Annotated in this window: 60 protein-coding genes (2 of these 60 cut by a window edge); 18 read left to right on the forward strand and 42 right to left on the reverse strand. The window is 68.7% G+C overall.

Translation table 11 applies throughout. The features are described from left to right. The 3 genes in view from E0H75_RS33560 to E0H75_RS33570 are tightly spaced (each overlapping or abutting the next) and all read right to left on the reverse strand, a layout consistent with a single transcriptional unit that may run on beyond the window. On the reverse strand, positions 1–456 hold the beginning of the coding sequence (locus tag E0H75_RS33560) for a [protein-PII] uridylyltransferase (RefSeq protein ID WP_131517734.1). It extends 1,809 nt beyond the left edge of the window; 456 of the gene's 2,265 nt are visible here — the first part of the coding sequence; its start codon is at positions 454–456; the stop codon falls past the left edge of the window. Further along, on the reverse strand, positions 457–795 hold the full coding sequence (locus E0H75_RS33565) for a P-II family nitrogen regulator (protein ID WP_131355085.1): 339 nt from the start codon (positions 793–795) through the stop codon (positions 457–459). It lies immediately after the preceding gene. After that, entirely contained in the window at positions 792–2,138 is a 1,347-nt protein-coding gene (locus E0H75_RS33570; protein ID WP_131517735.1) for an ammonium transporter, read from the reverse strand. Before E0H75_RS33570 ends, E0H75_RS33565 begins: the two co-directional genes overlap by 4 nt. A 260-nt stretch (positions 2,139–2,398) precedes the next feature. On the opposite strand from E0H75_RS33570, the gene E0H75_RS33575 reads away from it, so the two are divergent. Next, on the forward strand, positions 2,399–3,070 hold the full coding sequence (locus tag E0H75_RS33575; protein WP_131517736.1) for a TetR/AcrR family transcriptional regulator: 672 nt from the start codon (positions 2,399–2,401) through the stop codon (positions 3,068–3,070). Here the strand turns inward: E0H75_RS33575 and E0H75_RS33580 are convergent. The 3 genes from E0H75_RS33580 to E0H75_RS33590 are packed head-to-tail and all read right to left on the reverse strand — an operon-like array spanning position 2,999 to position 5,702. After that, positions 2,999–4,240, reverse strand: coding sequence for a hypothetical protein (locus E0H75_RS33580; protein WP_131517737.1), 1,242 nt, complete (start codon positions 4,238–4,240; stop codon positions 2,999–3,001). The genes E0H75_RS33575 and E0H75_RS33580 overlap by 72 nt on opposite strands. Then, positions 4,237–4,731: a sigma factor-like helix-turn-helix DNA-binding protein gene (locus E0H75_RS33585; protein ID WP_131517738.1), complete on the reverse strand. Its 495-nt coding sequence runs from the start codon at positions 4,729–4,731 to the stop codon at positions 4,237–4,239. The genes E0H75_RS33580 and E0H75_RS33585 overlap by 4 nt, the downstream gene beginning before the upstream one ends. 26 nt (positions 4,732–4,757) lie before the next feature. Next, positions 4,758–5,702: an NAD(P)/FAD-dependent oxidoreductase gene (locus tag E0H75_RS33590; RefSeq protein ID WP_131517739.1), complete on the reverse strand. Its 945-nt coding sequence runs from the start codon at positions 5,700–5,702 to the stop codon at positions 4,758–4,760. 76 nt (positions 5,703–5,778) lie between these two features. On the opposite strand from E0H75_RS33590, the gene E0H75_RS33595 reads away from it, so the two are divergent. From E0H75_RS33595 to E0H75_RS33615, 5 genes are all read left to right on the forward strand, one after another. Then, the gene (locus E0H75_RS33595; protein ID WP_131517740.1) at positions 5,779–6,354 is read left to right on the forward strand and encodes a helix-turn-helix domain-containing protein; all 576 of its coding nucleotides are present in this window, start codon (positions 5,779–5,781) and stop codon (positions 6,352–6,354) included. A 55-nt stretch (positions 6,355–6,409) separates the two neighbouring features. Further along, positions 6,410–7,369, forward strand: coding sequence for an asparaginase (locus E0H75_RS33600; protein WP_131517741.1), 960 nt, complete (start codon positions 6,410–6,412; stop codon positions 7,367–7,369). A 201-nt stretch (positions 7,370–7,570) separates the two neighbouring features. Then, a complete protein-coding gene (locus E0H75_RS33605; RefSeq protein ID WP_165554202.1) occupies positions 7,571–7,960 on the forward strand; it encodes a group I truncated hemoglobin in 390 nt (129 codons plus the stop codon). Positions 7,961–7,965: 5 nt separating this feature from the next. Next, entirely contained in the window at positions 7,966–9,105 is a 1,140-nt protein-coding gene (locus E0H75_RS33610; RefSeq protein ID WP_131517743.1) for a globin domain-containing protein, read from the forward strand. Further along, complete coding sequence (locus E0H75_RS33615) at positions 9,102–9,752, forward strand: DivIVA domain-containing protein (RefSeq protein WP_165554204.1); 651 nt, start codon at positions 9,102–9,104, stop codon at positions 9,750–9,752. The genes E0H75_RS33610 and E0H75_RS33615 overlap by 4 nt, the downstream gene beginning before the upstream one ends. Here E0H75_RS33615 and E0H75_RS33620 read toward each other — a convergent pair. From E0H75_RS33620 to E0H75_RS33655, 8 genes are all read right to left on the reverse strand, one after another. Then, complete coding sequence (locus E0H75_RS33620; RefSeq protein ID WP_131517745.1) at positions 9,745–10,947, reverse strand: RNA polymerase sigma factor; 1,203 nt, start codon at positions 10,945–10,947, stop codon at positions 9,745–9,747. The genes E0H75_RS33615 and E0H75_RS33620 overlap by 8 nt on opposite strands. Then, entirely contained in the window at positions 10,928–11,332 is a 405-nt protein-coding gene (locus E0H75_RS33625) for a YciI family protein (RefSeq protein ID WP_131517746.1), read from the reverse strand. Before E0H75_RS33625 ends, E0H75_RS33620 begins: the two co-directional genes overlap by 20 nt. 23 nt (positions 11,333–11,355) lie before the next feature. Then, positions 11,356–12,657, reverse strand: coding sequence for an NAD(P)/FAD-dependent oxidoreductase (locus E0H75_RS33630; protein WP_131517747.1), 1,302 nt, complete (start codon positions 12,655–12,657; stop codon positions 11,356–11,358). A gap of 104 nt (positions 12,658–12,761) precedes the next feature. Beyond that, positions 12,762–13,952: a signal recognition particle-docking protein FtsY gene (gene ftsY, locus E0H75_RS33635; RefSeq protein WP_131517748.1), complete on the reverse strand. Its 1,191-nt coding sequence runs from the start codon at positions 13,950–13,952 to the stop codon at positions 12,762–12,764. A gap of 43 nt (positions 13,953–13,995) precedes the next feature. Next, positions 13,996–15,609: a thiol reductant ABC exporter subunit CydC gene (gene cydC, locus E0H75_RS33640; RefSeq protein ID WP_131517749.1), complete on the reverse strand. Its 1,614-nt coding sequence runs from the start codon at positions 15,607–15,609 to the stop codon at positions 13,996–13,998. Between the two features lie 86 nt (positions 15,610–15,695). Next, positions 15,696–17,447 (reverse strand): thiol reductant ABC exporter subunit CydD, encoded by a 1,752-nt coding sequence (gene cydD, locus E0H75_RS33645; RefSeq protein WP_131517750.1) that lies wholly within the window; start codon positions 17,445–17,447, stop codon positions 15,696–15,698. Next, positions 17,444–18,454 carry a cytochrome d ubiquinol oxidase subunit II gene (cydB, locus tag E0H75_RS33650; RefSeq protein WP_131517751.1) on the reverse strand — a complete coding sequence of 337 codons (1,011 nt, stop codon included), beginning with the start codon at positions 18,452–18,454 and terminating at the stop codon, positions 17,444–17,446. The genes cydD and cydB overlap by 4 nt, the downstream gene beginning before the upstream one ends. A 10-nt stretch (positions 18,455–18,464) precedes the next feature. After that, on the reverse strand, positions 18,465–19,880 hold the full coding sequence (locus E0H75_RS33655) for a cytochrome ubiquinol oxidase subunit I (protein WP_131517752.1): 1,416 nt from the start codon (positions 19,878–19,880) through the stop codon (positions 18,465–18,467). Between the two features lie 82 nt (positions 19,881–19,962). Between E0H75_RS33655 and E0H75_RS33660 the strand changes: the two genes are divergently transcribed. Continuing rightward, positions 19,963–20,367 (forward strand): BlaI/MecI/CopY family transcriptional regulator, encoded by a 405-nt coding sequence (locus E0H75_RS33660; protein ID WP_131517753.1) that lies wholly within the window; start codon positions 19,963–19,965, stop codon positions 20,365–20,367. Then, positions 20,364–21,269 (forward strand): M56 family metallopeptidase, encoded by a 906-nt coding sequence (locus tag E0H75_RS33665; RefSeq protein ID WP_131517754.1) that lies wholly within the window; start codon positions 20,364–20,366, stop codon positions 21,267–21,269. Before E0H75_RS33660 ends, E0H75_RS33665 begins: the two co-directional genes overlap by 4 nt. Here the strand turns inward: E0H75_RS33665 and E0H75_RS33670 are convergent. From E0H75_RS33670 to E0H75_RS33690, 5 genes are all read right to left on the reverse strand, one after another. Continuing rightward, on the reverse strand, positions 21,253–21,822 hold the full coding sequence (locus E0H75_RS33670; RefSeq protein WP_131517755.1) for a dihydrofolate reductase family protein: 570 nt from the start codon (positions 21,820–21,822) through the stop codon (positions 21,253–21,255). The genes E0H75_RS33665 and E0H75_RS33670 overlap by 17 nt on opposite strands. A 147-nt stretch (positions 21,823–21,969) precedes the next feature. Then, a complete protein-coding gene (locus tag E0H75_RS33675) occupies positions 21,970–23,061 on the reverse strand; it encodes a threonine aldolase family protein (RefSeq protein ID WP_131517756.1) in 1,092 nt (363 codons plus the stop codon). 36 nt (positions 23,062–23,097) lie between these two features. Further along, complete coding sequence (locus E0H75_RS33680) at positions 23,098–23,796, reverse strand: anti-sigma factor family protein (protein WP_131517757.1); 699 nt, start codon at positions 23,794–23,796, stop codon at positions 23,098–23,100. Next, on the reverse strand, positions 23,793–24,323 hold the full coding sequence (locus tag E0H75_RS33685) for a sigma-70 family RNA polymerase sigma factor (protein ID WP_202873305.1): 531 nt from the start codon (positions 24,321–24,323) through the stop codon (positions 23,793–23,795). The genes E0H75_RS33680 and E0H75_RS33685 overlap by 4 nt, the downstream gene beginning before the upstream one ends. Before the next feature lie 61 nt (positions 24,324–24,384). Further along, entirely contained in the window at positions 24,385–24,897 is a 513-nt protein-coding gene (locus E0H75_RS33690) for a COG4315 family predicted lipoprotein (protein ID WP_131517758.1), read from the reverse strand. A 97-nt stretch (positions 24,898–24,994) separates the two neighbouring features. Between E0H75_RS33690 and E0H75_RS33695 the strand changes: the two genes are divergently transcribed. Both E0H75_RS33695 and E0H75_RS33700 read left to right on the forward strand, forming a co-directional pair. Then, the gene (locus E0H75_RS33695; RefSeq protein ID WP_131517759.1) at positions 24,995–25,315 is read left to right on the forward strand and encodes a nuclear transport factor 2 family protein; all 321 of its coding nucleotides are present in this window, start codon (positions 24,995–24,997) and stop codon (positions 25,313–25,315) included. Between the two features lie 88 nt (positions 25,316–25,403). Next, positions 25,404–26,264 carry a DUF2207 domain-containing protein gene (locus E0H75_RS33700; protein ID WP_131517760.1) on the forward strand — a complete coding sequence of 287 codons (861 nt, stop codon included), beginning with the start codon at positions 25,404–25,406 and terminating at the stop codon, positions 26,262–26,264. Between the two features lie 10 nt (positions 26,265–26,274). Here the strand turns inward: E0H75_RS33700 and E0H75_RS33705 are convergent, their stop codons facing one another. The 12 genes from E0H75_RS33705 to E0H75_RS33760 form a co-directional block, all read right to left on the reverse strand. Then, the gene (locus tag E0H75_RS33705) at positions 26,275–26,679 is read right to left on the reverse strand and encodes a type II toxin-antitoxin system VapC family toxin (RefSeq protein ID WP_131517761.1); all 405 of its coding nucleotides are present in this window, start codon (positions 26,677–26,679) and stop codon (positions 26,275–26,277) included. Next, the gene (locus tag E0H75_RS33710; protein WP_131517762.1) at positions 26,672–26,950 is read right to left on the reverse strand and encodes a type II toxin-antitoxin system Phd/YefM family antitoxin; all 279 of its coding nucleotides are present in this window, start codon (positions 26,948–26,950) and stop codon (positions 26,672–26,674) included. The genes E0H75_RS33705 and E0H75_RS33710 overlap by 8 nt, the downstream gene beginning before the upstream one ends. Positions 26,951–26,981: 31 nt before the next feature. Further along, positions 26,982–30,527: a chromosome segregation protein SMC gene (gene smc / locus E0H75_RS33715; protein WP_131517763.1), complete on the reverse strand. Its 3,546-nt coding sequence runs from the start codon at positions 30,525–30,527 to the stop codon at positions 26,982–26,984. A gap of 290 nt (positions 30,528–30,817) precedes the next feature. Next, positions 30,818–30,973, reverse strand: coding sequence for a hypothetical protein (locus E0H75_RS33720; protein ID WP_233712037.1), 156 nt, complete (start codon positions 30,971–30,973; stop codon positions 30,818–30,820). 186 nt (positions 30,974–31,159) lie between these two features. Then, positions 31,160–32,014, reverse strand: coding sequence for a bifunctional DNA-formamidopyrimidine glycosylase/DNA-(apurinic or apyrimidinic site) lyase (gene mutM / locus E0H75_RS33725; protein WP_131517764.1), 855 nt, complete (start codon positions 32,012–32,014; stop codon positions 31,160–31,162). 1 nt (position 32,015) lies between these two features. Further along, entirely contained in the window at positions 32,016–32,747 is a 732-nt protein-coding gene (gene rnc, locus E0H75_RS33730) for a ribonuclease III (protein WP_131517765.1), read from the reverse strand. 15 nt (positions 32,748–32,762) lie between these two features. Next, positions 32,763–32,954 (reverse strand): 50S ribosomal protein L32, encoded by a 192-nt coding sequence (rpmF, locus tag E0H75_RS33735; RefSeq protein WP_131355175.1) that lies wholly within the window; start codon positions 32,952–32,954, stop codon positions 32,763–32,765. Positions 32,955–33,021: 67 nt separating this feature from the next. Continuing rightward, the gene (locus E0H75_RS33740) at positions 33,022–33,537 is read right to left on the reverse strand and encodes a YceD family protein (protein ID WP_238163426.1); all 516 of its coding nucleotides are present in this window, start codon (positions 33,535–33,537) and stop codon (positions 33,022–33,024) included. 130 nt (positions 33,538–33,667) lie between these two features. Then, complete coding sequence (coaD, locus tag E0H75_RS33745) at positions 33,668–34,138, reverse strand: pantetheine-phosphate adenylyltransferase (RefSeq protein WP_131517767.1); 471 nt, start codon at positions 34,136–34,138, stop codon at positions 33,668–33,670. Further along, positions 34,131–34,691 carry a 16S rRNA (guanine(966)-N(2))-methyltransferase RsmD gene (gene rsmD / locus E0H75_RS33750; RefSeq protein WP_131517768.1) on the reverse strand — a complete coding sequence of 187 codons (561 nt, stop codon included), beginning with the start codon at positions 34,689–34,691 and terminating at the stop codon, positions 34,131–34,133. The genes coaD and rsmD overlap by 8 nt, the downstream gene beginning before the upstream one ends. Continuing rightward, positions 34,688–36,937 (reverse strand): ATP-dependent DNA helicase RecG, encoded by a 2,250-nt coding sequence (gene recG / locus E0H75_RS33755; protein ID WP_131517769.1) that lies wholly within the window; start codon positions 36,935–36,937, stop codon positions 34,688–34,690. Before recG ends, rsmD begins: the two co-directional genes overlap by 4 nt. Then, a complete protein-coding gene (locus E0H75_RS33760) occupies positions 36,934–38,544 on the reverse strand; it encodes a DAK2 domain-containing protein (protein WP_131517770.1) in 1,611 nt (536 codons plus the stop codon). Before E0H75_RS33760 ends, recG begins: the two co-directional genes overlap by 4 nt. A 161-nt stretch (positions 38,545–38,705) precedes the next feature. On the opposite strand from E0H75_RS33760, the gene E0H75_RS33765 reads away from it, so the two are divergent. Next, the gene (locus E0H75_RS33765) at positions 38,706–39,713 is read left to right on the forward strand and encodes an SAM-dependent methyltransferase (protein WP_238163428.1); all 1,008 of its coding nucleotides are present in this window, start codon (positions 38,706–38,708) and stop codon (positions 39,711–39,713) included. Between the two features lie 71 nt (positions 39,714–39,784). Here the strand turns inward: E0H75_RS33765 and rpmB are convergent, their stop codons facing one another. The 5 genes from rpmB to E0H75_RS33790 form a co-directional block, all read right to left on the reverse strand. Beyond that, the gene (gene rpmB / locus E0H75_RS33770) at positions 39,785–40,006 is read right to left on the reverse strand and encodes a 50S ribosomal protein L28 (RefSeq protein ID WP_131355194.1); all 222 of its coding nucleotides are present in this window, start codon (positions 40,004–40,006) and stop codon (positions 39,785–39,787) included. 84 nt (positions 40,007–40,090) lie between these two features. Next, the gene (locus E0H75_RS33775) at positions 40,091–42,073 is read right to left on the reverse strand and encodes an aldo/keto reductase (RefSeq protein WP_131517771.1); all 1,983 of its coding nucleotides are present in this window, start codon (positions 42,071–42,073) and stop codon (positions 40,091–40,093) included. Positions 42,074–42,103: 30 nt separating this feature from the next. Then, entirely contained in the window at positions 42,104–42,931 is an 828-nt protein-coding gene (locus E0H75_RS33780; RefSeq protein ID WP_131517772.1) for a carbohydrate ABC transporter permease, read from the reverse strand. Then, complete coding sequence (locus E0H75_RS33785; protein ID WP_131517773.1) at positions 42,921–43,973, reverse strand: carbohydrate ABC transporter permease; 1,053 nt, start codon at positions 43,971–43,973, stop codon at positions 42,921–42,923. Before E0H75_RS33785 ends, E0H75_RS33780 begins: the two co-directional genes overlap by 11 nt. 1 nt (position 43,974) lies before the next feature. After that, positions 43,975–45,258, reverse strand: a complete 1,284-nt coding sequence (locus E0H75_RS33790; RefSeq protein WP_131517774.1) for an ABC transporter substrate-binding protein — start codon at positions 45,256–45,258, stop codon at positions 43,975–43,977. Between the two features lie 121 nt (positions 45,259–45,379). On the opposite strand from E0H75_RS33790, the gene E0H75_RS33795 reads away from it, so the two are divergent. Beyond that, the gene (locus E0H75_RS33795; RefSeq protein ID WP_131517775.1) at positions 45,380–46,000 is read left to right on the forward strand and encodes an HAD family hydrolase; all 621 of its coding nucleotides are present in this window, start codon (positions 45,380–45,382) and stop codon (positions 45,998–46,000) included. Between the two features lie 89 nt (positions 46,001–46,089). Beyond that, positions 46,090–47,673 carry a GxGYxYP domain-containing protein gene (locus E0H75_RS33800; RefSeq protein ID WP_131517776.1) on the forward strand — a complete coding sequence of 528 codons (1,584 nt, stop codon included), beginning with the start codon at positions 46,090–46,092 and terminating at the stop codon, positions 47,671–47,673. A 99-nt stretch (positions 47,674–47,772) separates the two neighbouring features. Here the strand turns inward: E0H75_RS33800 and E0H75_RS33805 are convergent, their stop codons facing one another. The 3 genes from E0H75_RS33805 to E0H75_RS33815 all read right to left on the reverse strand — a co-directional run bounded on the left by E0H75_RS33805 (position 47,773) and on the right by E0H75_RS33815 (position 50,249). Beyond that, on the reverse strand, positions 47,773–48,255 hold the full coding sequence (locus tag E0H75_RS33805; protein ID WP_131517777.1) for a GNAT family N-acetyltransferase: 483 nt from the start codon (positions 48,253–48,255) through the stop codon (positions 47,773–47,775). Positions 48,256–48,372: 117 nt separating this feature from the next. Beyond that, on the reverse strand, positions 48,373–49,617 hold the full coding sequence (locus tag E0H75_RS33810) for an MFS transporter (protein WP_202873306.1): 1,245 nt from the start codon (positions 49,615–49,617) through the stop codon (positions 48,373–48,375). Positions 49,618–49,625: 8 nt separating this feature from the next. Next, positions 49,626–50,249, reverse strand: coding sequence for an HAD-IA family hydrolase (locus E0H75_RS33815; protein WP_131517778.1), 624 nt, complete (start codon positions 50,247–50,249; stop codon positions 49,626–49,628). Between the two features lie 48 nt (positions 50,250–50,297). On the opposite strand from E0H75_RS33815, the gene E0H75_RS33820 reads away from it, so the two are divergent. After that, a complete protein-coding gene (locus E0H75_RS33820; protein ID WP_131517779.1) occupies positions 50,298–51,455 on the forward strand; it encodes an ROK family transcriptional regulator in 1,158 nt (385 codons plus the stop codon). On the opposite strand, the gene E0H75_RS33825 is transcribed toward E0H75_RS33820, so the two are convergent. The 3 genes from E0H75_RS33825 to E0H75_RS33835 are packed head-to-tail and all read right to left on the reverse strand — an operon-like array spanning position 51,445 to position 53,823. Next, positions 51,445–52,053: a DinB family protein gene (locus tag E0H75_RS33825; protein ID WP_131517780.1), complete on the reverse strand. Its 609-nt coding sequence runs from the start codon at positions 52,051–52,053 to the stop codon at positions 51,445–51,447. The genes E0H75_RS33820 and E0H75_RS33825 overlap by 11 nt on opposite strands. Then, positions 52,050–52,859, reverse strand: a complete 810-nt coding sequence (gene thiD, locus E0H75_RS33830; RefSeq protein WP_131517781.1) for a bifunctional hydroxymethylpyrimidine kinase/phosphomethylpyrimidine kinase — start codon at positions 52,857–52,859, stop codon at positions 52,050–52,052. Before thiD ends, E0H75_RS33825 begins: the two co-directional genes overlap by 4 nt. A 1-nt stretch (position 52,860) precedes the next feature. Then, positions 52,861–53,823: a thiamine-phosphate kinase gene (locus tag E0H75_RS33835; RefSeq protein WP_131517782.1), complete on the reverse strand. Its 963-nt coding sequence runs from the start codon at positions 53,821–53,823 to the stop codon at positions 52,861–52,863. Between the two features lie 139 nt (positions 53,824–53,962). On the opposite strand from E0H75_RS33835, the gene E0H75_RS33840 reads away from it, so the two are divergent. From E0H75_RS33840 to E0H75_RS33855, 4 genes are all read left to right on the forward strand, one after another. Next, entirely contained in the window at positions 53,963–54,199 is a 237-nt protein-coding gene (locus E0H75_RS33840) for an Lrp/AsnC family transcriptional regulator (protein WP_170990044.1), read from the forward strand. Positions 54,200–54,231: 32 nt separating this feature from the next. Further along, positions 54,232–54,696: a DUF3515 domain-containing protein gene (locus E0H75_RS33845; RefSeq protein ID WP_131517783.1), complete on the forward strand. Its 465-nt coding sequence runs from the start codon at positions 54,232–54,234 to the stop codon at positions 54,694–54,696. 122 nt (positions 54,697–54,818) lie between these two features. Further along, a complete protein-coding gene (locus E0H75_RS33850; protein WP_131517784.1) occupies positions 54,819–55,235 on the forward strand; it encodes a YciI family protein in 417 nt (138 codons plus the stop codon). A 5-nt stretch (positions 55,236–55,240) separates the two neighbouring features. Further along, a protein-coding gene (locus tag E0H75_RS33855) for an RNA polymerase sigma factor (protein ID WP_131517785.1) crosses the window boundary here: on the forward strand, positions 55,241–55,256 show its beginning. The gene runs 1,187 nt beyond the window's last position; 16 of the gene's 1,203 nt are visible here — the first part of the coding sequence; the start codon lies at positions 55,241–55,243; the stop codon falls past the right edge of the window.

Raw genomic sequence — 55,256 nt, forward strand, 5'->3', positions numbered from 1 at the left:
GTCCCGACAGGCCTGTGCCAACGCAGGAAGCCGCGTCCGCGCCGTACGACGCCAGTCCGCCATCAGCACCGAGCGCAGCTGCAGTGTGAGGTGCGAGTCTCCCGCGACATGTCGTGCGTCCAGCAGCCCCAGGGCCACGCGGACATCGTCGGCTGCCGCCTGCCTGGCCTCCGCCAACGTCCGGACGCTGTGATCCAGCTTGGTCCGCGAATCCCACAGCGGATACCAGATCTGTGCCGCCAGCTCGTCCACACGCGGGTACCCCTCGGCGTGCACGAGCATCACGTCGAGATCGCTGTAGGGCGACAGCTCCTCACGGCCGTAGCCGCCGACCGCGACCAGGGCGACGCCCTCGGTGGGCACACCGAGGGCGTCACAGGCCTTGCCGAGAAGCAGGTACAGCAGCGCGTCGGCCTCCTCGGCACGAGCGCGCCGCTGTGCTGCTCGGTTCACCATCTAGAGCGCGTCTCCATCCAGCTCGCCGGTGCGGACCCGGACGATGGTCTCGACCGGCGTGACCCAGACCTTGCCGTCTCCGATCTTGCCGGTCTGCGCGGCCTTCACGATGACGTCCACCACGTCCGAGCTGTCGCCGTCCTCGACGACGACCTCGAGCCGGACCTTCGGGACCAGGTCCACCTCGTACTCCGCGCCGCGGTACACCTCGGTGTGGCCCTTCTGCCGGCCGTACCCGCTCGCCTCGGTCACCGTCATGCCGGTGACCCCGAACGTCTCCAGCGCGGCCCGGACGTCCTCCAGCTTGTGCGGCTTGACCACCGCGGTGATCAGCTTCATGCGTTCGCACCTTCCTTCTCGGACGTCTCGGTGGACTCATTCTCCGGGTCGGCGGCCGGCGCCGGCGGGCGGGCCAGGGCGTTGTGCCCGCGCAGGCCGGCCGCACCGAGGAAGTCGTACGCCGTCTCGGCGTGCTCGGCCTGGTCGACACCGGCGACCTCGTCCTCTTCCTTGAGCCGGAAGCCGATGGTCAGGTCGATCACCTTGGCGAGGATGAACGCGATCGTGAAGGAGTACACACCGACGACGAGGTTGGCCAGCGCCTGCCTGCCCAGCTGCGAGGCGCCACCGCCGTAGAACAGGCCGTTGACGGCCGACGGCGCCGCGGCCGAACCGAGGAAGCCGATCGCCAGCGAGCCGAACAGACCGCCGACCAGGTGCACACCGACCACGTCGAGCGAGTCGTCGAAGCCCAGCTTGTACTTCAGCGAGACCGCGAAGGCGCAGATCCCACCGGCCAGCAGGCCAAGGAAGATCGCGCCGACCGGGGTGACCGCGCCACACGACGGCGTGATCGCGACCAGGCCGGCGACCGCACCGGAGGCCATGCCCAGCGTGGTGGCCTTGCCGTGCCGGATCCGCTCGACGATCAGCCAGCCGATCACCGCGGCGGCGGTGGCGACCTGGGTGTTCACGAACGTGACGGCGGCGGTGGTGCCGGCACTCAGCGCCGAGCCCGCGTTGAAGCCGAACCAGCCGAACCACAGCAGACCGGCGCCGAGGATGACCAGCGGCAGGCTGTGCGGCCTCATCGGGTCCTTCTTCCAGCCGATCCGCCGGCCGAGCACGATCGCCAGCGCGAGTGCGGCCGCACCGGCATTCACGTGCACCGCCGTACCGCCGGCGAAGTCGATCGCCTTCAGTTTGTCGCCGATCCAGCCGCCGTTGCCGTCGTCGAGGAACCAGACCGAGTGCGCGACCGGGAAGTACACCAGCAGCGTCCAGCCGACCACGAACGCGATCCAGCCACGGAACGTGGCCCGGTCGGCGATCGCGCCGGAGATCAGCGCCGGCGTGATGATCGCGAACATCAGCTGGAAGGCGACGAAGGCGAGCGTCGGCGTGGTCCCGCTCACCGCCTCCGGCGCCATCAGGCCCTTCAGGCCGACCTCGGAGAAGTCACCGATCACGTGCCCGGTGTCACCGGCGAACGTCAGAGAGTAGCCGACCACCACCCACAGAATCGTGACGACGGCGATGGTGATGAAGCTCATCATCATCATGTTCAGCACGCTCTTCACGCGCACCATGCCGCCGTAGAAGAAAGCCAGGCCCGGTGTCATCAGCATCACCAGGGCGGCGCTTGCCAGGACCCAGGCGGTATCGCCGGGCACAGTCGTCATGAGCGTCGTCCTTCCATCGTTCCGGACGTGACCGGCGTCCCTCAATCAGGTTGCTCCACAACGCCGGGGAGCCCGCCCGCCAGCCACACCGACACGGTGTCGGCGCGCGGTTTCAGCCGATCGGTCCGTTTGTTTCAGGCATGTGACAAAGAGGGCGATCAGGTGACATCGAGGTGACATCGGCCAAGGTGTGGCACTCTGGCCTGGACCACACGGGTACGCAGCCGCGCCACTGCGCCCGTCCGACCTGGGGAAACGAAATGGGGATCAACCACGGGGTGAGGCCGCGCCGCGGCAGGCCGCGAGACCCGGACGCAGAGCCGAGGATCCGCAGGTACGCCGTGCAGCTGCTGCTCGAGCGTGGATTCGACGGAATGACGGTCGACGACGTCGCCGAGGCGGCGGGCGTCGGCAAAGCCACCATCTACCGGCGCTGGGCCAGCAAGGAACTGCTGGCCAACGACGCGATGGCGGAGCTGTTCGACATCCAGATACCGGACGCGGACACCGGCTCGATCGCCGGCGACCTGCGCCAGGTCTACGCCGACGCACTGGCGTTCGTGAACAGCGAGAACGGCCTGGCACTGATCCGCCTGGCGGTCACGGAGGCGAACCGCGACGAGCGGTCCGCACGGATCTACCGTGAGTTCCTGGACCACCGGATCGGGCTGACCCGGGACGCGCTGGAACGGGCCCGCAAGCGCGGTGAGCCGATCCGGAGCACGGCGGACCCGGTGCTGATGGTGCAGTGGCTGGCGGGCGTGTTCGTCATCCGCGCGCTGACCGGGGAGCCGATGCCGGCACCGGAGGACGCGGACCGGCTGGTGGAGTTCACGCTGCGCTGCATCATGGACAGGGGGTCAGGGGTGAATCCCGGGGCCAATGGCCAGGCCGGCCACGGCCAGTTCGGTGACCCGGCGGACCCGGCCTGAGTTCAGGTCCCAGGCGAGCACCCAGCCGCGGACCTGGAACAGCGGCGTGTTGTGGTCGTACCAGCCCAGTACGGCGCAGCAGCCAGGCTCCCGCACGTAAGGCCGATCCATCGGGGTCGAGGACATCACGGTGGGTTCGCCGAGTATCAGCAGGCGGCTCGGCTCTGCCCGCAGGGTCGAGATGGCCGCCACCACCTGTGGCTGTGAGGAGTTGGTCCGCACCTCGGGCAGATTGTCCGCGATGAAGAGCCTGGCAGCAGTGCTGTCCACGGAGAAGGTCTGCCCGACCCATGCGCGCACCGGCAACTGCAACTGCAGAGCGCTGTCGACGGTCCACTGGCCACCGGCCATGTACCGGAGCACGGCACCCTTGTCCAGCCGGAACGGCGCTGTGACTGCCGACGGATCCGCGGCACCCGCGATCGCCACCAGCGGCTCGTCGCCACTGCTGCTCTCCCCCACCAGCACCCGGTACGCGACGCCCGGACCGCTGACGAGAACGCGCTGGGCATCCGGCAGCCAGGAGACGCTGCGGATGTCCTGGACCGGCATCTTGATGCGGAACACCTCTGCCGTCGCGACGTCAACGGTGACCAGCTCGCCCGGCTGCGGGAAGGCGGCGATCCGCCCATCCGGCGACACCGCTCCGGAGCTCAGCGGCGTACCGGTGCGGATCGGGAGCAGCTCCACGTCGGCTCGCGCCCAGGAGGAGTCGGAGCCCAGCAGGAGCGGCACGTAGCGGTCGCCGCGGTCATCGAGCACCACCGCGGCGATGCGGTCCAGCGGCCGGTCCGCGAGCGGTTCGACGTTGTCCGGTTGTTGCAGGCGATCGCCGAGCGGTGTCTCGAGCCGATCGAGGAACCGTTCGCTTCCGGACGGCGGAGCGACCCAGAAGTCGATCCCGTTGATCTGTCCGTCCGGGGCCAGGTAGTTCGTGTTGCTGGGCGGTGTGATCGGTGGGATGAACTGGGAGTTGTCGTCACCGCTGAGGCTCACTCCGATCGCGGCGATCACCGCAATGAGCACAGCGGCAATCAGACCGATGAGGACGCTGCGCCGGCGGCGGCGCTTGGTTTCCACTCCGGCAGCCCAGGCTGCGTCGGCCAGGTCCGGTTCGGGCAGCCGGTCCGACGCCTTGGCGAGCATGGGCTGGACGTCCTCGCGCCTCATCGCTGGTCGCCCCCACCGATATCGCGAGCCCTGTCGCGGGCGCTGTCGCGGGGGCTGTCACGCCAGTCGCCCCCGCCGAGCGCCGTACGGAACCGGCTGAAGGCGGACATGCCGTGCCCGTGCACGGTCTGGTGGGACATGTTGAGCATGTCGGCCACCTCGAACTCCGTGAGCTCCTCCAGGTGGAGCAGCACGAACACCGTGCGCTGTGCCGGCGTCAGCTCGGCCAGCGCCAGCTTGACCGGGTCGTCCTCGTCCGGGAACGCCTTCACCCGGCTCCACCGGTTCAGAGCAGGCTGGTACAGCAGCCGCTGAACGAAGACGTCCGGATCGTCGACCCTGGTCCAGCGCAGTGCGAGCCGGGTGAAGGCGTGCAGCAGCGCATCCTCGGCACGCTCAGGATCGCCGTACACCAGGTACGCCGTTCGGAGCCATCTGCCCTGCCGCGCATCGACATACGAGGCGAAATCCGGGTCGACCGTTTCGTGCATCCACCCTCCCGCCTCTATTCAACTCCTCAACTACTGCGGGCGGCCACTGCCAGCCGGGTCTCTTCACCGATCAGGTCGAAGTTGATACCACCCGCAGCCATCAGCCCGGCGGCTGCAGCGGAGACGACCTGCGCCCTCGGATCGGCTACATTGCCGGCCGCGAAGACGCCTGGGACCTGGGTGGCACCCATCGCGTCGACCTGAACGGCGGTGCCCAGGACGATCCCATTGGCCTCCAGCTCGGTCGTCTCCAACCCCAGATCGGTCAGGAAGCCCGCACGCGCCCGCATGGCGCTCTGCACCGCCAGCGCCTGCCGTGGGATGACCCTGCCGCCCTCCAGCCGGACACCGGTGAGCCTGCCGTCCTCCACCTCGAGCTGCTCGACCTTGCCTTCCACTACTGAGATGCCGCGGGCCGCGAGCTCCTCCCACTGCTCGTCGGTCGGCTCCGGCGCGGTGTGCAGGAACAGCGTCACGTCGTCACTCAGCTGCCGGAACAGCTGGACCTGGTGCAGCGCCATCACACTGGTCGCCAGGACGCCGATCGCCTGGTCGCGCACCTCCCAGCCGTGGCAGTACGGGCAGTGCAGCACGTCCTTGCCCCACCGCTCGGCCAGCCCGGGTACGTCGGGCAGCACGTCCGTCAGCCCGGTCGTCACCAGCAGCCGCCGTCCCTGGTACGTCGTACCGTCCGCAAGCTCGACCGTGAAGTCACCGTCCCGGCGGGCCGTGGTCACGGTGCCGGTGACGACCTCACCGCCGTACCCGATGACCTCCTGGCGGCCGAGCGCATACAGCTCGGCCGGTGGGACGCCGTCGCGGGTCAGGTAGTTGTGCACATGCTCCGCCTGCGCGTTGCGCGGCGTACCGTCGTCGATCACCAGCACCGACCGGCGCGATCGAACCAGCGCCAGCGCTCCACTCAGTCCGGCGGCGCCTCCGCCGATCACGATCACGTCGTACTTCTTCATCTCCGGCTCCTCTCGGTTGTCTCGAGAGTGCGTGATGATTCTCGTTTTCGACAACTTTGTTTGCCAGAATGGCAACATGGAGTCCTACGACGACGTACTCGAAGCGGTCGGATCCCGGCTGCGCAGTCTCCGCTCCGAGCGAGGTACGACGCTGTCCCAGCTCTCCGAGGAGACCGGGATCTCGGTGAGCACGCTGTCCCGGCTGGAGTCCGGGCAGCGCCGGCCGACTCTGGAGCTCCTGCTGCCGCTGGCGCGGGCACATCAGGTCCAGCTGGACGAACTGGTGGACGCGCCACCGACCGGCGACCCGCGGATCTACGCGAAGCCGATCAAGCGCCACGGCACGGTGCACATCCCGCTGAGCAGGCGGCCGGGCGGTCTGCAGGCCTTCAAGCAGATCCTGCCGGAGGGCTACCCCGGCAACGACGTACGACAGAAGACGCACGAGGGCTACGACTGGATCTATGTGCTCTCCGGACGGGTCCGGCTCAAGCTCGGCGACCAGGACTTCGTCCTGAAGGAGGGTGAGGTCGCGGAGTTCGACACGCGGGTGCCGCACTGGTTCGGCAACCCCGGTCCGGGTCCGACGGAGGTCCTGTGCCTGTACGGGCCGCAGGGCGAACGCATGCACGTCAGGGCGCGCACCAAGTAGCCAGTAGGCTGCGGCGGTCTGTCAGGCGATCCGTGTGACTGAGGAGGAACTGGTAGTGAGCATCGCGTTGTTCACCCTGGGCGGCACCATCGGGATGGCCGGCAAACACCGACTGACCGGCGAGGACCTGGCCGCCGCGGTCCCCGGACTGTCGGAGCTCGGCCGACCGGTCGAGATCCAGGACATCGAGGCAGTGCCCAGCGCCAACCTCACCGCCGCGAAGATGCTCGAGGTCGTCGACGCCGCCTCGAAGGCCGTGTCCGCCGGTGCCGGCGGGGTCGTGGTCACGCAAGGCACGGACACGCTGGAGGAGACTGCGTTCCTGGTCGACCAGGTCTGGCCACATCCGCAGCCGTTCGTGCTCACGGGCGCCATGCGCAACCCCACGCTGGCCGGACCGGACGGCCCTGCGAACCTCCTGGCCGCTCTCCGCGTCGCCTGCTCCCCCGCAGCCCGCGATCTCGGCGCACTGGTCGTGTTCAAGGAGGAGATCCACGCGGCCCGCTGGGTCCGCAAGACGCACAGCACGAGTACGGCGACCTTCGTGTCACCCAACACCGGACCGATCGGGCACGTGGTCGAGGACCGTGTCCGGGTCCTCACGCGCCCGATGCGCCTCGACGGCGTACAGGGCAGCGCAGAGCCGGCAGAGCTCGACGCGACGCGGGTGGCGCTCTACACCGTCACGATGGACGACGACGGCCTGCTGTTGCAGGGGCTGGCGGACACTCACCAGGGTCTGGTGGTGGCCGGCTTCGGCGTCGGACATGCGCCGGCCGCGCTTGCTCCTGTGCTCGGAGAACTGGCCGCGAGGATACCAGTGGTGCTGACCTCGCGGACCGGCGCCGGATCGATCGTACGGAACACCTACCGGTCGGTCGGGTCGGAGTGGGATCTGCTCCAGCGCGGCCTGATCGACGGCGGCTTCCTGGACCCGTACAAGGCCCGGGTGCTCCTTCGGTTGCTCTTGGCAACAGATGACGACATCGCGGCTGCGTTCGGGCAATACGTTTGATTATTGCCTTAGGCAACCTTCCGGGGTTCGGGCGCACCGCCAGCAGCGCCTCCTACCCACTCATCGAGGCTGTCAACCAATCGCCACAAACATCGGACAAATCGTGGCAATTCCGTCGCCTGATCTTGACCTCGACGCCGGACAGTGCTCGGATCGTCACCGCTCGGGGATCGATTTCGAGGATTGGGAGATGGTTGCGCCGTGGTCGAACAGACACAGGGCAGCACAGCGGGGGACAGCGATTACCAAGCGGTCGGCGGTGGTCCGGCGATCGCCTCGGTGGTGGATCTCTTCTACCGCAACGTGCTTGCGGATCCGCAGCTGGCGGGCTACTTCGCCGACAGCGACCTGGCCAAGCTGAAACGGCACCAGGTGCAACTGGTTTCGCAGGTCATGGGCGGCCCGGTCTCGTACGACGGTCTCGCGCTGGCCGAGGCGCACAAGGGCCGCGGCATCACCGGTGACGACTTCGGCAAGGTGGTGGTGCACCTGGTCGCCGCGCTGGAGGCGCACGACGTACCGGCCGACATCATCGGTCGGGTGGTGACAGCGCTGGGGGCCACCCAGGACGACATCGTCGGGGCGCACTGACGCGGATGGACCCGGCTGCTCTGAAGAACAGCTGGGCACTGGTCGCCAAATCCGGTGACGAGGTGCCGCTGTTCTTCTACTCCCATCTGTTCCTTTCCCATCCTGAGGTCCGGGAGATGTTCCCGGTCTCGATGGCCGCCCAACGCGACAAGCTCGTCGGCGCTCTCGGCGCCGTGGTCAGCAACGCCGCACAAATCGACGAGGTGGTGCCGTTCCTGCAACAACTCGGCCGCGACCACCGGCGCTTCTCGGTCGTCGCCGAGCACTACTCCGCGGTCGGCGCGTCCCTGCTCGCGACGCTGCAGCACTTCCTGGGTGCTGCGTGGACGTCCGAGCTGGCCGCCGACTGGGCTGAGGCGTACGGCCTGGTCGCGACCGTGATGGTCCAGTCCGCCGAGGAGTCGGCCGAGGACTACCCCGCCTGGTGGTCCGGTGAGGTGCTCGGCGTGGACCGTCGCACGATGGACGTGACCATCGTGCAGATCCACCCGGAGCGACCGCTGGAGTACCGGCCGGGTCAGTCGGTGGCGGTCGAGATTCCCTACCGGCCGCGGCGGTGGCGCTACTACAGTCCGGCCAACGCACCGCGCAGCGACGGTTCGTTCGAGCTGCACATCGGCCTGGTCCCCGGCGGCCAGGTCAGTGGGCCTGCCGTCCGGTCGCTCAAGCGCGGTGACCCGGTCCGCATCGGCGCACCGGTCGGCGACTCCCTCAAGCTCCCGGAGGAGGACGGCCGGGATCTCGTGATGATCGCCGGCGGCACCGGACTGGCGCCGTTCCGGGCGATGCTCGAGCAGCTCGACCGGCGGACCCAGTCGAGCCAGGTCCCGCGCGTGCATCTGTTCCACGGAGCCCGGATGCCGTGGAATCTGTACGAGCACAAGCAGCTGACCAGCCTCACCCAGCGGCCCTGGTTCAGCTACACCCCGGTCGTGTCCGACGACTCGTCGTACCCCGGGGAACGTGGGCAGGTCGGCGCAGTGGCCGCTGCCCGCGGGCCGTGGACGGACCGCACCGCCCTGGTGTGCGGCTCGCCCGCCATGGTCCGGCACACGGTCGCCCATCTCACCGAAGCCGGTGTGCCGACCACCGCCATCCACACCGAATCCTTGGGGATCACGACCTCGGCAGGGAGTCAGCAGTGACGCGCCAAGATCCGTTCGCCGGCCGACCGGCTCAATCGCCGTACACGATCCGGCACAAGACCTTCGGCACCCGCCGCAAGGGCCTGGACCAGAACGAAGTCACGGCGTACCTGGGCGACCTGGCGGACCAGATCGAGTACGCCGACGCGGACCGGGCGGAGCTGCGGGCGGAGGTCGAGCGGCTCCGCAGCAGTACGCCGGACGCGGACCAGCGTGCCCACATCACCGCCCACGCGGTCGGACTGCTCAGCCAGGCGCAGCAGATCGCGGACAACCTGGTGGCCGAGGCGGAGCAGTACGCAAAGGATCTGGTGGAGACCGCTCGCACCCAGCAGCGGGACGCACTGGCGCAGGCTCGCGACTCGGTGGAGTCGGCTGTGAAGCACTTCCCGGCGAGTGATGCTCCGGTCGCCGACCTGGAGTACGTGCGGACGTTCACCCGGGTCGCACATGTGCAACTCCGGTCCGTCCTCGACGCGTTGGCGGAGCAGGTCGAGCGGCTGGGTCACCTACCGCAGGTACCGGCCGAGGCGACTCCCCCTCCCCCGGACGCCGAGGTGCTGTGGTGGAACGACCTGTCCGCCGGCCCGGACGGGGGCGGCGTTCAGGAAACGCCGACGGTGGCCGGCCACCGTCGGCCTATCTGAGCGCTGCCGCTTTGTTGGTCAGGTAGTCGCGCTCGGGGATGCTCGTCGTACCGTGGGCCGCCGCGCGGAAGTGTCGCGCGGCGGTCTCGTGGTCGCCCTTCATCTCGTACAGATGCCCGCGTACGGCGTCCAGACGGTAGTGGCCGGGGAGTTCCTCGTCGAGTGGCTCGAGGAGGATCAGACCGGCGTCAGGCCCATCCACCATCGCGGCGGCGATGGCCCGGTTGAGCTTCACCATCGGGTTGCCGGACAGGTCCTCCAGCAGGCCGTACAGCGCGAGGATCTGCGGCCAGTCGGTGTCCTCCGCCCGGTCCACTTCGTCGTGCAGCGCTGCGATCGCGGCCTGCAGTTGGTACTCCCCTAATGGCGGCGTGTCGAAGGCTTGCACGGCCAGTGCGACGCCTTCGGTGATGTGGTCCTTGTTCCAGAGCGTGCGGTCCTGGTCCGCGAGCGGGATGAGCTCTCCGGCGGTGCCGGTGCGGGCGGGGCGGCGAGCGTCGCTGAGGAGCATCAGCGCGAGCAGTCCGGTGACCTGTCCGTCGTCCGGCAGGAGTGCGTGCACGCTCCGCGTCAGACGGATCGCTTCCGTCGACAGATCGCTGCGCTGCAACTCCGGACCGCTGGTACTGGTGTAGCCCTCGTTGAACATCAGGTACAGCACGTGCAGCACGTTGCGGAGTCGCTCCTCGCCGGTGTCCAGCTCGAAGGCGACGCCCTTGAGCCGCTGCTTCGCCCGGCTGATCCGCTGCGCCATCGTTGCCTCAGGCACCAAGTAGGCGTGCGCGATCTCGGCGGTCGTCAGGCCGCCGACCGCCCGCAACGTGAGCGCGATGGCTGATGCAGGCGTCAGCTTCGGGTGGCAGCACAGGAACAGCAGCCGCAGCGCGTCGTCCTGCTCCTCGACATCCTCCGGCGGTACGTCGCGCAGCGCGGCCTTCTCCTCGCGGCGTCGCCGGGCCTGCTCCTGCCGGACCTCGTCGATCAGCCGCCGCGACGCTGCCTGGATCAGCCACGCCTTCGGGTTGTCCGGCGTACCGTCTCGCGGCCAGGTGGTCGCAGCGGCCAGCAGTGCCTCCTGGACGGCGTCCTCCGCCGCCGCGAAGTCGCCGGACCAGCGGACGACCGCACCGACGACCTGCGGCGTCAGCTCACGCAGCAGGTCCTCGAGGCGACGGTCATTCGTAGAGGTCGGCATCCGACTCCATCACGCGGCGGACCTCAATCGGCTGCTCGACCGGGACACCGCCCGGGCCGGGCGCGGCGGACTGCACGGCCGCGATCTCCAGTGCGCGTTCCTCCGACTCCACGTCGACCATCGTGTAGCCGGCCAGCACCTCCTTGGACTCGGCGTACGGACCGTCCGTCAGCACCGGCGCACTCACGCTGGCAGCCCGGACCACCTTGGCGTGCTGGGGCCAGGTCAGGGCCTGCGCCTCCACCAGCTCACCGCTCTCCCGCAGCCGCTCCAGGTGGTCGGTCAGGTACTGCAGGTGCGCCTTCATGTCGGGCTCGTCCCACTCCAGCATCGGGGTGTCGACGTTGCCGCCGTCGTAGTGCATCAGCAGCAAGAACTTGGTCATCTCGTCTCCTCCTTCGGCCCACCTCAGTGGGGGCGGACCCGCTCCGGACTCGCGGTCTCCAGCGGTACGTCGGCCGCGGGGATGACACCGAGCTGCGTGGTCTGCCGGTGCAGTGTCGCATCGAACAGCCACTCGGTCGCCGTACGGACGCGGTTGCCCGGCATGGAGATCAGATGGTAGCCACGAGTCACCGCCTTGGCGGGGAGACCGGCCAGCGGGACCTGCAGCGGGTTGGCCGCCGCCTGCTTGCCGCCCAGATCCACCACGAAGCCGAGGTCCTTGTGGACGTACGGCTTCCGCTCACCGGTCCCGAAGCTGGCAGCCACGTTCTTGGCAGCCCGCCGCCCCTGCCGCTCGGCATGTTGCGCGGTCATCGGTGTGACCTCGCCAGGCCGCGTCAGGTCAGGTACGGCGGCCGCGTCGCCGCAGGCGAACACCTCTGGGCGGTCGGGCACGTTCAGGTACTCGTCGACCAGCAGACGCCCCTTCTCCGTCTTCAGACCGAGCGCCTCGACCACAGGGTCCGGGCGGACGCCGACACACCAGATCAGCGAGTGCGTCGGCACCTCGGACTGGTCGGTGAGTCGGACACCGTCGTGCATGGCCTCTTCGACCGACGTACCCATCAGGACCTCGACACCACGCTCGCGCAGGACTCTGTCGGCCGTACGTGACAGGCGCTCGTCCAGCTCGGGCAGGACGCGGCCGGCGATGTCCAGCAGCATCCAGCGCATCCGCTGGTCGCGCAGGCGCGGTCTGCGCTTCTTGAGCAGCTCGGTGTACAGGACGCCGTGCGCGGCCACCTCCGTGCCCGTGTAGCCCGCTCCGACGACGACGAACGTGCAGAGTGCGTCCCGCGCGGCCACATCGTCGGTGGCGTCGGCGAGCTCGATCTGCTGGGTCAGGTGGTCCCGCAGGAAGACCGCTTCGGGGATGCCACGGAAGCCGTGCGCGTACTCCGTCACGCCGGGGATGGGCAGCAGCTTGTTCACACTGCCCGCGGCGATGATCAGCCGGTCGTACTCGATCTCGTCGCGCCGGTCGAGCGGATCGGCGTACTGCACCGTGCGCCGGTCCAGGTCGAGTCCCTCGACTTCTCCGAGCACCAGGCGGACGTCCGGCAGCGCGTCCGCGATCGACACCGTGATGTGCCGGGGCTCCAGGATGCCGGTCGCGACCTCCGGAAGCAGTGGAACATACAGGAAATAGTCCGTCGGGTTGATCACCACGACCTCGGCCCGGCCCTTGGCCAGCCGGCACAGCGTCTTGGCCGCGTGGAATCCGGCGAATCCGGCACCGATGATCACGACTCTTGGCAGCGTCATGCCACCTGAGTACCAGATCAACCCGGCCGGCAAACAGCCTCAGTCCAAAGCGGGCGTCAGTCCAGCGTCGTGTCGGTCCAGCGGCGTGTCAGTCCAGCGGCGTGTCAGTCCAGCAGGGCGTCGACGAACTGCTCGGCGTCGAACGGCGCCATGTCGTCGGCGCCCTCGCCCAGGCCGACCAGTTTGACCGGTACGCCGAGCTCTCGCTGGACGGCGATCACGATGCCGCCCTTCGCCGTACCGTCGAGCTTGGTCAGGACCAGTCCGGTGACGTCGATGACCTCGGCGAAGACGCGGGCCTGGGTGAGGCCGTTCTGGCCGGTGGTGGCGTCGATGACGAGCAGCACCTCGTCCACCTCGGCGGTCTTCTCGATCACCCGCTTCACCTTGCCCAACTCGTCCATCAGGCCGGTCTTGGTGTGCAGCCGTCCGGCCGTGTCGACCAGGACCGCGTCGGCCTCCTCCTCGATGCCCTGCTTGACCGAGTCGAACGCGACGCTGGCCGGGTCGCCGCCCTCGGGGCCGCGCACGGTCCGGACCCCGACCCGGTCACCCCAGGTCTGCAGCTGGTCCGCTGCCGCGGCCCGGAACGTGTCGGCCGCACCGAGTACGACGTGCTTGTCCTCCGCGACCAGAACCCGCGCGAGCTTGCCGACCGTGGTGGTCTTGCCGGTTCCGTTCACGCCCACGACCATCACGACCGCCGGCTGCATCTCCTTGCGGCTCACCTTCAGCGTCCGGTCCAGCGACGGGTCGACCAGCGCGATCAGCTCCTCGCGGAGGATGTCGCGGGCCTGTGCGCCGCCGACGCCTTCCACCCGCATCCGGGTCCGCAGCTTCTCGACCAGCTCCTGTGTGGGCGCCACACCGACGTCCGCCGTGATCAGCGTGGTCTCGATGTCCTCCCACGCCTCCTCGTCCAGCTTGTCCCGCGACAGCAGTGCGAGCAGGCCCTTGCCCAGCGACCCCTGCGACCGCGCCAGCCGCGCGCGCAGCCGGACCAGCCGTCCCTGCGCGGACTCCGGCTTCTCGATCGTCGCGGCCGGGGACTCCGCCGGTAGCTCGGTGTCCTCCAGCGTCCGGGTCGGCGTGTCCCGCGGCTCTTCGGCGTCCTCACCGACCGTGGGCTCAGCGGTGTCGAGCCGCGCCGGCTGAGTGGCCTGCGGGAGCTGGGACCTCCGCCGCCGGGACACGACGAGTCCGGCGGTACCGGCGACCAGGACAGCCGCGATCACGACGATGATCGCGATCAGGGCCTGGTCCGAGAGCAGAGTGACAAGCTGTGGAGTCAACACGGTTCCCCATCTTGACAGACACCCGGCCCGCCCTTCGCATCCATCACGTCAGGCGCACCAGCTGTCGCGGTACGTGAGGCGGCACCAGCTCGGGGCGATGGGTGAGCAACACCACGGTCCGGTGCCCGGCCGCGGCGAACAGGTCCTCCAGCAACGCCCGTCCGGTCTCCTCGTCCAGGTGCTCGGTCGGCTCGTCCAGCACGAGTATGTCGCGGTCGGCCAGCAGCAGCCGGGCGAACGCGAGCCGCTGCCGCTCACCGCCCGACAGCCGGGCACCGTGCTCGCCGACCATCGTGTCGAGCCCGTCCGGCAGCGTCTCGACGAAGATCCCGAGGCGAGCGCGGTAGAGCGCCTTCCAGAGCTGCAGGTCACTGACGCCGGGCTTGGCGAGCAGCAGGTTCTCCCGGATGCTCGTGTCGAACACGTGGCTCTCCTGGGTCAGCAAGCCGACCACGGACCGGACCTGGTCGCCCTCGAGCTTGGCCAGGTCGACACCGTCCAGCAGTACCTCGCCGTCGCGTGGCTCCAGGAAACGCAGCAGGACCGCTGCGAGGGTGCTCTTGCCTGAGCCACTCGGGCCGGTGATCACCACTCGGCTGCCGGCCGGCATGTCCAGGCTCAACTCGTTGAGTACGTCGCCGTGGTCGGCGTACCCGACTCGGAGGTGCTTCACCTCGAGGTCGCGTCCGTGCGGCAGGGGTAGCGGGGTCTCGGGTTCGGTGACTGGCTCTGGGGTGTCCAGGAGCTCTTGGACCCGGTCGAGCGATGCCCGGACGCGGATCGCGAGTTGTGCGGCGGCTGGGATGCCGCCGAGAACGTCGGCGAGTGCGAGTGGGGTCAGGACGAGTACGGCGAACACTGCGCCGGTGATGTTCGCCGTACTGCCGAGCACGAGGCCGGCCAGGCTCGCACCGCCGACACACAGCACGAGAAGCGCTGCGCCCAGCCCAGCGCTCCAGGCTGAGCGGCGCTCGGCCGCGGCCAGGCGGGAGTCGCTGGTGCTGAACGAGTCCAGCACGTTGTCGATCGCGTTGAACGCGACGATGTCGCCTGCGGTGAGCAGCGTCTCGGTGGCCGAAGCCGCTACCTCGCCGCGTGCACCTGCCAGCTTCCGCTCGGCCCGTGCGGCGGTCTTCGCGGTCAGCCACGGTACGACGGTGCACGCGATCAGGACCGCCAACGCGACGGCTACACCCGCGGTGGGCAGCAGCAGAGCTATGAGGACCACCGTGGCGGTGGCCGTCACCGCTGCGACCGCTACCGGCAACAGCACGCGCAACCACAGATCCAGCACCGCGTCCACATCCAGCACGAGTCGCGCCAGCAGGTCACCCTTCCGCTGCGAACTCAGTCCGCCCGGCGCCAGCCTCTCCAACCGCCCAGTGATCTGCGCCCGCGTCTCCCCCAGCACCCGGTACGCCGCGTCATGCCCGACCAACCGCTCGACGTACCGGAACAGACCGCGTCCCACCCCGAACGCCCGTACCGCCACGATCGCCACCATCAAGATCAACACCGGCGGCTGAGCGGCAGCAGTAGTAATCAACCAAGCCGAAGTAGCCAACAACCCCACAGCACACCCAGCCGCCGCCAACCCAGCCGCAAGCGCCACCCCCAACCGCCACCACACGCCCCGCCCCGGCAAAACCAGTTCCATCGGAAACCGCCCCGGAGCCGACCCAACCCCGCCGACCCGGCCGGCCCCGCCCGTGACCGGCGTCGCTGGATGCTGCCTTGGGGTGCTCATGCGTTGACCAGCTCTCGGGTGCCTACGGTGACTGTTCGGTCGGCAGCGGCTATGAGGGCTGGTCTGTGGGCGACCATCAGGACAGTGCGACCGCTGGCACGGAGGCCGGCGATGACTGCTGCCTCGGCGTCGGGGTCCAGACCTGCTGTTGGCTCGTCCAGGAGGAGGACTGGAGCGTCGGTGATCAGCGCTCGGGCCAGTGCCACTCGGCGTTGCTGACCGCCGGACAGCAGCTGCCCTTGCTCCCCGACGGCTTTGTCGAGCTCTAGCTCACTGGCGCCTGCTGCGATCAGCGCCAACCGAACCTCGTCGTCGGAGGCATCCGGCCGACCCAGCCGCACGTTGTCGGCCACAGTGCCCATCCGCAGCCCAGGCCGCTGCGGCACCCAGCCGAACTGCCGCCTCCACACCGTCGGCTCGAACTCGTCCGCCGCACTCCCACCCGCAACCACCACACCGCGCTCCAGCTCCACAAACCCGAGCAGCACAGCCAGCACAGTCGACTTCCCGGCCCCGCTCGGCCCGGTGAGCGCAACCACCTCCCCCGGACGCACGTCCAGGTCGAACCCATCCAGCGCAGCCTCGTCGCGACCCGGGTACCGCACCGTCACGTCGTACAGCTGCAGCCGACTCACCCGCAGATCCGGTACGTCGGTCCGATCACCGCGCTCCGGCAATGGCGTCTCCAGGATCCGGAACACCTCTTCGCTCGCAGCGACCCCGTCCGCGCTGGCGTGGAACTGCATGCCGACCTGACGCAACGGCAGGTACGCCTCGGGCGCCAGGATCAACACCATCAACGCTGTCTCGAGCCCCAGCTTGCCGTCGACCAGCCGCAGACCGACTCCGACGGCGACCAGCGCCACCGAGATGCTCGCCAGCAACTCGAGGGCGAACGACGACAGGAACGCCAGCCGCAGACTGCTCATCGACGCCACCCGATGCTTGTCGGTCACCCGACGTACGGCGGACTCCTGCGCCTTGGCGCGGCCGAACAGCTTCAGTGTGGGCAAACCAGACACGACATCGGCGAAGTGATGCGCGAGGACGGACAGGGCGTGCTGGCGGCGCCGGCTGTGGGCTTGGGTCGCCCACCCGATCAGCGCCATGAAGATCGGGATCAGCGGGAGCGTGACCACCACGGTGCCCGCCGCGATCAGGTCGCCTGTCGCCATCCAGCCGATCACGCCGGCCGGGACAGTCGCGGCAAGTACGAGCTGCGGCAGGTATCGCGCGAAGTATGGATCCAGGTCGTCGAGACCCTTGGTCAGCAGGGTCGTCAATGCGCTACTGCGTTCACCACTCAGCCACACCGGCCCGAGCTTCAGTGAGTGCTCGAGCACCTGTCGACGCAGCGTCGACTTCACCGCAGCCGCCGCCCGCTGCGCCACCACCTCCTGCATCCACACCAACAACGCCCGCCCCACCACGACAGCGCCCAGCCCGAGCGCCACGGCCGCCAGCCCACCACCCAGCAGCTCCTCACCCGGCAGCCCCTCACCCGGCAAGACACCGCCGAGGAGGCCACCGCCCAGCACGCCACCGCCGGCCTCGCCGCCACCCGCGTCTCCCCGGAGTACGCCGGTGCCTCCGTCTGCGACCGGCACCATGCCCGCGATGCCGCGCGCCAGCAGGACCGCCTGGACGACAATCAACAATCCGCTGGCGATCCCGATCAGCACCGACGCGGCGAGGAAGACCCGGGCACCCCGGGCTCTCCGCAGCAGCCGCGGATCGACGGGCTTCACGACGCGGCCTCCGAGACCGCGACCGGCTCGACGGTGATGCGCTTGCGGAACACCCAGTACGTCCACCCCTGGTACAGCATCACCAACGGCAGGGAGATCCCGGTAATGACCGTCAACACCTTCAACGTGTACGGCGTTGACGCGGCATCAACTGTTGTCAATGTTGATTGCGGATCAAGTGTTGACGGCATCACGGCCGGGAACATCGCCGCGAACAACGACGCCACGGCCAACCCGACGGCGAGCGCCGTACCGAGGAAGGCCCAGCCCTCACGCCGGATCCGGTTCGCAACCAGGCCACCGGCGAACGCGACCACCGCAACAGCCGCGACGATCCATGAGCCGGTGTCACCGCGGATCGCCTGCGCCCAGGCAAGGAACGCGATCACCAGCACTGCCGCCACCAATCCGGCACGCGAGGCCAACCGATTGGCCCGCGCGCGCAGATCATCCGTCGTCCGCAAGGCAAGGAAGATCGCGCCATGGGTAACGAACACCGCGGTGAACGCGACGGCACCGAGCAGAGCAAACGGACTCAGCAGATCACCGAAGCTCCCGACGTATTCGAACGAAGCGTCCAGCGGCACCCCACGCACCAGGTTGGCGAACGTGAGACCCCACAGCAGCGCAGGCAGCACCGACCCGATCGTGATCATGCTGTCCATCCGGCCACGCCAAATCAGGTCGTCGCGCTTCCCGCGGTACTCCAACGCCACCCCGCGCAGGATCAACGAAACCAGGATCGCGAACAGCGGCAGGTAGAACCCACTGAACAACGTCGCGTACCACTCCGGAAAGGCCGCGAACGTCGCCCCGCCGGCCACGATCAGCCACACCTCGTTGCCGTCCCAGACCGGCCCGATCGTGGTGATCACTGCCCGTCGCTCCGGCTCGTTCCGCCCGAGCACCCGCAGCAGCGTGCCGACGCCGAAGTCGAATCCCTCCAGCACGAAGTACCCGATCCACAACCCCGCGATGGCGAGGAACCAAACGGTGGTGAGTTCCATGGCCAGCCCCTCAGTAGGCGAACGACAACGGTTTGGCGGCGTCGTCCGGTGCGTCGTCCGGCGAATCGGGCGCAGGCCCGTCCGTCCCGGCCAACCCGCCGCGGATGGTGCGCAACATCAGCTTCGCCTCGACCACCGCGAGTACGCCGTACAGCACGGTGAAGCCGGCCAGCGACGTGATCACTTCCCCACTGGTGGTGCCCGGCGACACACCCGATGCCGTCGGCAACAATCCGAACACCAGCCAGGGTTGTCGTCCGGTCTCGGTGAAGATCCAGCCGAAGGTGTTCGCCAGCAGAGGCAGCAACGGCAGCGGGGCCGCGAGCCAGATCAGCCACCGAGCAGGCGCCCGGCCCCGCCGGGTCGTCCACAGCAACCACGCCGCCACCGCCACGGACGCCATCCCGACCCCGATCATCAGCCGGAAGGTCCAATAGGTCAGCGGGATGTTCGGCTTGTACGACCCCGGCCCGTACAACTGCTCGTACGCGGCCTGCAGCGAGTTGATCCCCTTCACCTCGCCGTTGAAGTTCCCGGTGGCCAGGAACGACAGCAGATGCGGCAGCTTGACCGAGAAGATCTCCCGCGACCCGTCCAGCGTCCCGACAGTGAAGACCGAGAACGACGCCGGCTTCTCCGTCGCGTACAGCGCCTCGGCCGCGGCCATCTTCATCGGCTGGACCTCGGTCATCACCTTGCCCTGCTGGTCACCGCTGAGCGCGACCCCGGCACCGGCCGCGATCACGATCACGGCCCCGAGCTTGAGCGCCGTACGGAACACGTCGTGGTCCACCGAAGGCCGCCGGATCAGGTGCCACAGCGCCACCCCGGCGACGAACGCGCCGCCGACCATGAACGCGGCGAAGATCGTGTGCGGGTAGGTGACCAGGACGACCTTGTTCGTCAGCACCGCCCAGACATCGGTCAGCTCCGCGCGGCCACGGGAGGCGTTGTAGCGGAAGCCGACCGGGTTCTGCATCCACGAGTTGGCCGCCAGGATGAAGTACGCCGACAGTTGCGTCCCGAGCACGACCATCCAGATGCACCCGAGGTGGACCAGCCGCGGCAACCGCTCCCACCCGAAGATCCACAGCCCGATGAACGTCGACTCCAGGAAGAACGCGAGCAGCCCCTCCAGCGCCAGCGGTGCGCCGAACACGTCGCCGACGAAGCGCGAGTAGTCGCTCCAGTTCATCCCGAACTGGAACTCCTGCACCAGGCCGGTGACCACGCCCATCGCGATGTTGATCAAGAACAGCTTCCCGTAGAACTTGGTCAGCCGCAGGTACTTCTCCTTGCCGGTCCGGTACCACGCCGTCTGCAGCCCGGCGGTGATCGCGACCAGAGAGATCGTCACCGGGACGAAGAAGAAGTGGTACACGGTGGTGATGGCGAACTGCCATCGAGCCAGATCCAGGGTGTCCACGCGCCGGCCTCCGCAACCATCTACGACGTTACGTAGTAGATGCTAGCGCGGATCTACTACAACGTGTAGTTATACTGGTCACGTGGCGAGTGAGGAGAAGGCCCCGCGCCCCCTGGGTGACCTGGAGCGGCTGGTCATGGAGCGATTGTGGGCGGCGCCGGCGGCGCTGACCGTGCGCGAGGTGCACGAGCAACTGGCGGACACCCGTGAGCTCGCCTACACGACCGTGATGACTGTGCTCGACCGGCTGGCCAAGAAGAAGCTGACCGAGCGAGAGCGCGACGGCAAGGCCTGGCGCTACCGCGCCGCCTCGCCCCGCGAGGAGCTCGCGGCCGACCTGATGCGGGACGCCCTCGACCGTGCCGGCGATCGCCGCGAGGCGTTGGTCCGCTTCGTCGGACAGGTCAGCGACGAGGAAGCCGCACTGCTCCGTGAAGCCCTTGGCCGGCTGGAGGACCACGCGGAGAGCGAGGAGCGGGCGGGGTGATCACTCCCGTCCTGCTCGCCGCACTCGCCCTGGTGCTGACGGGGCCGGCACCGGCGCTGCTGGCACGTTCCAGCTGGCCCTACCGGATCCCTCGCGCTGCCGTCGCGCTCTGGCAGGCGATCTCGCTCGCCGCCGTACTGGCCGCGCTGGGCGCCGGCATCGCGCTCTCCTACTCCACAGCGGGCGAGCCGGGCCGGCCACGCTTCGACCCATCGTCGGCCCGGGACCTGCTGGCGGCCGTCATCCTTGCCATGACCGCACTGGTTCTGGTGAGACTCCTCTGGGCAGCCGGCCGAGTCGCAGTGGGCACCAGGGCTCGCCGCAAGCGGCACCGCGACCTGGTCGACGTACTGGCGACGCCCGACGGTCTGATCCCGGGGCTGCGCGTCCTGGCCGAAGAGACACCGCTGGCCTACTGCCTCCCAGCTCTCCGCGGCGCCCGCGTGGTCGTGTCGGTCGGAGCTCTGGACAGGCTCGACGACAACGAGCTGCGAGCCGTGCTCGCCCACGAGCAGGCGCACCTCCGCGCCCGGCACGATCTTGTCCTCGAGGCGTTCACCGCACTGCACATGGCATTCCCGCGCTGGGTCCGCAGCGACGTAGCACTCGAGCAGGCACGCACGCTGGTCGAGCTGCTGGCCGACGACGACGCCCGCCGCCGCAACGGCCCACGCCCACTCGCCCGTGCGCTGGTCGCCCTGGCAGGTGCGCCGGCGCCGGAGGCAGGACTGGCCGCTGCCAAGTCGTCGACCGTACTGCGGGTCCAGCGCCTCGCCGACCCCGAGCCGAGCAACACCTGGCTCGCCGCCTGCACCTACGCCGTGGCGGCCGCCCTCCTGATCCTCCCGACGATCACCGTCGCCGCCCCACTCGTCAAAGCGATCGTCAGCGCGGTGAGTTAGCCGGCTGGTAGCGGAGCAGTACGCCGCCCTTAGCCCACGGCTTGGCCTCGATCAGGTCGAGGTCGACCGGCTGGCCGCCGACCGGGAACGCACTCTTCCCCGCGCCCAGCAGGATCGGGCAGATCCGCAACTGCACCTCGTCGACCAGACCGGCGTGCAGCAGCGAGTGGAACAGCGTGATGCTGCCCCACAGGATCAGGTCCTTGCCGTCCTGCTCGGCCTTGATCGCCCGCACCGCGTCGAGGTCGCGGACCACCAGGCCGGGCTCGTACGCCCCCCACGGCGCGCTCTCGAGCGTCGTGGACACGACCACCAGGTGCAAGGCGTTGAGCTTCTGCGCGATCAGCTCACCGGCCGACGCGGCCGTCGGCCAGAACGCGGCGAACAACCGGTACGTCTCGGCGCCGAGCACCATCGTGTCGACGTTGTCGAGCAAAGCGAGATTGTCGGTGTCCGACTGCCCCGCGATCGTGTCGAAGAACTCCAGCCCACCGTCCGGTCCGGCGGCGTACCCGTCGAGGGTGACGTACTCCTGAAAGATCAGTCGCCTCATCCAGCGAGGCTACCCGAAATGTTTCCCCTCACCCCGGGCCACGGCCAGCAGCACGAGCCCCGACAGAACCAGCAGAACGACCATGGTGACGACGAATGTCAGCACTTCTCTCCCCGTATCCCCAACCCAACAATCACACTGACGACCTCAGTGCCGCAAAAGTTCCCCGAACGCCTTGGCGACTTCGTCGACCTGCCAGTCCAGCGTATGTGGAGCGACCACCAACTCGATCCACGACCATCCGGGGACGTCGGCAGGCTGCCAGCGACCGCAGATCGCCTCGCGCGTCGTCTCCATCCGCTGCACCGCGGCGGTCTCGATCGTATCGGCTGCCTGCGGTGCGTAGACCCGGAACGAGTTCGTGTGCGGCGGCTCCGGGAACACCCGGAAACCCTCGCTCTGCAAGGCCATCGAGAGCTCGACCGCCCGCTGGTACAGGTCCCCCATCAGCGGCAGGACGGTCCGCAGTCCCTCCCGAGCAGACACGGCGTACGGGAACAGCGTATAGAGGTTGCCGCCCAGCCGCCGCTGCCAGCGCCGTACCTCGGCGATCACGTCCTCCGGCCCGGCCAGCGCCGCACCGCTCAAGCCACCTAGCACCTTGTAGAACGACACGTACACCGTCGACGCGAGCGCCGCGATCTCAGCCAGGCTGTGGCCCAGGTACGGCGTGCTCTCCCACAAGCGAGCGCCATCCAGATGAAGCGGTACGCCGCGCTCGCGACAGGACTCGGCGAACACGACCAGCTCGTCCCACGTCGGCAGGACGAAGCCACCATCGCGCAGCGGCAGCTCCACCGTCACCGCGGCCAGCTTCCCCGGAATCGCGGCCAGCTCGTCCGGCCGGGGCTGCCGCGGCTCCGAGGTCATCCGCTCGATCCGGAGCCGGTGCACCTCTTCCAGTGCGTTCAGCTCGTGCACGAGCAGGTGGGACAACCCGTGCACCGCGACCCGATCGGTCCCGGCGCGGTCGGCGTACACGCGCAGGACGCTCTGCTGGGCCATGATCCCGGTCGGCATGAAGACCGCCGCCGGCTTCCCCAGGAGGTCGGCGACCTCCTGCTCGAGCGCGGCGACGTCTCCATCGTTGCCGTAGACGTCGGCCGAGTCCTCGCACGCGACCTCTGTGAGCTGCCGCAACCTGTCCTGCACAGGCACCCGTGGGTGTGACAGCCAGCGTTCGCAGTTCTCGGCCGCGGCCTTCCGGCGGGCCCTGAGGTCGTCAGAGGTAGTAGCCACGCCCCTATCCTCTCGTGCCCCGCAACCCGTTTGGGCTCAGATCTTGGCAGTGACCACGTGCTCGCCCTGGAGCGTCCTGATCTCCACCGACCGCACCTGGTTCAGCGGCACCAGCACGCCGCCGCCGAACTTGCTGCCCTCCTGCGCGGCCTTCGCCGACACCACCCAACTGCCCGCGATCCAGGTCTTGCCCGACTTGTCGGTCACGACCATCTGGCACTCGGCACCGGCCTTCAGGCCGGTGATCTGCACCATGACCCAGCTCCACCCGGCCCGCGGCTCCACCGTCGTCGCCATCGTCGTGCCGGTCGCGACGTCCGAGGAGTTGACGTGCTTGGACCCGGCGACAGGAACCTCGGCCGGCTCGGAAGTCTGCCGTCCGATGGCCACGCCGCCACCGAGTGCACCGGCCACCACCAGCACCGCTGCGGCTGCCAGCAACCACGTGCGGGTCCGCTTCCGGGCGGGCGGGGCCTGAACCGGCGCCGGCTCGACGGCGGTCTGCCGCACCTCCCGCAGCGTGCGCTGCAGCAGGAGTTCGCCACCGTCGGGCGGACCGTCCAGGAACGCCTCCGGCGGCACCTCGCCCAGGAAGTACTTCATCTCCTCCAACTCGGCCACCTCGGTGCGGCACTCGGCACAGGTGGCCAGGTGCTCGTCGACCTCGCGGACCTCGTCGGGCTCGAGCGCGCCCAAGGCGTAGGCGCCCAGCTGCGAGCGATCGTGCTCAGTCATCGGGCCACCTCCGCTTCTGTTCCGGCCATCACCGCGCGCAGAGCTCGGAGGGCGTAATACGATCTCGATTTCACGGTACCGGGCGGGACGCCGAGTTCCTTGGCGGCCTCTGCGACCGAGCGGCCCCGGTAGTACAACTGCACCAGCACCTCGCGATGTTCCGGCGACACCTGGTCGAGTGCGTCCATCACGATCATGGTGTTCACCACGGACTCGGAATGGTCGCCCTCGACCGGGGGCCGGATCTCTACGTCGGCGACCTCGGCCGGTCGCGCCGCTCGGGCCCTGGCCCGGTCGGTGACGATGTTGCGTGCCACCGTCAGCAACCATCCGCGCACGGATCCCTTGCCCGCGGTCAGGTCGCCGGCGTGTTTCCACGCCCGCACCAGAGTCTCCTGTACGACGTCCTCCGCGGCCGCACGGTCGCCGGTCAGCCGGGTCGCATAAGCCAGCAGGCTGCGGCCGTGTTCGGCGTACAGCGATCGGATCAGCGTCTCGGCAGCCTCCGGCCCCGGGTAGTCACCCACCGTCCGTACGATAGGGGATTCACCGGCCACCGCAATGGCTGGGCTCAACCGCGGCCGGAACTCAGTAACCTGAGTTGCCATTACTGGACGGCTGGGTCGTGATCTTCTTGCCGTCCGCGCCGACGACCCACCAGACTCCACCGACCGCCTGGCCTTTGGCGTCGCCCGCCTTCGTGTCACTGGCGAACAGGTAGATGGGGAGCCCACCGACCGCCAACTGCTTGCTGCCGTCGGACCGGGTCACCGTGCTGACCAGCGAGGCGTCGATTCCGTCGAGCTGCGGCGTACCGTCGCCGGCGGCTACGACCGGCCACTTGGCCAGGCAGTCGCCCTCACAGTTCGACTTGCCGGACGCGTCCTTGTCGAACACGTACACCGTTCGCCCGTTGCCGTCGACAATGACCTTGCCGAAGCTGCCGACATCGGCCGTCGCGAGCTTCGCGCCGGCCGCGGCCGGTGCGCTCGAGCTGCTGCTGGATGTCCCACCGCTGGCGGAGTCGCCGTCGTCACCGCAGGCGGTCAAGCCGGCGAGGCCCAGCGCGCACACACCGATCACAATTCCCAGACGCTTCATCAGGTCCTCCTCGGGTCACCGTTGAACACCTGCCATACGTCCGGAATCCGTGACCGGTTCAAACCGGAGAGATATCGTTTCGGGCATGGTTTCAGGCATGGATGAGATCCCCGCCGCGATCCAGCGTGCACTCACCGCGATCGACGAGCAGGACAACGACGCGTTCGTGGCGGCCTTCGCCGCCGACGGCTACGTCGACGACTGGGGCCGCCAGTTCCGGGGACACGACCGGATCCGGTCCTGGAGCGACAACGAGCTGATCGGCAAGCGGGCCACCTTCACCGGCACCCAGGTGTCCACTCCTGGTAACCCGCTGACGATCGTCACCCAGGTCGGCGGCGACGGCTTCAACGGCCCGTCCCACTTCACCTTCGACGTCCAGGGCGACCAGCTCGCGTCGATGACCATCACCGCCTGACCTCTTGCATAGTTGCCGGAGGCAAGGACAGCGTCAGGCGCTCGTGATCCGAGCCTCGACAGCACCCTTCGGCATCTACAGTTCGGTCATGAGAATGTCAGCGCGCCGGTACCTGCGGCTGCCGAAGGTCGAGAACCCTCCGGAGTTGTCGGTCGCCGAAGCTGCGCTGCTCGTGTTTGCCGAGGTCGGCCCGGCAGCGACTGGTGGCACGGTGCTCGAACTGGCGCAGGTCGGAGCCGTGCGGGTCGACGAGGGCAGCACTGAACACTCGCCGCAGACAGTCGTCCTGGTCGATCCCGGGGCAACCGCGGGCGAGCACCATCGGGTCCTGCTCCGGGGGATGTTCCCATCGCTCAAGCCGGGCGACAGCCGGATGATGCGGCGCGGGCGGAAGGACAATCTGCGGATGCTCGGCGCGCACCAAAAGTTCCGGACCGCGGTCGACGAGCGGGTTGCCGAGCGCGGTTGGTTCCACCGGTCACCGGCGTCCGGTCGTGCCGGGGCGATGCTCCGCCGTACGCGGCTGGCGGGTTGGGGCAGTCTGACGCCCGCCGGTCACGAGATGGTGGCCGAGGTGCTCGGCTTCCGGCGGTACTTCGCCACCCTCGAGGCCGGCGACGTACGGCGTGCCGACCTGATCCGGTTCCTCCCTTGGGCGCTCGCCCTGGGACTGCACCACCGCTGGGAGCAACTGTCGACGGGCCTGGACACCGACGATGACGAGCCGGTGAGCTGGTGGAGCGCCACAAGCATGTTCCGCCTCGGCCCGTTCCGCCGCGGCCTCGCCGCCTTCGCTGACGCCGCCACGCTACGAGCCGCTCAGGACACCAAGTACGCCTACGGCCTGTACGACTACGACGCCGGCGACGACTTCACCTTCGACTCCGGTCCCTCCACCGGCAGCGACTCCGACTTCGGCGACGCCACCCCCAGCGACAACAACTGGTAACCCACCAACCTCAGACCGCGCGGACGGTCAGCACGTCGTCGAGTCCCTCGAAGTCCGCTGCGTTGCGCGTGTACAGCGGCAGACCCCGGCTCGAGGCGATGGCCGCGATCATCAGGTCCATCCGCCGAGACCGGGGATCTCGGCCGGCCGAGATCACCAGCGCCACCAGCGTGCCGTAGCGAGCCGCGGCATCGCCGTCGAACGGCAACGGATCGAAGTCGGTCACGGCAGCTCCGAGCACCTCGGTCCGCGCGGCTCTGGTCGCCGCGTCCCTCGCCATCGCGACGCCCTGATGCAGTTCGGCCAGCGTCACGGCCGTGAGTTCGGGGTACTCCGGCAGTGCTTCGGCCTCGATCAGACCGCGATCGATGCACGCACGGGTGTCCAGAACGCCGGAAGCCGACGGATCACTCACCGCCGCGCTCCCAGGGGTCGTCCTCGCCGACTCTGTCCTCGGCGCCGACGAACTCGTCCGCATCCTGTCGCATCAGCGCGGCATCCACCCGAGGCAGCCGGTGGTGCCGCTCCACCAGCTCCTGCGCGCTCGGGCGTCGCCGCTCGTTCAGCGGGCGCAGCTCGGCGACCTCGGTGCCGTTCCGAGTGATGTGGTAGATCACCCCGGCCTCAACAGCATCCATCACAGCCGCAGAGTGATTGCGGAACTCCCGCTGGGTGATGATCTTCATACCCCAGCGCAGCTCCGTGAGACACGGCTCGCTACACCGCTTCGGGTTCGCGGATTCGTTGGGAGATGACCGAGGAGACGCCGTCGCCGCGCATGGTGACGCCGTACAGGGCGTCGGCGACCTCCATGGTGCGCTTCTGGTGGGTGATGACGAGGAGCTGGCTGTTCTCCCGCAGCTCTTCGTAGAGCTCCAGCAGGCGGCCGAGGTTCGTGTCGTCCAGCGCCGCCTCGACCTCGTCGAGGATGTAGAACGGCGACGGCCGGGCCTTGAACAGGGCGACCAGGAAGGCGACCGCGACCAGCGAGCGCTCACCACCGGACAGCAGCGACAGCCGCTTCACCTTCTTGCCCGGCGGACGCGCCTCGACGTCGATCCCGGTGGCCAGCATGTCGTCCGGATCGGTCAGCACCAGCCGGCCCTCACCGCCGGGGAACAACCGGGCGAAGACGTGCTCGAAGGCGACCTCGACGTCGCGGTAGGCCTGGGTGAAGACCTGCTCGACCCGCTCGTCGACCTCCTTGACGATGTCCATCAGGTCGCGGCGGGACTTCTTCAAATCGTCCAGCTGCTCGGACAGGAACCGGTGCCGCTCCTCCATCGCGTCGAACTCCTCCAGCGCGAGCGGGTTGATCCGCCCCAGCTGGTTGAGCGCGCGCTCGGCCTGCTTGAGCCGCTTCTCGACCTTCGTCCGGTCGAACGGCTCGCCCTCGAGCTCGAGGGTGTTGTCGTCGCCGTCCTTCGGCAGTGGCGGCACCAGCTGATCCGGCCCGTACTCCGCGACGAGCGCCTCGACCTCAACTCCGAGCTCGCCGAGCGACTTCTCGTACAGCTGCTCCAGTCGCATCTTCTGCTCGGCCCGGGCCAGCGCGTCGCGGTGGACGGTGTTGGTCAGCTGCTCGAGGTCGGAGCTCAGGCCACGCGTCGCGGACCGGGACTGGGCCAGCGCCTGCTCACGGTCCGCCCGCTGCGCCTGGATCGCCGCCCGCTCGGACGCTGCCAGCTGCAACGAGGTCTCCAGCCGGGCCAGCACGTGACCAGCAGCCAGGTGCACAGCCTGTGCGGCCTCTGCCTGCCGAGCCCGGCGCGCCGCCCGAGCGATCGCCCGCGCTCGCGCCTCGCGCTCCTGCCGCGCCGCCCGCTCCAACGAGTCCGCCCGGCCGGACAGCGCCCGGGCCCGCTCCTCGGTGGTACGCAGCGCCAGCCGCGCCTCCATCTCGGCCGCGCGACCGCCCTTGGCCGCCTCGGCGAGCCGGTCGCGCTCGGCGGTGTCCGGCTCGTCACCGTCGTCGTCGAACTGCTCGGCGTCGGTGAGACGCTCCTCCAGCTCGGCCAGGCCGGACAGGTTCTTGTCGCGCTCCTCCTCGGCCGCAGCGATCGCCTCGGCCATCCGCTGCGCCTCGCCGCGGGACGCCTTCGCCAGCGACCCGAAGTGCGCCAACTGCTCGGCCACGGCCGCCATCGCGGCGTCCGACTCGTGCAGCCGGGCCAGCGTGATCTCGACAGATTCCTTCTGCCGCGAGCGCTCGTCCTCCAGCGCCGCCAGCTCGAACCGCAGCCGCTCGCTCCGTGCCGTGGCCTCGGTCAGCTTCTCCGTCGCCTCGTCGACCGCGGACTGCACCTCGATCAGGCTGGGCGCCGCGTCCGAACCGCCGTACGCGAAGTGCGCCCCGAGTACGTCGCCACCGCGCGTGGTGCACGTGACGTCGGGCAGGTTCCGCACCAGCATCCGGGCGGCCGCCACGTCGTCCACCACGGCGACCTTGCGCAGCAACCGCCGCAACGCGGGCCGCAGGGTCTCCGGGCAATCCACGACATCCACGGCGTACGACGCTCCGTACGGCAGCGACGGCCACGTGGCGTAGTCATCCGACGGCGCGTCGCCCAGCAGCAGGCCGGCCCGGCCCAGATCGTGCTGCTTGAGGTGGCCGACGGCGTGCAGGGCAGCGTCGGTGTGGGTGACCGCTACGGCGTCGGCAGCCTCACCGAGGGCCGCTGCGATCGCAGTCTCATACCCGCTCCGCACGCTCAGCAGAGCAGCCACGGAGCCCATCAGGCCGTTCACCTGCTCGGAGGCAGCCAGCAGAGCGCCGGCACCATCCTTGCGGTTCAGGCCGAGCTCCAGCGCTTCCTTGCGAGCCGACAAGCCGGTGCGCTCGCGCTCGGCGTCGCGCTCCTCGGCCCGGACCTTCGCCAGGCGCTCGTCCATCTCGTCGAGGACGGCCTGCGCCGCCTCGTACTGGTCGTCGAGCCCCTTCTCACCGGCGTCCAGTCCGGCAACCTGAGTCTCCAGCGCGGTGAAGTCGTGCTGCGCCTTGGCAGCGCGTGCCTCGGCCTCCCGCATGTTGCTGGCGAGACGGCCGATCTCGGACTCGGCGGCGGAGGCGCGGCTCTTCAGCGCGTTCACCTGACCGGTCAGCCGGGCCAGGCCCTCGCGGCGGTCGGCGGCGGCCCGGATCAGCGCCGAGATCCGGCGCTCCTCCTCAGCTTCCTGCGACTCGAGCTGCTGGCGGCGTTCGACCGCCTCGGCGAGCAGCTCCGAGTGGGCTTCGACCTCGGCCTCGATCTGCGCCTCGGTCTCGCGAACCCGCGCGGCCTCCAGCTCCAGCTCGTCGGGGTCCCGCCCGGCCCGCGGCTCCTCGGCCTCGTCGTTCAGCGATCGGATCCGGTCCGCCGCGATCCGTGCCGTGCCCTTGATCTTCTCACCGAAGCCGGACAGCTGGTACCAGGTGTCCTGGGCCGCCTGCAGGGCCGGCGCGTCCTCGCGCAGCGCGTCCTCGAGCTCGGCCTCCAGCTCACGGGCCTCGCGCAGCTTGGCCTCGGTCTCGGTCCGGCGCTGGGTCAGCGCGGCCTCGTCGCGCAGCTCGGCCTCGAGCGCGGACTGGGCCTGGACGATGTCGTCGGCGAGCAGCCGGGCGCGGCCGTCGCGGACCTCCGCCTGGATCGTCACCGCCCGGCGCGCCACCTCCGCCTGGCGCCCGAGCGGCTTGAGCTGGCGGCGGATCTCGGTGATCAGGTCCCCGAGGCGGTGCAGGTTGCCCTCGGTGGCCTCCAGCTTCCGGATCGCCTTTTCCTTGCGTTTGCGGTGCTTCAGGACACCGGCCGCCTCCTCGACGAACCCGCGCCGGCCCTCCGGGGTGGCGCGCAGGATCGAGTCGAGCTGGCCCTGGCCGACGATGACGTGCATCTCGCGGCCGATGCCGGAGTCGCTGAGCAGTTCCTGGACGTCGAGCAGCCGGCAGTTCTGGCCGTTGATCTGGTAGTCCGACCCGCCGTTGCGGAACATCGTCCGGGAGATCGTCACCTCGGCGTACTCGATCGGCAGTGCGCCGTCGGTGTTGTCGATGGTGAGCACCACTTCGGCGCGGCCCAGCGGGGCGCGCCCGGAGGTGCCGGCGAAGATGACGTCTTCCATCTTGCCGCCACGCAGCGACTTGGCGCCCTGCTCGCCCATCACCCAGGCGAGGGCGTCGACCACATTGGACTTGCCGGAGCCGTTCGGACCGACGATGCAGGTGATCCCCGGTTCGAAGTTCATCGTCGTGGCCGACGCGAACGACTTGAAGCCTCGGAGCGTCATGCTCTTCAGGTACAAAGCGATGCTCTCCAACCCGTGAAAGGACAGACGATACCCAAGGAACCGTCATAACTGCACGTAACGCTGCCGCTACCCGGGGGAAGTAGTTCCGCTTCGCAGTCTACAAACACCTGCGGACGTTCCTGCGGAGGCCAGCCGATCAGAATGGCGGGCAAAGGATCTGGGAGCACAACATTCGATGAACAGACAACCGGCGGGGGCCCGGACGGGGGCCACCGCCGTGGGTAGTGCGGACGGTAGAGATGGAACTCTCGTTGTCGCGGCTCGGGTCCTCAGACCGAAGCGGGGGCGCGCAGAGCCTCGTCGACGGTAAGCAGCCGGCCCTCGTGGACCTGTGCGACGAGGTGGTCGTTCTCTGCCTGCAGGCGCATCACGTGCGCCTCCAGATCGGCGACACGCCGGTTGAGCAGACGAACCTGCTCGAGCATGCGCGGGTCAGTGCCTCCAAGGTGCCCTAGAAGAGCCTTGGCCATTGTGCTGTCCTCCGGAAGGGTTCTGGCCGGGTGCGCTCCTGGGGTCAACGACGTGGAGCGCGGAAAATGTGTGCCGTCTTTCAGGGTGACACCGGCGGGGCCGACGGTCAACCTGGGCCACGTTTATTAACGATACCTCGCTCACCAGCGGACATGGCGAGGGATCGGCTGACATTTCGGGCACCGGTACGACGAACGGTTCATGAACGGCTCGCGACGGATCGGCCGCCCGTCGCGCGGACACGGCGAACCCTCTTGCCCGTAGACGTTCAGGCCACGCTCGAAGTACCCGGATTCCCCGTTCACATTGACGTAGAGGGCATCGAAGCTGGTCCCGCCGACGTCCAGCGCCTCGGCCATCACCTCCTGGGCGTGCCGCAGGATCTCCCTTGTTTGCAAGGGTTTCAGCGTTTCCGTCGCCCGGGCGTAGTGCATTCTTGACCGCCACAACGCTTCATCTGCGTAGATATTGCCCACTCCGCTGATGACGGTCTGGTCCAGCAAGGCCCGTTTGAGGCCGGTCTTGCGGCGCCGGACCGCGGCCACGAACACGTCCGGATCGAACAGAGGATCGAACGGGTCGCGGGCGATGTGGGCGATTTCCGGCGGCAGTTCCGCACCACCCTCGGAATACGACAGACCACCGAACATCCGCTGGTCCACAAACCGGACCTCTCCGCCGTCGTCGGCGAACCGGAACCGGACCCGCAGATGGGCCTCGTCGGGCGCGCCGACCGGCTGTACCCGGAACTGCCCGCTCATCCCGAGATGGGTCAGCACCGCGTCCCCGGACTCCAGCGGCAGCCACAGGTACTTGCCGCGCCGGGCCGGCTCGGTGAACACCTGCCCCTTCAGCCGGGCGACGAAATCGTCCGGCCCGGCGGCATGACGCCGTACCGGGCGGGGATGCAGGACCTCGACGGCGTCGATGGTCCGGCCGGTGGTGAACTCCGCCAGACCCCGGCGTACGACCTCTACCTCAGGAAGCTCAGGCACCTCAGGGCTGCTGGGAGGGGTCTGTGCTGTCGGGGTGGGCGGCCCGGAGTGCCTTCCAGGCGGTCTCCGCGGCCTGCTGCTCGGCTTCCTTCTTGCTCCGGCCGATGCCGTGACCGTACGTGTCGGAGCCGATCCGGACCCGTGCCTCGAACGTCTTGGCGTGGTCCGGGCCAGACTCGGCGATCACGTACTCCGGCACGCCGACGCCCAACTGAGCGACCAGTTCCTGCAGCGAGGTCTTCCAGTCCAGGCCGGCGCCGAGGCGGGCCGAGGACTCCATCAGGTCGTCGAACAGCCTGTGCACGACCTGTCCGGCGGTCTCGAAGCCGCGGTCCAGAAAGACGGCACCGATCAGCGCCTCGACACAGTCGGCCAGGATCGACGACTTGTCCCGGCCGCCGGTCGCTTCCTCGCCGCGGCCGAGCCGCAGGTACTTGCCCAGCTTGAGCTCGCGGGCGACACCCGCGAGCGCGCGCATGTTCACCACCGCGGCGCGCAGCTTGGCCAGCCTGCCCTCGGACAGGTCCGGGTGATTGCGGAACAGCGACTCCGTGACGATGACGCCGAGCACGGAGTCCCCGAGGAACTCCAGCCGCTCGTTCGTCGGCAGCCCACCGTTCTCGTACGCGAACGAGCGGTGGGTGAAGGCGTGCTCCAGTAGTTCGTCAGCCAGCGATACGCCGAGCCGCTGGTTCAGCTCGGCGTAGAGCCCCGTCTCGTTGACCGAATTCACTGGGTGAGGTGTCGCTTAGCTCTCGACGACCTGGCGGCGCTCGCCCTTGGCGCCGTACTGGCCGCAGGTGGGGCAAACGGTGTGCTGCAGGTGCTTCGCGCGGCAGGCGGGGTTCACGCAGGTGACCAGCGACGGGGCAGTGGTCTTCCACTGAGCCCGGCGGTTGCGGGTGTTGCTGCGCGACATCTTCCGCTTCGGAACGGCCACGGTTATGACTCCTCGGTTCGGCCGGGGGCTTGTGGACCCGGCCGGCTGGTGTGCGTGTATTCGGTCTTCAGTTGTCTTGCTGGTCGTTCTGGAGCAATCCGCCGAGGGCCGCCCAGCGTGGGTCGGTACCGTCCTCGTGCTTGTGGCCGGGCTCGTCCGCCAGGCGTACCCCACACTCGGGGCACAGACCCGGACAGTCGTCCGTACACAAGGGCTGGAACGGCAGTGCGAGCACCACCTGGTCCCTCAGCACCGGCTCGAGGTCGATCAGATCGCCCTCCATCCGGCTGGCCTCGTCCGGTTCGGCTTCGCTTTCCGGGTAGACGTACAGCTCCTGGACGTCAGCGAGGAACTCCTCCTCGATATCGACCAGGCACCGCGCGCACTCCCCGACCAGCCGGCCGCGGGCCGTCCCGGTGACGAGAACCCCTTCGACGACCGATTCCAGCCGTAGATCGAACTGGATCGGGTCGCCCTCGGGGACGCCGATCACGTCGATTCCGAGATCCGCCGGAGCCGGTGCCGTGAAGGTGACCTCGCGCTGGGACCCGGCGCGGCGCGTCAGCTCGTGCGTGTCGATCACGAGTGGGGACCGCGGGTCCAAGACGCTCAGAACATTCCTCTCAGGCGTGGGCAAGGCAAAATCTCGGTCTCGTCGAGGCCGGTTGTCTAGATTACCAACTCCGCGGCCAGTCGCCCAATTCGGGGTACATCTAGAGTTTCTTCAGTAACCGGGAGTGAACAGCCGGTGTGACGAAGGAGCTGACGTCCCCACCGAGGCGGGCGATCTCCTTGACCCAGCTGGAGGAGATGAAAGCGTTCTCCGCCCGGGTCGGCAGGAACACCGTGTCCACCCCGGTCATCGCGCGGTTGAGCTGGGCCATCTGCAGTTCGTAGTCGTAGTCGGCCGCCGACCGCAGGCCCTTCACGATCACGCCGGCGTCCTCGGCCCGGCAGTAGTCGACCAGCAGCCCCTCGAAGGTCCCGATCCGTACGTTGCCGAACGGCGCGGCGAGCTCGGTCAGCATCTCCACCCGCTCGTCGGGGCTGAACAGCCGGTTCTTGGACTGGTTCACGCCGGCCGCGACGATCACCTCGTCGAAGGCGGCGGCCGCCCGGGTGACGATGTCCAGATGCCCGACCGTCGGCGGGTCGAAGGTGCCGGGGAAGACCGCCCTACTCATGGCGGTGACCGTACCAAAGCCGGGCCTCGCCGTACTTGCGGTCCCGCAGCGCGGCGAATCCTTCCGGCCACTCCCACGGCTCCCGCTTGCCGCGCTCGACCACGACGACCGCGTCGTCGGCCAGCCACCCGTTCGCGGCCAGGCCGGTCAGCACGTCCTGCAACTCCTCCGTCTCGAGCTTGTACGGCGGATCCGCGAACACCAGATCGAAGACCGCGGGACTCTCCCCCGCCGTCACTTTCTCCACCGGCCGTGTCAGCACGGATGCGCCGGGCAGGCCCACGACCTTGATGTTGGCCGCGATCACCTCGGCCGCCCTCCGGTCCGACTCCACCAGGACCGCGCGCGCCGCTCCCCGGGACAGCGCCTCGAGCCCGATCGCGCCGGATCCGGCGTACAGGTCGAGCACCGCGAGCCCGTGAAGGCTGCCGAACTCGGACTCCAGCGACGAGAACAGCGCCTCCCGGACCCGATCCGCTGTCGGCCGCGTCCCGCTCCCTGGTGGTACGGCGATCCGCCGCCCACCGGCCGCTCCCCCGACGATCCGACTCACGTCTTCTCCAGATACTCGGTCGTCTCCGACTCCAGGGCGCTCCGCACGAACGACCGCAGCGCCGGGTACTCGGCCAGTTCGGCGTCCACCGAGACGATCGAGTTCGCGACGTGCCGGGCGGCGAAGATGATGTCCTCGTCCCGCAGCACGCTCAGCAGCTTCAGACTGCTCCGCCGACCCGACTGCGCGACTCCGAGCACGTCACCTTCACGCCGGGTCTCGAGGTCGATCCGCGAGAGCTCGAACCCGTCCGTCGTCGATGCGACCGCGTCCAAACGCCCGTACGACTTCGAGCCCGCCCACAGATCCGTCACCAGCAGGCACAGTCCCGGCACCCGGCCCCGACCGACCCGCCCGCGCAACTGGTGCAGCTGCGAGATGCCGAACCGGTCGGCGTCCATGATCACCATCGTCGACGCGTTCGGTACGTCGACCCCGACCTCGATCACCGTGGTCGCGATCAGTACGTCGACCTCACCGGCCGCGAACCGCGACATCACCGCGTCCTTCTCCTCGGCCGGCAGCCGGCCGTGCAGGATCTCCACCCGCAGGTCGTGCAGGATCTCGGCCAGCGCCTCGGCGACCTGCATGACCGAGATCGGCGGCCGGGCCTGCTGCTTCTTCCCGCCGGCCTTCTCCTCCTCGCCCGCGACGAACTCGCCTTCCTCGTCGGCCGCGTTCTTCACGTCGTCCCCGATCCGCGGGCACACGACGTACGCCTGATGGCCCTTGCCGACCTCCTCGCGGACCCGGGCCCAGGCCCGCTGCAGCCAGTCCGGCTTCTCCTTCGCCGGGACCACGGACGACTGGATCGGCGAGCGTCCGGCCGGGAGCTCGGTCAGCGTCGAGACGGACAGGTCGCCGAACACCGTCATCGCCACGGTCCGCGGGATCGGCGTCGCCGTCATCACCAGCACGTGCGGAGTGTTCTCGCCGGACTTCTGACTCAGCGCCGCCCGTTGCTCGACCCCGAACCGGTGCTGCTCGTCGACCACCACGAGCCCGAGATCCGCGAACTGCACCTTGTCCTCGAGCAGCGCGTGCGTCCCGACCACGATCCCCGCAGCGCCACTGGCCGCGTCGAGCATCGCCGTACGTCGGGCTGCCGCGCCCAGCGAGCCGGTCAGCAGCCCCACCCGGGTGGCCCGCTCCGCACCACCGAGCATGCCCTCCTCGGCCAGATCGCCGAGCATCTTGGTCAGCGTCTTGTGGTGCTGGGTGGCGAGCACCTCGGTCGGAGCCAGCAGCACCGCCTGTCCGCCGGAGTCGACGACGGACAGCATCGCCCGCAGCGCGACCACGGTCTTGCCCGAACCGACCTCGCCCTGCAGCAGGCGGTGCATCGGGTGCGGCCGGGCCAGATCGGCGAAGATCTCCTCGCCCACCTCCGCCTGGCCGGCGGTGAGCTCGAACGGCAGCCGCTGGTCGAACTCGTCCAGCATCCCACCCTCGGTCCGTGGCCGCGGGATCGCGTTCAGCGCGTCGGTGACGGCCCGGCGCTGGGCCAGGATCGTCTGCATCACCAGGGCTTCCTCGAACCGGAACCGGTGCTGCGCGTCACGGATGTCCTTCTCGGTGTCCGGCAGATGCACCTTCTGCAGGGCCTCGCGCAGGCTGAGCAGCTTCTCGTTGCGCAGGATCAGGTCTGGGATCGGGTCCTCGAGACCCTCGTCCAGGCTGTCCAGGACAATCTTCACGCTCCGCTCGATCGTTGCGGTCGGCAACTTCGCGGTCGCCGGGTAGAGCGGCCGGAACGGCCGGGCCCGGCGTTCGATCTCGGCCTCCGACAGATCCTCCTCGTCGAGGATCTCGGTGCCCGGGCTCTTCAGCTGCATGATGTCGCGGAACATCGTGACCTCGCCCCAGAACAGGGCTGCCGTCCCCGGCGTCAGCTTGGTCGCCAGCCAGGGCTGGTTGAAGAACGCCAGCTCCAGGTCGCGCCGGCCGTCGGTGACGACGACCTTGGTCAGCGTCTTGCGCCGGGCCCACTTCTGCACGTCGGTGAGCGGAATCTCGGCCTTGGTGTCCAGCGACCGCACGGTGACCTTCTTGACCCGGCCGTTGACGGTCGCCTGGTCGCCGACCTCGAGCTCGTCGAACGGGGTCAGCTCACCCTTCTTCAGGTATCGGCGCGGGTAGTGCCGCAGCAGGTCGCCGACGGTCTCGATGGCGAGCACGTCCGCGAAGATCTTCGCCGTCCTGGCACCGAGGAAGTCGCGGACCTTCCTGTCCATATCCGTCTTCATTCCACCCCGATCAGCAGCGGGTACCTGTCCTGCCCTCCGTCGTACACCACGACGTCGACATCTTTGCGGTTCCGCCGCACGTGCCGCTCCAGTGCCGCCGCCAGAGCGGGGTCCGCGTCCCGGCCGGTGACGATGGTGAGCAACTCGCCTCCGCCGCCGAGCAGCCGGTCGACCACGCCGAACGCCGCCTCCTGGAGATCCTCGGTGATCAGTGCGAAATCGCCGTCGACCACGCCCAGCGCGTCGCCGATCCGGCACCTGCCGGCCATCGTCCAGGCGTCCTTCACCGCGATCGTGACGGCGCCGTGGCGGGTCTGTCCGGCCGCCGCCGAGAGGTGTACGACGTCGTCGTCGAAACTGCGCTCGGGGTCGTGGACGGCGATCGCTGCCAGCCCCTGGACCTGCGCGCGGGTCGGGATCACGGCCACCCGGATCCCGTCCTGGCGGGCCGCGGTCGCGGCGGCCTCGGCGACCGCGAGCGAGTCGCTGTCGTTGGGCAGCAGCACGATCTCGGGCGCCTTCGACTTCTCCATCGCGCGGAGCAGTTCCCCGGTCGAGCACCGGCGCCCTGGGCCGCCGATGATGACCTGTGCCCCGGCTTCTTGGAACAGGTCCGCGAGTCCTTCACCGGCGACGACCGCGATCACGGCGCGGCCCGGCGGCGGCTCGTGATGGGCCTGGTCGGCGAAGTGAATGACCCGGATCCGGTGCGGCCGGCCGATGTCGATGCCGTGCTCGATCGCGGCGCCCACGTCGTCGGTGTGGACGTGCACGTTCCACAGCCCGTCGCCGCCGACCACGACGACCGAGTCGCCGAGACCGGCCAGGATCTGCCGGAAGTCAGCGACCTTGTCGTCCGGCGCGTCCAGCAGGTACATCACCTCATACGCCGGTCCGTCCTGACTCTCGGCGTTCTCACCCTGAGGCTCGACCCGGGCCGGTACGTCGACCCGCACGATCTGCCCGGTGAGCACCGACTCCATCGCGCCCAGGATCACCACCAGGCCCGCTCCCCCGGCGTCCACGACGCCCGCGCGCCGCAGTACGTCGAGCTGCTCGGTGGTCTTGGTGAGCGCCTGCCGGGCGGAGGCGACGGCGGCCAGGCACACGTCCGCCAGGCTCTTCCCGTCGTTCGCGGCCGTGGTCGCACCAGTCGCAGCAGCCCGGGCGACGGTCAGCATGGTGCCTTCGACCGGTTGTGCGACCGCGCCGTACGCGGCGTCGGCGGCGTACTTGAGGGCGTCCGCGAACGCGGCCGACTCGCTCATCCGGAGGTCGGCGTTGTCGTCCGCGCCCTGGTCACGCGGGAGGTTCTCGGCGAGCCGGAGGCCGCAGGCGCGGATCAGCTGGGAGGTGATGACGCCGGAGTTCCCGCGAGCGCCGAGCAACGCGCCGCGGCCGAACGTCTGAATGGCTTCGGCAAAGGTCAGCTCCCCCGCGGGCAGCGCGTCGCACGCGGCCTCCCAGGTCAGGTAGAGGTTCGTGCCCGTGTCGCCGTCCGGCACCGGGTACACGTTCAGCTCGTCGATCTCGGTCCGCGCGCGCCCCAACTCGACCAACGCCGTCCGAGCCCAGGCCCGCAGCACCTCCACCGTCAATTCCTCCACGCCCGGAAGGCTATCTGGGGCGTAAGGACAGGAGGTAGTGCGGCCGGACCAGCCAGCCTGAGCGTGCCCACTCGGCGCCCGAAGCGCCTGACGCCCACTACCTCCTGTCGTTAGGTACGCGGCCAGTAGGGTCGGTGCGGCGGCGAGAGGCGGGAGAGGCAGTGAGTGGCGGTAGGAGCGTGTTGTTCTCGGTTGCTGCCGACAGTTATGAGTGGGCGGTGCGGGAGATCCGGGGCGAGTTCGGCCGTGAGGTGCGGATCGAGCGGGTCAGCGGTGATCTGGGGCGCATCGTCGACGGTGGTCCGGCCGTGGGTGACCTCGCCGCGGCGTGCGACGCCGGGCGGATCGTGTTCATCCGGCATCTGACCACCGAGATCGCCGGCTTCGAGGAGCTGCCCCCGGACTACGAGTTGGCCGACCTGGTGCTGAGCGCCTTGCCTGACTATCCGAAGGCGCTCGCAGTCCAGGCCTGGACCGATGGCGCGGGGACCGGCGGGTCGTACTACCACCGGCTCGAGCAAGCACTCACCGAGCGCGGGGTGAGTGTGACCCGCTCCGGGCAGGAGGTCGTCGTCTCGTGCTTCGTGGGCCGGCGGGCGGTCCTGCTCGGGCTGAACCGGCGCGCGGACAGCCTGTCTGACTGGCCCGGTGGGCGGATGCGGTTGGCTCGGGCTGAGGAGCGGGTGTCGCGGTCGGAGTTCAAGTTGGAGGAGGCGATCGCGACCTTCGGGCTGGAGTTGCCGCCGGGTGGGAAGGCGGTCGACCTGGGCGCGTCGCCGGGCGGGTGGACGCGGATCCTGCGGCAGCACGGGCAGGAGGTGTGGTCGGTGGACCCGGGCTCGCTGGATGAGCGGCTGCGGCGGGATCGCGGGATCCATCACGCTGCCACGACGGCCGGGCGGTTCTTCGCGGAGAACCGGGTGCGGTTCGACGTGGTGGTGAACGACATGCGGATGGATCAGGTGATGAGCGCCCGGATGATGGTCGACGCGGCGGCGCACCTGCGCCGCGGCGGACTCGCGATCGTCACGCTGAAGGGTGGCGGGAAGAACCCGCTCGACGGCGCCCGGCGCGGCATCGACGTGCTGCGGCAGCAGTACGACGTACTCCACGCCCGGCAACTGCACCACAACCGGAACGAGATCACCGTCGTCGCCCGCAAGGTGTGAGAAGACGCGAAAGAGGCGCCCGGGTGATCCCGGGCGCCTGTTTCAGGCCCTACAACGGAGAAAGCTGGGGGTCAGCCGACGACGCGCTGGACCTTGCCGGCCTTGATGCAGGACGTGCAGACCTTCAGGCGGGTCGGGGTGCCCTTGATGAGCGCCCGGACCGGCTGGATGTTGGGGTTGAACCGCCGCGGCGTACGAGCCTTGACCCGACGGATCATCGCGCCCTTACCCAGGCGGGCAACGTTGTTGCCGAACGTCGGCTGCTTGCCGCAGACATCGCACTTCTTAGACATGATTCTCCGTGTTCAGGGTCGTGACACCGACAGACCATGTTACATGCGGCCTGACGCACGACCAATTCGGTCCACACTCGCCGATCAGGCAGTGAGGTAGGCCACTTCCTCGTCCGTCAGAGTGACCGACAGCCCCGGTGTCGAGGTCCGGGTCTCGCTGACGTGCCGCGGCCCGATCAGCGGGAACACCGGGTACGGCTGGTGCAGCAACCAGGCCAGCGCGATCGCCGTCGGCTCGACTCCCTTGGCGGCCGCCAGCTCGCGGGCCCGGTCGAGCCTACGGAAGTTCTCGTCGGAGTAGAAACAGCGCACCAGTTCCTCGTCCGACCGGTCCTCCGGCGTGGCCCGCCCGGTGAAGAACCCGCGCGCCTGGCTCGACCACGGGAACAGCGCGACCTGCCGCTCCCGCAGCCACGCCTGCGACTCGTCGTCGGAGACGTGCCGGCAGCCCTTCCACGGTACGTCGTACGCCCGCGCGAGGCTGAGGTGGTTGCTGAGCAGCGTGAACGGCTGCTTGCCGTTGGCCTCGGCGTACGCATTGGCCTCGTCGAAGCGCGGCAGCGACCAGTTGGAGCCGCCGTACGCCTTGATCCGGCCGGCCTTGAAGTGCTCGTCGAGGACGTCGACGAACTCCGCGACCGGGATCTCCTCGTTGTCGCGGTGCATCATGTAGAGGTCGACGTGGTCGGTCTGCAGCCGCTCGAGGCTCTCGTGCAGCTGCCGGGTGATCGACTCCGGATCGCAGTGCGGCGTGTGCGCGCCCTTGCCGATGACAACGATCTCGTCGCGGTTGCCACGGGACGTGATCCACTGGCCGAGCAGCTTCTCGCCCCGGCCGCCGCCGTAGATGTAGGCGGTGTCGAACGTCGTCCCGCCGCGCTCGACGAAGTCGTCGAAGACCACCGCCGCGTGCGGCAGCGTCTGCTGGTTGTCGACGCCCATCACGAGCCGGGAGACCGGCTTGTCGAGCCCGGGCACCTTGCCGTAGGTCATCGGGGCATCGGCGCGCTTGGCCAGCGGGCGGCCGGTGGCAGTCGGGATCTTGGCGTCGTCCCGCTCACTCGCGTACTGCTGCCCGATCGCCGCCCGCCACGCGTCCTGGACGGTCAGGTTGCCGAGCGTGTCGGCCCAGGTCATCTCCGGTGCCTGCCGCTGCTCGATCGCCCGCGCGACCGCCTCGGCCTCGGCCGCATAGATGAGGGCGGGGTCCGCGGAGATGTCCCGCGGCTCCTCCCCCACTTTGTGCAGGGTGACGTGGGTCGGCTTGCCGTCGCCGCCGAACCACGGGTCCTCGACGACCAGGTAGCCCTTGCTGCCGAAGATGCGGACCTGGTTCTGGTCGCGGAGCCGGACGCCGGTGCTCACCTGGGCGGTCACGCCGCCCTCGAAGAACAGCGTCGCCACAGACCATTCGTCGGCCCCGGTCTCGCCGACCGTGCCGACCGCGGTCACCGCGGCCGGGTCGGCGAACGGCTGCCCGGTCGCAGCACCGGCGATGAGCCGGGCCATCGAGACCGGGTAGCCGCCGACGTCGAGGATGCCGCCACCGGCCAGCTCGTCGGCGAAGATCCGCGACTCCGGCCGGAACGCCGACGCGAATGCGAACGTGGCCTGGATCTGGTGGACGGTACCGAGCTCGCCGTCGCGGACCAGTTGGGCGATCAGCTTGGTCTGCGGCAGGCACCGGTACATGTACGCCTCCATCAGGAAGACGTCGTTGCGTACCGCGGCCTCGATCATCGCCTCGGCCCAGGCCTTGTTGATCGCCAGCGGCTTCTCGCACAGCACGTGCTTGCCGGCCTCGGCGGCCTTGATCGCCCACTCGACGTGCATCGGGTGCGGCGTCGCGATGTACACCGCGTCCACGGTCTCGTCGGCGAGCAGGTCGCCGTACGACGCGTGCCGGTTGGCGATGTCCCACTTGTCGGCGAAGGCGTTGGCGGAGTCGATCGACCGGCTGCCGACGGCGACGACCGCGTTCGTCGGTGAGGTCGGCACCTGGCTGGCGAACCGGGACGCGATGTTCCCGGTGCCGAGGATGCCCCAGCGGAGCTTGGTGTCAGTCAAGAGGTGTCCCGTTTTCGTTGTCGGTGTGGATCAGAATTTCATGGCGCCGGCGGCCAGGTCGGAGATGAAGTGCCGCCCGCCGATCAGGAAGACCCCGATCAACGGTATGACGCTCATCAGTGCGCCGGCCATGACCATGGAGTAGTCAGTGCCGTAGATGCCGTTGAGTTGGTCGAGGGCGACCTGCAGAGTGAGCCGGTTCGGGTCCGTCATCACGATCAGCGGCCAGAGGTAGTCGTTCCAGACGTTGATGAAGGTGAAGATGCCGAGGAACGCCAGGCCGGGCCGCAGTACCGGCAGGCCGACGGTCAGGTACTGCCGGAAGAAGCCGGCCCCGTCGACCTTCGCGGCCGAGATGAGTTCGTCCGGGATCGCGCCGGCGGCGTACTGGCGCATCCAGAAGATGCCGAACGCGTTCGCCGCGCCCGGGATGATGAGTGCCTTCAGTGATCCGATCCAGCCGAACTCCGCGAGGGTGACGAACTGCGGCACCAGCGACAGCTGGGTCGGGATCATGAAGGTCGCCAGCAGCAACCCGAAGAGAAAGTTGCGGCCGGGGAACTCGTACTTCGCGAACGCGAACGCGGCCAGCGAGTCGAAGAACAGGATCAGGACGGTGACGCCGAGGGAGGCGATCAGGGTGAGCAGCATCGCTCCGAAGAAGTCGATGTTGTCGAGCACCTTGCCCATGTTCTCGAACAGGTGGGAGCCGATCACCAGCTTCGGTGGGTAGCTGAAGATGTCCGGTGTGGTGTTCGAGGCCATCACCAGCATCCAGTAGAACGGGAAGATCGAGACCACGACGCCGAGCATCAAGACGATGTGCCCGACCGTGGTGCGGATGCGCTCAATGGACATCGGCGGCCTCCTTCGTGGTCTGCTCCGCATCCTCTTGCTGTGCGGCCTTCTGGGCGGCGATGTTGCGTTCGGCCCGGCGGGCGGCGCGACGGGCGATCCGTTCGTTGTCGCGGCCGCCGATCAGCCGCCAGTTGATGATCGAGAACAGCACGATGAGGATGAACAGCGCCCAGCCGATCGCGGCGCCGTACCCGAACTGGTTGTTGATGAACGCGCTCTGGTACAGGTACGACACGATCGTCATACCGGCGTTGCCGGGGCCGCCGATGTTGTTGGTGTCACCGAACAGAACCCGGGATTCGGTGAAGATCTGCAGTCCGCCGATGGTCGAGGTGACCGCGGTGAACAGGATCACCGGGCGCAGCATCGGCACCGTGATCCGCCAGAACACCTGCCGCGAACTGGCGCCGTCGACCTTGGCCGCCTCATACACGTCGGCGGAGATCGCCTGCAGGCCGGCCAGGTAGATGATCGCGTTGTAGCCGACCCACCGCCAGGTGACGATGGTGGCGATCGCGATCTTGATCCCCCACGGCTGGGTCAGCCATTCGACCTTGCCCAGGCCGACCGACTGCAGGAACGCGTTCAGCAGTCCGAAGTTGTTGCTGAAGATCGACCCGAACACCAAGGTGACGGCGACGACCGAGGTGACGTTGGGGATGAAGTAGGCGATCCGGTAGAAGCTGCGGAACCGGGTGGCGTTGTGCAGCGCGTTGGCGATCACCAGCGCGAGCAGCAGCATCGGCACGGTCGACAGCACCCAGATGATCAGCGTGTTGCCGATCGCCTGCCAGAACTTCGGATCGCCGAGCAGGTAGCTGTACTGCTGCAGGCCGACCCAGGTCATCGAGCCGATGCCGTCCCAGTCGTGGAACGAGATCCAGATCGAGAACAGCACCGGGAACGCGCCGAAGATGGCGAACAGGATGAAGAACGGCGCGACGGCGGCGTACTGCGGGAACGCCTGGCGGTACTTGCCCGGCGGCTTGGCAGTGGTGTCGGTGCTGCGGACGGTCGCGGGAAGTGCCTTGGTCACAGTCATCTCAGATCGCCCCCGCCCGGGTGAGTTCACGTTCGACCTGGTGCTGTGCGTCGTTCCAGGCCTGGTCCGGTGATTTGCCGGCCACTTCGACGTTCACGAGTTCGGCGCTGATCGGCGCACCGATGATCGAGTCGTACGGCGAGAAGTAGGCGCCGGGGTACTTCGTCGCCGACTCCGCGAACACCTCGACGATCTTCTGGCCGCCGAAGAACGGATCCGGAGCGGCCAGCCGGGAGTCGGTGTAGCTGGCCGGCGTGGACGGGAACAGCACCGGGTCGAGGAACGCCTGGGCCTGGTTCTTCGCCGACTCCAGCCAGCTGATGAACGCGAACGCCGCCTCGGGGTTCTTGCAGTACTTCGTGATGCCCAGGAAGGACCCGCCACGGTTGCCGGCGCCACCAGGAGCCGCCGTCACCCGCCAGAGTCCCTTCGTCTTGGGAGCCGCGTTCTTCGGGCCGAGCTGGGCCCACCAGACGGCGGCGTTGAAGGCAACCAGCTTGCCGTTCGTCACGACCGCATCCGCGTCGGTCGAACCGTCCTGCGCGTTGGCGGACAGTCCTTCCTTGACCACGCGGATGGCCAGGTCGAACGCTTCGCGGACGTGGTCCTGGTCGCCGATGTACTGACCGTCCACGGTCATGTACCGCTTCGGCTGCTGGGCCATCCGGTAGCTGAAGATGCTGTTGATGTTGTCGGTGATCGACGAACCGGGGACGGCCTGCTTCACCTTCTTGCCGAGCGCGATGTAGGTGTCCCAGTCCGGCGCGAGCTGCGCGACCGCGGCGGGATCGATGTCGATGCCGGCCTTGCTGAACACGTCGGTGCGGTAGAACAGCGCCGTCGGACCGGTGTCCATCGGGTAGGCCATCATTTTGTTGTCCGGCGTGACGCCGAGCTTCCACTTCCAGGGCAGGAACTCGCTCTCACGCTCCTTGGCGCCGAGTTCGAACAGGTCGTGGAACTGGTCGGCGTTCGGGAAGTACGTCGCCACGTCGTCGTTGATCGCGACGATGTCGGGGACCAGCGACTTGCCGGCCAGCGAGGTCAGCACCTTGGTCTTGTAGTTGCTGCCGATCCGGGTCATCGACAGCCGCAGGCCGTCGTGGCCCGGAATCGCCTTCTCCGCTTGGCCGATCAGGTCGTCGTTCACTGACCCGACCCAGGTCCACATGCTCAGCTCGTCCGATCCGCCGAGCGAACTTCGGGAGCCACATCCACTCAGACCGGTGCTCGCGGCCGCGGCGCCGGCACCGAACGCGAGGAACTTCCTTCTGCTCAGACTCATACGCCTCACCTGGCGCTTTCTGTTGTTTTTCGCCGGAAGGTGTCCAGATATGTTTACGTAGCCATAAGGTAAGCGCATACCGACTGAACCGGTCAAGGCCCCGGGCTGACAGGATGGATTCATGCCGACGACCTCTGTCACCGCCGTCCTGTTCGACGCCGACGGCGTGCTCCAGCGCCCGACCATCGACTGGTGGTCGCGCCTGAATTCGCTCGTCCCGACCGACAGCGAGACCTTCGTGGCCGAGGTGATGGCGGCCGAGAAGCCCAGTCTCGTGGGCAAGGGCGACTTCCGGGACGCGCTGGCCGAGGTCCTGCAGCGCTGGAATTCCACCGCGACGGTGGAGGAGGCGCTGGAGCCGTGGCAGTGGTTCGCGGCCGAGCCGGCCGTGGTGTCGTTGATCCAGGGACTGCGCGCCGCCGGGATCGGGTGTCACCTCGCCACCAACCAGCAGGCGTACCGGCGGTCGCTCATGCACGACGAGCGCGGGTACGGCGAGTGGTTCGACCAGAGCTTCTACTCGTGCGATCTCGGGTTGGCCAAGCCTGATCCGGCGTACTTCCGGGCGATCCTGGCCGCGATCGACGTACCGGCGTCGTCGGTGCTGTTCATCGACGACAACGAAGCCAATGTGGCGGGCGCTTTGAGCGTCGGGCTGCATGCGGAGGTATACGACCTGTCGACCGGGGTGGACACGTTGGAAGGGCTGCTGCGCCGTTATGGATTGCCGATTCCGGCCTGACCTCTTGTGAGGCGGTGACGGCTTGTGGCATGGTCTCGGGGCAGATGACAACGTAGGACAGTCCACCAGCCGCTCCCTGGAGGCACCGCATGTCCGATCGACGACGTCTCACCCGCCGGCACGCTCTCGGCCTGACCGCGGGGCTGGGCCTGGCGTCCCTTGCTCCTTCGCTCTCTGCGCCTTCCGTCGCCGCCGCCGCTTCCGCCGCCGGTGCTGGGGCGTACCCGAAGGGGCAGCGGCCGCGGCTGGTGAACGTGCTGACCGAGGACTCGCTGAGTTCTGCTGAGCGGACGCTCGCGACCACGCTGCAGGGTCTGCTTGCCCGCCGCAGTGGCGAATCGCTGTATCTGAACATCCCGTCGCTCGGCTACCAGATCTGGCTCGACGACCTTGTCTCCCGGTACGGCGTTCGCCCGCGTTCCGGTGACCTGTGGACAACCGTCACCCGGTCCGGCGTCGACGGATACGTTCTCTTCCGAACGGGCACCCCGTCGGTCAACGTCGCGACCACGCTCTCCGGACTGACCGGTGCGGTGGCCGTCGAGGAAAGCCTGGAGGCGCTCGCCATCCAGCACGGCCTGCGCAAGGTGCTGGACGTGCGGGACAAGGACGACCGCTGGGTGCTGGACAACTACTGGCCGCGGTTGCGGCATGACGTCGCGATCGAGCAGAAGGGAGACTGGCCGGAGCGACTGCGGGACTACGTGACGATGGCGGGGACGCTCGCCTTCTTCGACGGCAACTCGGACTTCCGCGCCGAGGTGGTCGACGCGCTCGACGACGACGCCACCGTGATCGGCTGGGGCGACGCGTCGAACGGCGAAGACGCCTTCATCGGCGTGAACTCGAGCGCCGGCGTCAAGGCGCTGCCCGCCGACCACGCCCGCAACCTGTCAGTGCTGTCTGGCATCCGCGAAGACCGACTGTCTCAACGAGTGCCTGACAAACTCCCAGCCCCGGACCCGAACTCCCACTACGTCACCTTCCTGATCACCGATGGGGACAACATTCAGTGGATGCTCGGGGATTTTCCGACCGACCCGCGGTGGTTCGGGAGTCCTCGGCGCGGGGAGATCGACCTGGGTTGGGGCATCTCGCCGTCGCTGATCGATCTGGCTCCCTCGGTCATGCGCTGGTACTACGACCAGTCGCGCAAGGACCGTTGGGTCGTCGGACCGTCGGGCGGCGGCTACATGTACCCGAGCCGCTACCCTGCCGCCGCGCTGGACAAGCACACCGCTTCACTGGCCAAGGCGATGGGCCGTTCAGACCTCTCGGTCGCGCAGATCATCGACTTCGACGCGTTCGAGAACACCAGCCTGTGGTCGTCGTACCTCAAGCGTCGTGAGATCGACGGACTCATCTACCTCGAGTACTCCCGCTACGACGGCCTGAAGGGCAAGGTCGTCTGGTCCGAGGGCAAGCCGGTCATCTCAGCCCGCACGATGCTCTGGGACGGACTCGACGGCGCCGATGAGGCCTCGGTGACCGCCGAGCTCAACGCAGCCACGCGGAACCCGCACTCGACGGCCGGCTACTCAGTCGTTGTGTGGCACGCGTGGAGCAAGTCCGTCGACAACGTACTGGCTGTCGTCGACGGACTCGACCCCCACGTGAAGGTCGTCCCACCGGACACCTTGGTGAAGATGGTCGGGCAGTACGCCCAGCCGTAGGCACGCGCAGCCGGGAGGTCCGGACAGGATCTGGGGACTGCGGACAGGAAGTAACCTGTGCGCAGTCACCAGAAGGTGTTCACGGCCGTACCTGCCGACCTACAGAGTGCGGTAGTAGACGGCGACGGGGAGTTTGACGCAGCCGAGGCATTCGTAGAAGCCTCGGGCGGGGGCGTGGAAGTCGTCGCCACCGGTGCCGATCTTGACGACTTCCGCGCCCAGGCTTCGCATTCCGTCGAAGGCGTGCTCACACAGAGCGGTGCCGATGTTCGCCCGGCGGTGCTGAGCCGCGACGGCGAGGATGGTCACCTCGCCATGCCGCCGGTCGGGCTCGACTGCCCAAGCCACATACCCGGCGAGTACGCCGCTCTCCTCGGCGATCGCAACGTACTTGTGCTGGTCCGGATCATGCAGCCCGGCGACCTGCTTGTGGTAGTCGTCGCGCCAGTTGCCGTGCTGGATGCCGAAGATCGTCTCGCCGACGAGCGGACGGAACGACTCCTCGTAGAACGGGCCGAACGTCTCGATGGTGAACTCGATGAGCCGGGCCAGATCAGAGTGGACGTACGAACGAATGAACATGAAGTGTGCCTCTCGCACTGAAGGGAATCGGGCGCGCGTGACCCACCTCGCAGCTCGCGCTGCGACGGGTCGACCTTCAGCGGCGAGTACGTCCCGCGGCGAAACACTCCATGCACGTCATGCTACGTGCTCCGAGCCCAGCGTCGCCGATGCGTGCTGATGCCGAGAGCGTCTCGGCCGGCGGCTCAGGACGAAGAGGGTTGCGAGCAGCGGGAGGGTGACGAGGTACGCCGTACGGAGGTCGAGAACTCGAGCCAGTACGGCGAGGACAGCGGGGGCGATCAGGATGGCGACGCCGGAGGCGAGGGCTCCGACGGCGGCGAGGCGTGCGGGGCTGAGACCTGGTGTCGCGACCAGCGCGGCGAGGGTGACCGGGTAGAGCGGCGCGATGCCGAAGCCGGCCACCCCCAGTCCAAGCGCCACTGTCACGGGCGAGTCGAACAGACTGACGAGCAACGTGCCCGCGACCGCCAGCAGCCCACTGGGGACGACGGGCGACCACGCGCGCCAGTGGATCGGGCCGATCGCCCGGCCGACCGCCATGCCGATGGGGAAGGCACTCCCCAGCAGGGCAGCCGTTGCCGTCGGCAACCCCGTGGAGACCAAGCGGGCCACCGCCCAGACCACGAAGCAGAACTCGACCGAGACGGCCAGCACGATCCGCAGCCAGCCGCGACCGACGTCCAGAACCACCGCCCGCCCCAACTGGCGAGGCACCAGACCCTTGAGACCGCGTCCGGTCCACCGCTTGCCGAGGCCGACTGCCGGCGCCGAGTCGATGAGCACGGGTACGGGCGCCTTCCTGACCGGAGGCGATGGTGCGGCCGAGCGCCAGGTGAGAACAGCTAGCAGGAGTAGGGGTGGAACAGCGGCCAGGATGGCGAGGCGGCCAGTGGGGCCTAGTGAGTCGAGGGCGCCGATGGCGAGTGGGGCGAGGATGCCGGTGCCGCTGGCGACCGCATTGACCCGGCTGAGGCGGGCGGCCGCTGTGGGACCGTTCAGCATCAGTGGGGCGACCAGGACGAGCAGTGCGCCGCCCAGGCCGATACACAGCCCGCCTGCGACCGCCACGGCGTACACGGGGGCCAGTGCGAGGAGCACGATGCCGGCGGAGCAGACGACCGAGCCGAGTGCGAGGACGGTGGGGATCGGCCAGGTGCGTAGCAGCCGCGGGCCGACCAGCGCGACGATCAGAAGGCCGATCGCGAAACCCGACGACAGCAGAGCCAACCGACTGGTTGGTTCGTCGAGATCGCGCGCCAGGATCGCGATGCAGGCTCCCAGTCCGGCCAGCACGAACCCCATCGACGACAGTCCGATTCCGATCTGGACCTCATCCTGGCGGATCCGTACGGCAGACATCTCTGCGCTCATTCGACTGCTGCGGTGAACAGCGTGACGAGGCGGTGCAGGTCGGGCAGCTCGATGTCGGCGGTCGTACCCTTCAGACCGGCCGTGACCGCGCCGGCCGCGCGTCCGGCGGCCAGTCCGACCTCGGTGTCCTCGACCACCAGGCACTGTTCAGCAGGTACGCCGACCAGCTCGGCGGCCCGCAGATACCCCTCCGGATCCGGCTTGCCGCGGCTGACGTCGTCGACGGTGACCAAGATCGACGGCGAGATCCCGGTAGCGCCGAGTCGGACCTTCGCCAGCCGGGTGGACGCACTCGTGAAGACTGCCCACGGCAGACCGAGCCGTTCCAGTACCTCGATCAACTCATGGGCACCAGGTGCAGGCACGACGTCGGTCAGGTCCTCACACTCCAGATCCAGCAGACGCGCCGCGGCCGCGGACACCTCCGCCGGACCGAGATCGGGCCGCAGCCGAGCGATCGTCGCCTCGGACGGGCTGCCGTGAGCGATCGCCAGTGCGTCAGCCGGCGGTACGCCGTACTCCTCCGCCCAGAGCGTCCAGGTCCGGTCGACCGCGCCGTCGGAGTCGACCAGGGTGCCGTCCATGTCGAACAGCACCGCGCGGATGTCGGGAAGCCCCATCACCCCTCCAATTAAACTCGTCCCACGAGCATAAGGTAGAAGGGTGCTATGACTCCAGTGCGCCGGGGACAGTGGCAGACGGCTTCCGACGTACTGATGCGGGTGAGCCGGCAGCCCGGGATCACGCGCGCCGCGGTAGCGCGGGAGCTGCGGCTGAGCACGAGTTCGGCCACTGAGGTGACCGCTCGGCTACGCGACGTACGGCTGCTCACCGAGGCACCGGCGCCCAGTCAGGGGCGTGGACGGCCGACGACGGTACTGCGGGCGCATCCAAAAGGGCCTGTGGCGCTCGGACTGGACCTGCGGCAGGGCAGTTGGCGGAGTGCTGTGGTCGCGCTCGACGGGTCGTTCGTGGAGCAGCAGTCCAGGCGGCACCGCAGTCGGCGCTCACAGGTCGTGCTCAGCAACCTGCAGAAAGAGGTGGAGCGCGCACACCGGCAGTACGGCGCTCGGTTGCGCGTCGTGAGCCTGGCAGCGCCGGGCACCATCCGGGACAACCGTTTGATGCAGGCGCCGACGCTGGACTGGGCCGAGCTTGACCTCGAGACAGTCACAGCCCGCACCGGCATTCCGCTACTCGCCGGCAACGACGCGACGCTGAGCGGTGTAGCCGAAGCGCGCACGGGCGCGGCCGCGGGAGCCGGTACGGCGTTGCACCTCATCGTGGAGGTGGGTCTCGGCGGCACGCTGATCATCGACGGCGTGCCGGCCCAGGGAGCGTCGGGTGCAGGCGGTGAGTACGGACATGTCCCGTTCGGGGATCGCACCCGTTTCTGCCCGTGTGGTGCACGCGGCTGCTGGGACCTAGACATCGACGGGCGTGCCCTGGCCAGGCATCTCAAGGAGGCTGCACCGGACGATCCGTACGCCTACGCCGAGGCTGTGCTCCGCCGCACAGACCGTGCGGCGGCCCGCGCAGTCGCCAAGGTGGTCACAGCGTTGGGCACCGGAATCGCCGGTCTGGTCAACGCACACGACCCCGACGTGGTCACGCTGGGCGGTCTGGCCATCCCACTCCGCGCTGCCGCCGAGACCTCGTTCGAGCAGGCCTACCTAGCCGGCCTGATGACCTTCCACCGCAGCACTCCCCCACCGGTCCTGTCAGCCACGCACCAACCAGACGGCCCGCTCCGCGGTGCGGCAGCGCTGGCACTCGACCACCTCACCAGCGAGCCCTCCATCGCGACTTGGGCCGCTAGTCAGTAGTGGTCTCCTCCACTGCGGGAGGCGGCTCAGGCTTCGCCTTGGAGACGATCGGCGGCTCCACCTGCGCGAGGATGGTGATGAGGTCGAGCCGGTGGTGCTGGATCTCGTGGGCAGTGTGGCGAATGATCCAGCCCAGCGTGCGCGGCGCACGCACCGGGTAGTTGTAGAGGCCGAGCTTGCCCAGCTGCGGCGGAGTCAGCACCCGTGCAGCCGCACCGAACTCTCGGGCGAACCGCACCAGCGCGGCCGCCACCTCCATCGGGTCCTGGTCCTCGTACTTCTGCTGCTTCACCCGACCGGTCCGGTCCATCGGCGCGTACACCGGCCGGTCCTCCGCCAGGCACTGCGCGATCCGGAATCGCTGCACCTCCAGTACGTCGCGGACGTGGCAGGCGTACTCGATGGCCGACCAGACGTCGGGCTCCGGCCGCAGCCGTACGACGCTCGGATCCGGACCGGCCGCAGCCTTGGTCAGAGCCATGCTGCAGTCCGCCGCTTGCCGGATGAGCAGGGTCACCGTGCCCTGCAGGTCACCCGTGTCGTAGTTGAAGCCGCACTGCTCGCAGTACCCGTCCACCGGGGGCTGCTGCTTCGTCAACTGCCACTCCCTCGAAATCTCCACGCGTGATCGACCGGACCGATTCCACCACCGAGTGCGAACCCGGCTCCGATCGCCCCGGTCACGTACTCCTTCGCAGCACCGACTGCACTCGGTACGTCGTACCCACGCGCCAGGTACGACGCGATGGCGCTGGCCAGGGTGCATCCGGTGCCGTGGGTATGCCGGTTGTCTGCCCGGACCGCGCTGTAGGACCGTCGTACCCCTGGACCGTGCAGCACGTCCACTGCCGCCGTACCGACGTCGTGGCCGCCCTTCACCAGGACCCACGTGGCTCCGGCGTCCATGAGCAGCTTGGCGGCGAGCTCACGGTCCTCGATGGTCTCCAACTCGATTCCGGCGACCGGTCCGAGCTCGGTCAGGTTCGGCGTCAGGACGGTTGCCAGCGGCACGATCTCGGTCCGTACGGCGTCCATCGCGTCAGCGGCCAGCAACGCATCACCGTGCTTGGACACCGATACCGGGTCGACCACCACCGGCACGGCCGGCGGCAGCGTCCGTAGCAGGGACGCGACCACGCCGACCATCCGCGCAGAGGCCAGCATGCCGGTCTTGACCGCATCCACACCGATGTCGTCCACCACACTGTGGAACTGGGCGCGGACCTGCTCCTCCGGCAGCTCCCACGCACCCTGCACGCCGAGACTGTTCTGCGCTGTGATCGCGGTCAGCACGCTCATGCCGTGCACACCGTTGGCCAGCATGGACTTGAGGTCGGCCTGGATCCCCGCTCCGCCGCCGGAGTCCGAACCGGCAATCGTGAGCACCCTGGGCAATCGACTCATCTCAGCTCCTGAAGTGGGCGTGACCGGACTCCTCGGCGTACGCCGCGCCGTCCACGGTGACCGTTCCGGCCGGCCGTTCCTCGTTGCCCTCAGCAACCGAACCGATGACGGTCCAGCCCTCGGGCACGTCCGCGGGCTCGAAGGTGCCGACCAGTGCGTGGTCCTCACCACCGGTCAGTACGAACTTCAGCGCGTCCACACCTGTCGCGGCCGCCACCGCCTGCAGCGGCTCCGGCACGGCCAGCGCGTGCGAGTGTACGTCGATGACCACCTGACTCCGGGTCGCGATGTGGCCGAGGTCTGAGAGCAGTCCGTCGCTCACATCACACAGGGACGACGCACCGGCCAGTGCGGCCCGCGGACCCTCGGCGTACGGCGGCTGCGGGCGGCGGTGCGCTTCCACCACGGACCGGGGCGAACGGAAGCCGCGGGTCAGGACCGTATAGCCGGCCTCGGCCCAGCCCAACCGGCCGATGTAGGCGACCTCGTCACCTGGGCGCGCACCGGAGCGCAGCACGGGTGCGCGGCCGTCGAGCGACCCGAAGGCTGTCACCGAAACCACGATCTTGTCCGACTGGACGGTGTCGCCGCCGACGATGTGCACATCGACCAGTTCGCACTCGTCCACCAGGCCCTGGTTGAGCTCCAGTGCCCAGGCGGTCGCCAGGTCGGGCGGTGCGCCGAAGCCGACCACCATGGAGGTCGGCCGCGCGCCCATCGCCACCACATCGGCCAGGTTCTGCGCAGCGGCCTTGCGGCCCACGTCGTACGCCGACGACCAGTCCCGGCGGAAGTGCCGGCCCTCCACCAGCAGGTCGGTCGTGATCACCATCCGCCCGTCCGGCACCGCCACCACAGCCGCGTCGTCACCAGGCCCGACCAGGACGTCCTCACTTGTGGACAGCCCCTTGGTGACGGCCTCGATCAGGCCGAACTCACCCGTGCTCCCCAACGTCTCTGTCACGTCAGCAGACCTCCCATATCGCCAGTGGGAGTCTAGGCGGTACCGTGACCGGGCAACGAAGAGTACGCCCGGCCGTCGCGCAGTACCCCTGCAGCCAGCGCGGCCGGAGCCAGCTGAGGACGACTGAGTGGAGAACGACGTGGTGGTCCAGGCCTACATCCTGATCCAGACCGAGGTCGGCCGGGCGGCCGACGTCGCCGCACAGATCGCCGAGGTCCAGGGTGTCACCCTGGCCGAGGACGTCACCGGTCCGTACGACGTGATCGTCCGCGCGGAAGCCCGCAACGTCGACGAACTGGGCAAGCTGGTGGTTGCCCGGGTCCAGAACGTGCCTGGCATCACCCGCACCCTGACCTGTCCCGTCGTTCACATCTGAGCTGGTTGCCCGAGGTCCCGCCGTCCTTCAGCATGCCCAAGGTCCTGTTCGCTGCACTCGGTCTGACCGGTCTGGTCGTCCTGGCCGCGTGCAGTCCAGGCGCCGTGCCCGTCGCCGTACCGTCTCCAGCGCCCGAGGTCGCTGCGGTCTGTGAGCCGCTGGTGGCGGCGCTGCCCGGCAAGGTGCTGGACGCCGACCGCCGCAAGACCAAGCCGCCCAGCCCGCTGACCACCGCGTACGGCGATCCGCCGATCGAGGTCACTTGTGGAGTCGCCCCGCCGGCGGGGATGGCCGAGGCGCAGTCGCAGTGCTTCGAGGTGAACGGCGTCGGCTGGTTCGCCAAGCAGGCCGGCAACGGGGTCATCTTCACGACCATCGGCCGCAAGGTCTATGTCGAGGTCGCGGTCCCGGCCAAGTACAGCCCGGAGGCGAACGCACTGACCGACGTTTCGGACGCTATCCACAGGTTCGACAAAGTCATCACTCCCTGTACCTGACGACGGCATACTCCCTGTCGAGAAGGAAATTCGTCCGCACTCGGTGTCCGGTTCGGTCCGGCGGGGGCGACGTATCGGCTGAGAGGCGCCCACGATGGGTGCCCGGACGACGGGAGATTCCGATGAAGTACATGATCCTGACCTACGCGTCGCAGCAGGACTACGACGGGATGTCCGGCAAGGACACGGGCAAGCCGGCCTGGACTGCCGAGGACTTCGCCGCGATGGGCGCGTTCATGGACAAGTTCAACGCGGACCTGGCCGAGTCCGGTGAGCTGGTCGAGACCCGCGCGCTGGCCGCGCCGGTGCTCACCAGGCGGCTCGGCTCGAAGGACGGAGCCTCGGTGGTGACGGACGGTCCGTACGCCGAGACCCAGGAGGTGCTCGCCGGGTACTGGATCGTCGAGTGCGAGTCCTTCGACCGGGCGACCGAGATCGCCTCCAGGCTCGCCGACACTCCGGCGCCCGAGTTCGTCCGCGCGACCGCGTACGCCGACATCCGGCCCCTGGTCGAGGGCCAAGACGAACTGCTGGACTGATCGTCATGCCGGCAGCTCTGG

Origin of the sequence: Kribbella capetownensis (assembly GCF_004331485.1) — a bacterium.
Lineage (GTDB): Bacteria > Actinomycetota > Actinomycetes > Propionibacteriales > Kribbellaceae > Kribbella > Kribbella capetownensis.

What these genes read in the sequence shown, in the direction of transcription:
- E0H75_RS33565 (WP_131355085.1), bottom strand. Translation starts at nt 795, where the DNA reads ATGAAGCTGATCACCGCGGTGGTCAAGCCGCACAAGCTGGAGGACGTC.
- E0H75_RS33570 (WP_131517735.1), bottom strand. Translation starts at nt 2,138, where the DNA reads ATGACGACTGTGCCCGGCGATACCGCCTGGGTCCTGGCAAGCGCCGCC.
- E0H75_RS33575 (WP_131517736.1), top strand. Translation starts at nt 2,399, where the DNA reads ATGGGGATCAACCACGGGGTGAGGCCGCGCCGCGGCAGGCCGCGAGAC.
- E0H75_RS33580 (WP_131517737.1), bottom strand. Translation starts at nt 4,240, where the DNA reads ATGAGGCGCGAGGACGTCCAGCCCATGCTCGCCAAGGCGTCGGACCGG.
- E0H75_RS33585 (WP_131517738.1), bottom strand. Translation starts at nt 4,731, where the DNA reads ATGCACGAAACGGTCGACCCGGATTTCGCCTCGTATGTCGATGCGCGG.
- E0H75_RS33590 (WP_131517739.1), bottom strand. Translation starts at nt 5,702, where the DNA reads ATGAAGAAGTACGACGTGATCGTGATCGGCGGAGGCGCCGCCGGACTG.
- E0H75_RS33595 (WP_131517740.1), top strand. Translation starts at nt 5,779, where the DNA reads ATGGAGTCCTACGACGACGTACTCGAAGCGGTCGGATCCCGGCTGCGC.
- E0H75_RS33610 (WP_131517743.1), top strand. Translation starts at nt 7,966, where the DNA reads ATGGACCCGGCTGCTCTGAAGAACAGCTGGGCACTGGTCGCCAAATCC.
- E0H75_RS33620 (WP_131517745.1), bottom strand. Translation starts at nt 10,947, where the DNA reads ATGCCGACCTCTACGAATGACCGTCGCCTCGAGGACCTGCTGCGTGAG.
- E0H75_RS33625 (WP_131517746.1), bottom strand. Translation starts at nt 11,332, where the DNA reads ATGACCAAGTTCTTGCTGCTGATGCACTACGACGGCGGCAACGTCGAC.
- E0H75_RS33630 (WP_131517747.1), bottom strand. Translation starts at nt 12,657, where the DNA reads ATGACGCTGCCAAGAGTCGTGATCATCGGTGCCGGATTCGCCGGATTC.
- cydC (WP_131517749.1), bottom strand. Translation starts at nt 15,609, where the DNA reads ATGGAACTGGTTTTGCCGGGGCGGGGCGTGTGGTGGCGGTTGGGGGTG.
- cydB (WP_131517751.1), bottom strand. Translation starts at nt 18,454, where the DNA reads ATGGAACTCACCACCGTTTGGTTCCTCGCCATCGCGGGGTTGTGGATC.
- E0H75_RS33670 (WP_131517755.1), bottom strand. Translation starts at nt 21,822, where the DNA reads ATGAGGCGACTGATCTTTCAGGAGTACGTCACCCTCGACGGGTACGCC.
- E0H75_RS33680 (WP_131517757.1), bottom strand. Translation starts at nt 23,796, where the DNA reads ATGACTGAGCACGATCGCTCGCAGCTGGGCGCCTACGCCTTGGGCGCG.
- E0H75_RS33690 (WP_131517758.1), bottom strand. Translation starts at nt 24,897, where the DNA reads ATGAAGCGTCTGGGAATTGTGATCGGTGTGTGCGCGCTGGGCCTCGCC.
- E0H75_RS33695 (WP_131517759.1), top strand. Translation starts at nt 24,995, where the DNA reads ATGGATGAGATCCCCGCCGCGATCCAGCGTGCACTCACCGCGATCGAC.
- E0H75_RS33700 (WP_131517760.1), top strand. Translation starts at nt 25,404, where the DNA reads ATGAGAATGTCAGCGCGCCGGTACCTGCGGCTGCCGAAGGTCGAGAAC.
- E0H75_RS33710 (WP_131517762.1), bottom strand. Translation starts at nt 26,950, where the DNA reads ATGAAGATCATCACCCAGCGGGAGTTCCGCAATCACTCTGCGGCTGTG.
- smc (WP_131517763.1), bottom strand. Translation starts at nt 30,527, where the DNA reads ATGACGCTCCGAGGCTTCAAGTCGTTCGCGTCGGCCACGACGATGAAC.
- E0H75_RS33720 (WP_233712037.1), bottom strand. Translation starts at nt 30,973, where the DNA reads ATGCTCGAGCAGGTTCGTCTGCTCAACCGGCGTGTCGCCGATCTGGAG.
- coaD (WP_131517767.1), bottom strand. Translation starts at nt 34,138, where the DNA reads ATGAGTAGGGCGGTCTTCCCCGGCACCTTCGACCCGCCGACGGTCGGG.
- recG (WP_131517769.1), bottom strand. Translation starts at nt 36,937, where the DNA reads ATGAAGACGGATATGGACAGGAAGGTCCGCGACTTCCTCGGTGCCAGG.
- rpmB (WP_131355194.1), bottom strand. Translation starts at nt 40,006, where the DNA reads ATGTCTAAGAAGTGCGATGTCTGCGGCAAGCAGCCGACGTTCGGCAAC.
- E0H75_RS33780 (WP_131517772.1), bottom strand. Translation starts at nt 42,931, where the DNA reads ATGTCCATTGAGCGCATCCGCACCACGGTCGGGCACATCGTCTTGATG.
- E0H75_RS33785 (WP_131517773.1), bottom strand. Translation starts at nt 43,973, where the DNA reads ATGACTGTGACCAAGGCACTTCCCGCGACCGTCCGCAGCACCGACACC.
- E0H75_RS33790 (WP_131517774.1), bottom strand. Translation starts at nt 45,258, where the DNA reads ATGAGTCTGAGCAGAAGGAAGTTCCTCGCGTTCGGTGCCGGCGCCGCG.
- E0H75_RS33795 (WP_131517775.1), top strand. Translation starts at nt 45,380, where the DNA reads ATGCCGACGACCTCTGTCACCGCCGTCCTGTTCGACGCCGACGGCGTG.
- E0H75_RS33800 (WP_131517776.1), top strand. Translation starts at nt 46,090, where the DNA reads ATGTCCGATCGACGACGTCTCACCCGCCGGCACGCTCTCGGCCTGACC.
- E0H75_RS33805 (WP_131517777.1), bottom strand. Translation starts at nt 48,255, where the DNA reads ATGTTCATTCGTTCGTACGTCCACTCTGATCTGGCCCGGCTCATCGAG.
- E0H75_RS33810 (WP_202873306.1), bottom strand. Translation starts at nt 49,617, where the DNA reads ATGTCTGCCGTACGGATCCGCCAGGATGAGGTCCAGATCGGAATCGGA.
- E0H75_RS33815 (WP_131517778.1), bottom strand. Translation starts at nt 50,249, where the DNA reads ATGGGGCTTCCCGACATCCGCGCGGTGCTGTTCGACATGGACGGCACC.
- E0H75_RS33820 (WP_131517779.1), top strand. Translation starts at nt 50,298, where the DNA reads ATGACTCCAGTGCGCCGGGGACAGTGGCAGACGGCTTCCGACGTACTG.
- thiD (WP_131517781.1), bottom strand. Translation starts at nt 52,859, where the DNA reads ATGAGTCGATTGCCCAGGGTGCTCACGATTGCCGGTTCGGACTCCGGC.
- E0H75_RS33845 (WP_131517783.1), top strand. Translation starts at nt 54,232, where the DNA reads ATGCCCAAGGTCCTGTTCGCTGCACTCGGTCTGACCGGTCTGGTCGTC.
- E0H75_RS33850 (WP_131517784.1), top strand. Translation starts at nt 54,819, where the DNA reads ATGAAGTACATGATCCTGACCTACGCGTCGCAGCAGGACTACGACGGG.